Here is a 56,653-nt window from a genome sequence, read left to right as displayed (position 1 = left end):
TCGAACATCCAGGACGGCACTGTCGTCCATTGCGACGGCGATCACGGGCCCGAACATCCCGGTATCCCGACAATCATCGGCGACGATGTCCTGATCGGCCATATGGCGATGATCCATGGGACGAAACTGTACGACAAGAGCTTTGTCGGGCTGGGTGCGATCGTCATGGATGGTTGCGAGATTGAAAGCGGCGGGATGATCGCGGCGGGCGGTATGCTGACGCCGGGTAAGATCATCAAAGCGGGCGAGATGTGGGGCGGGCGACCGGCTAGGAAAATGCGCGACCTGACCGAGCAGCAGCAGGCGATCAACAATTTGGGAACGATGCATTACGCGCAACTCGCGCCTCTGCACGATGAAGCGGTCAGCGCGTCCTGAGCATCGCGTTCAGCGGATCGTATAGCGCGTTTTGTTCGTCATAGAGAGCGGCCACCCGCTCCCGCGCCGCAAGCAGCCTCTGCGTCTCTGACGGCGCACCGGTCAGGGCCTGTCCGGCCAGGATTCCGTCAAGCAGCCCCAGCGCCTCTACTGTCGACGAGCGCGCTGAATCGAGCGCTGAGAGAGCGAGCTGCGCCTCGATCCAGGATTCGCTCTCCAGGGATCTGCCAGCGGCCGCTGTGACGGCGTCCCGAGTGGCGGGGAAGTTCTCCGCAAAAGCGTTGTGACCGGCTTCCGCCTGCCGGACCAGTGTGTCGATCTCGGCGGCAAGCGCAGCATCGCTGCTCGATTCCACCGGCTCAATGGCGTGTACGGGCTCATCCAGTATGTTTTCGATCGGGCGTGGAGCAAGTGACGGGGCTTCGCCTTCCGGGCCGGCGCAGGCGAGCAGCAGAATCGGAAGCGGAAGGAGCGAAGCGCATATTCTCATGTTCCCGCTCTAGGCTGACACGCTTTTGCCCGCAACGGGGTTGCGCGCATGATCCAGTCCGACTACATGGCCCGTTCCCGCGCGCCCGTAGCTCAGCTGGATAGAGTACCTGACTACGAATCAGGGGGTCGGAGGTTCGAATCCTTCCGGGCGCGCCAATTTTCCGTTATGCCGGGATTTCCTGACAGACGGACCTCTCCCATGACATCACAATCCTGGACTTATGCCAAAGGCCTGCACGATCTTGGCCATGGCAGCTGGGCCTGGTTGCAGCCCGATGGCGGGTGGGGCTGGTCGAATGCGGGACTGATCGTCGATGGCGATCAGTCGCTGCTTGTCGATACGCTGTTCGATGCCCGGCTTACCGCCGCCATGCTCGATGCAATGAGCGACGCCACCGGATTGTCGGGCGACGATATCGGCACGGTCGTCAACACCCATGCCAATGGCGATCATACCCATGGCAACGGCCTGTGCCGCCATGCCGAGATCATCGCCAGCGAAGCCAGTGCGAAGGAAATGGCCGAGGTCGATGCCGCCATGCTGCACACGATGATGACGGCAGCGCCCAATCTGGGACCGTCGGGCAAATATCTGCTCGATATTTTCGGCAACTTCGATTTTGCCAATGTTGCCGAGCGGGCGCCGACCCGGACCTTTACCGGCGAACTGGGCCTGCGGATCGGCGACAAGCCGGTTTCGCTGATCGAAGTTGGGCCGGCGCATACGGCGGGCGATGTCCTGGTGCACCTCCCCGAGGATCGGATCGTCTATACCGGCGATATCCTGTTTATCGACGGCACGCCGATCATGTGGGCCGGTCCGGTCGGCAACTGGATTGCCGCATGCGACAAAATTCTGGCCATGGATGTCGAGGCGATCGTGCCCGGCCATGGGCCGATCACCGACAAGGCGGGAGTTCGCAAGGTCCAGACCTATCTGCGCTATATCGATCATGAGGCGCGCAAGCGGTTCGAGGCCGGATTGTCGGTGCGCGATGCAGCGCATGACATTGCGCTTGGCGACTATGCGAGCTGGATAGATTCCGAGCGGATCGCCGTCAATGTCGATACGCTATACCGTGAATATCGGGGCGATACGTCGCCGCCCAATATTGTCGCGCTGTTTTCGCTGATGGCGGAACTGAAGCGCTAAGACCTGGTACGCCAGCGGTCGACCAGCAGGCGCTGGCGATGTCGGGACCGTTTTTTGGGCGTGGCATCCAGTATCTTCGCGCCGCCGAGAAAGACCGCGCCTGTGCAGCATAGCGCAAGCAGTTCGCCGGCATATCCGGGGTACTGGACCAAATATAATTGGGCCCGGGCCGTTGCGCCGACCGCGAGCGCGTAAATGATCAGATACGCCTCGAAGCGATTTTTGATAACGAACAGCCGGCCTACGCGCTTCCACATAAGGAATTATTAAGCAATTGCCATGCCAATCCCGGAATTCCGGGATTTCGCTGTTGAAAATATGGTAAACTGTAAGTTAACCCGACACTATCGTCAGAGCAGTTCCTGCAGATCGAGCGCCTCACAAAGCGCCGTGCGGGCCGCCGCGATCCTGTTCCACAGGGCAGCGTCGGCAAGCGCATCCGCGTCTATGGTTTCGGGCCAGGTCGTTGCAACTATGTCTGCCGCCCGGTCGATCTTGGCCTCATCCATCAGGAAACGCGGATCGACGGTTGCAGGGTCGGCAAGAACTCGAAGGCGCAGGCACGCGGGCCCGCCGCCATTGGCCATGGACTGACGGACATCGACAGGGATCAGTTTACGGATCGGCCCGTTGGTGGCGATCATCTCCTGGAGCCAGGACCAGACGGCCTCGCTATCCTGCGATTCAGTCGGCAGGATCAGAGCCATTCCACCTTCTGGCAAGGTTACGAGTTGCGCGTTGAACAGATAGGTGCGGATTGCCTCTTCGAGCGAAACGCGGTCGGCGGGCACCTCGACAATCACCGTCTCGGGCATGATCGCGCGCAGTTCGGCATAAAGGGCGGTCGGGTCGACGAACGCCTGTTCATGGCAGAAAAGAACGGTCTCGTTGGCCACGGCGACAACATCATTGTGGAAGGCGCCGGCTGCGATCGCGTCGGATGATTGTTCCGTGAATACGGTCCTGGCCGGATCGAGCCGATGTTTGCGTGCTACAGCTTGCGAAGCGGCCAAATGCTGGCGCGCGGGGAAGGGGCCGCCGCTTTTACCGTAGACGAAAATCTCCACACCCGGCTCGCCATGGCTGGGTGCGACGCGCATGAAATTGGCCGCGCCCTCATCGCCAAATGGTGCTGGAACAGGATCGTGAATAGCAAAATGATCCGCGTTGCCGAATGCCACCCTGAGCTGGGCCAGTGTTTCGGGCCATTCATGGCTGCGATGCGGCATGGTGACGAGATTGGCCGGGGTCAGGTGGCAAAGGCCATCGTCCGTATCGGGAGCGGGAGATATTGTCGCGGCATTGGCCGTCCACATGGACGAGGCGGACATGGCATTGGCGAGCAGGGCGGGGTCGGCATGACCGGGATCGGCTGCCAGCTGCTCAAGCCAGGCCATATTGGGCCGCCGCTGCGGCAGGAAGGCACCCTGGACCAGCCCGAGCCGGATATTTGCCCGCATCTTCTCCAGTCCCTGTAACGCAGCCGCGCGCGGCTGCGATATCTTGCCTGCATTTTTTGCCGACGCCAGATTGCCGAGGCTCAGCCCAGCATAGTTGTGAGAGGGGCCGATAACGCCGTCAAAGTTGATTTCGACCAGGGGCATGACTGTGTCCGTTCCTGTGTTGGAGTGCCTAGCGCGGTACGTGCCGCACGGCCGTACCGACCTGCGCTTCGAGAATCGCCGCAGCGTTTTCGTCTATCCCGACTTCGCCGTCTTGCCGCGCTTCGATCTGTGCGTAGCAGCAGCGGAAGCTCTCGAGCGTTCCGGTTGCGGCAAGGGAGTGAGTGTCGCCCGTCTCGGTGATCGAGGCGATCGTCGACTCGTGAGAGTTTGCAACGCTTCGCACGCTGTCGATATCGGCTTCCATCGTCGGGCCGCCGTCGAAAATATCGATATAGCCGGTATATTTGAAATTCTCTTTTTCCAGCATGCGCATGGCAGCGCGCCCGGATGGGTGCGGCTTGCCGATAACCGATCGCGCGCTTTCGGGAAGCATGTTCAGGTAGATCGGGTGCTTGGGCATCAGGTCGGCGATGAACTGATGGCCGTTGCGCGCGTTGAATTCGTCCGCTTCCTGAAAGGACATGCCGAAAAATTTGCCGGCCAGTGCATCCCAGAAAGCCGAACCGCCGGCTTCGTCAATAACGCCGCGCAGTTCGGCAATCACCTTGTCGCCGAAGCGGGCACGGTGTTTCGCAATAAAGAGATAGCGGCTGCGCGCGAGCAGCATGCCGAGCCCGCCCGCCCGTTCATTGGGATGGAGGAACAGGCCGCCAACTTCGGATGCGCCTTCATAGTCGGTGGTCAGCGATAGGATTTGCGAAGTGAAGGTCCGCTCCAATTCCTTGCTGTGCTGCGTGAATGTATTGATCCGATAGCTGTAAAAGGGCCAGCGCTTGCCGACGGCGGCGAAAATCTGCGCCGTTCCCCGGACGTGCCCCGTCTCGGTATTTTCGAGCGCCAGCAGAAACAGATCGTTGGCCGATTCTCCCTCCGTCTTGGCAAAAGCCTCTTCGGACCGTGCCAGTTTTTCGTCCAGCGCCCCGCGATCTGGCGGCAGGTTGGTAAAACCGCCACCCGTCAGTTTGGCCATTTCGTATAGCTGATCGACATCGTCGCGGCGTGCCGCGCGAACCACAAAATTCATATTCTACCCCTCCCGGCAAGCCTGAGCAGCACCAGCGCAGAAAGCTGCGCCCGTTCCGCCAGGCTATCGACCAACAAAAATTCGTCCGGCGAATGGATCGCGCCGCCGCGTACGCCCATCGTATCGACAACGGGTACGCCGCATGCCGCGATATTGTTGCCGTCGCACACACCACCCGTGGATTTCCACGCGATATCGAGACCCAGATCCGCGCCGCATTCCCGGACCAGCCCGAACAGCTTTTCGGCCTCGGCGTCGATGGGCTTGGGAGGCCTGCCAAAACCGCCATGAACATGGATGTTCACCTCGCGGCGGGTCTCAATGTCGGCAACCGCTTCGGCCAGTAGAGTTTCTGCGCGCTGTTGATCTTCCAGCGTTTCGGGCCGCATATTGAGGCGCAGCAGAGCATGGTCGGGCACGACATTGTTGGCGCCGCCGCCTTCGATCTTCGCCGGGTTGACCTTGAGGCCGGGGCCAATCGCAGCTTCCAGCCTGAGCGCCAGTTCAGCAGCGGCGAGCAGGGCGCTACGGCCTTCTTCAGGATTGCGGCCGGCATGGGCGCTCTTCCCGGTGACGATGATAGACCAGTTTCCGCTGCCGCCGCGGGCGCCCGCCAATGTCCCGTCGGGCAAAGCAGGCTCGTATGTCAGCGCGGCGAGTTTGCCTTTCGCGGCCCGGGCAAGCAGAGCCGCCGATCCCGGCGAGCCGATTTCCTCGTCCGAATTGATGACCACTTCATAGCCGATGCGTGGGGCGAGTGCGGATGTTTCCAGGGCTTTCAGGGCGGATAGCATCAGCGCGATGCAGCCCTTCATGTCGGTAACGCCCGGGCCGTTGAGCGTGTTGTCATCAAGCCAGGTGAGCGCCTGGAACGGATGGGTTTCGCTGAATACCGTGTCCATATGGCCGGTCAGTAAGACCTGTGTCGGTGCATCGGGACGCACAACAAGGTGCAGGTTCTGCCCGGTGCGGCGCTCGGTTATGGCGCCGTCGGACTCGACGATTTCACCAGCCACGGGATCTTCCAGCGTCAGCGTTCCGGGTAAGGCGGAAAAGGCATCCGCCAGCTCACCGGCTACCTGTTCCAGGCCAGCGAGATTGGCCGATCCACTGTTGATCAGCGCCCAGCGTTCCGTCTGTTCGAGAATCGGCCCGGCGGCTGCCAGATCGAGTACTGCGCGTTCGTCATCTGTCATCTGTGTCATTGTGAATGCCTTAGCCGCAGTTGCGCCTTGCGTCACCGCCTTGCATCCCCAATTGTCTCGCGGCATAGGGCGCTCTTCTCCTCCCCTATAGTAATGGTGAAAGGCGTGCTTACGCCTAGCGAACAAGGAGACTCCATGTCTGATTATGTCGATTGCGCCGGTTTGCGCGTTGCTCCCCGCCTTGTAGAATTTGTCGAGAAGGAGGCGCTCAGCGGCCTTCCCATTGCGGCGCAAGACTTCTGGCAGGGCATGGCCGCCATCTATCGCGATTTCGCGCCGGAGAATCGCGCATTGTTGGAAGAACGCGAGCGCCTCCAGTCTGCGATCGATTCTTGGCATGAAGCGCGCAGGGGTCAGCCAGTCGACCGGGCCGAATATCAGGCCTTCCTCACCGACATCGGCTATCTCGTGCCCGAGCCGGAGAGCTTTTCCATCGGCACCGAAAATGTCGATGACGAAGTGGCCCGTATCGCCGGGCCGCAGCTTGTCGTTCCGGTGCTCAACGACCGTTTCCTGCTCAACGCCGCCAATGCGCGTTGGGGCAGCCTGTATGACGCGCTCTACGGAACGGATGTGCTTCCCGGCAGCGCGAAGCCGGGCGGTTATGACGCGGAGCGCGGCGCGCAGGTGATCGCTGCTGCGCGCGATATTCTCGACGAGTTCCTGCCGCTGGCCGAGGGAAGCTGGGCGGATTTCGCGGGCGGAACCCCGGCGCTCGCCGACCCCGGCCAACTTCTCGGGAAGAATGGCGAATCCCTGCTGTTCCGGCACAATGGTCTGCACCTCGAAGTGGTTGTCGATCGCGACCACCCCATCGGGAGCACGGACAAGGCCGGCATCGCCGATGTGATTGTCGAAGCGGCGCTTACCACCATAGTCGATCTGGAAGATTCGGTTGCGGCCGTCGATGCCGAAGACAAGATACTCGCCTATCGCCACTGGCTCGGCCTGATGCGCGGCGATCTGGAAGCCTCATTCGCCAAGGGTGGAAAGACGGTGAGCCGGGCGCTCAACGCCGACCGCAGCTATACAGGCCTCAATGGCGAGGATTTAACCCTTCCCGGACGTAGCCTGTTGTTCGTGCGCAATGTCGGCCATCTGATGACGAATCCCTCGGTGCTGCTCGCCGACGGCAGCGAGGCCCCGGAGGGCATTCTCGACGCCATCATGACCAGCATGATCGCGATGCATGATCTCAAGGGCCTTGGCCGCCACAGCAACAGCCGGGCTGGGTCGGTCTATATCGTGAAACCCAAAATGCACGGGCCGGACGAAGCGGCCTTCACCAATCGCCTTTTCGATGCGGTTGAAGATATGCTGGGGCTGGATCGCCATACGCTCAAAGTGGGCGTAATGGACGAAGAGCGTCGGACATCCGCCAATCTTGCCGCCTGTATCCATGCCGTGAAAGACCGGATCGTGTTCATCAATACCGGCTTCCTCGACAGGACTGGCGACGAGATCCACACCTCGATGCAGGCCGGTGCGATGATGCGCAAGGCGGCGATGAAGGAAGTCGACTGGATCACTGCCTATGAAGCACGCAATGTGCAGATCGGGTTGGCTGCGGGCTTTTCCGGCAAGGCGCAGATCGGCAAGGGCATGTGGCCCGCGCCGGATTTGATGGCAGATATGATGAAGGCGAAGATCGGCCACCCAATGAGCGGTGCCAACACGGCCTGGGTGCCCAGCCCCACGGGCGCGACGCTGCATGCGCTGCACTATCACCGGGTTGACGTGTTCGATCGGCAAAAAGCGCTGATGGAAGAGCCGATACCGGCGCTTGAAAAGCTGCTGACCATCCCGCTTGCGGGCGGCGCCAACTGGTCGCCCGAGGAAATCCGCGAAGAGCTCGACAACAATGCGCAGGGCCTGCTCGGATATGTCGTGCGCTGGATCGATCAGGGCGTTGGTTGCTCCAAGGTGCTGGACATTCACGATGTCGGTCTGATGGAAGACCGTGCGACCCTGCGGATCAGTTCCCAGCATATGGCGAACTGGCTCCTGCACGGCGTGTGTAGCGCGGACGAAGTCGACGCGGCGCTGCAGCGCATGGCGGCCAAGGTCGATGAACAGAATGCCGGCGATCCGCTTTATACGCCGATGGCGGGCAATCCCGACAGCATCGCCTTTCAGGCGGCCCGGGCGCTGGTCTTCGAAGGCGTGACGCAGCCGAGCGGCTATACCGAACCGCTGCTTCACGAATATCGCCGCAAGGTGAAGGGCAGCTAGCAAACACCCGAATGCGATATTCCGAAATTGGTCCGGAATGACGTTATTCGGTTTGAGTCAGTACTAGAGTTTCAAATGACTGCCGAATTCAAGCAGCAGCTCCTCATAAAGCCGCTTTTTGAACGGGACGATAAGGTCGGGGAGTGTCGCTGGCTGTGCCCATTTCCAGGCGCGAAATTCCTGATGCTGGGTCGCGATGTTCACGTCACTGTCGCTGCCATCGAAGCGCATCAGGAACCAGCTTTGCCGCTGCCCCCGATATCTGCCCTTCCAGATTTTTCCAACCAGTTCATCCGGAAGGTCGTAAACCAGTTCGCGTGAGGCTTTGGCGACAAGGCTTGCCTTGCTACTGGCTATGCCGGTTTCTTCTTCAAGCTCCCGGAATGCAGCGGTTTCCGCGTCCTCGCCCTTGTCGATCCCGCCCTGAGGCATCTGCCAGGCCTCGCTGCTGGAATCCATGCGCTGGCCAACGAACACGCGTCTTTGGGAATTAAGCAGCATCACACCGGCACATGGCCGGTATGGCAAATCGGTGGCTTTACTCATTCGGCGGCGGCGGCTTGTTCGGGAACCGCATCACTTTCGATTTCCGCGAGAACCATGTTCAGCGCGGCGAGGCAGGCGACGACATCGTCATGCGCGGAGGGAATGATCTTTCTGAGGTTCGCGAAGCCGTGAATATTTCCGCTGGCTTCGCGATAGACGGTGTGGACGCCCGAAGCGATCAGCTTGCCGGCATAGGCGCGGCCCTGGTCGCGCAGGGGATCGAGCCCGGCGGTCACGAGCACGGTCGGCGGCAGGCCTTCGGTATCCTTGAGCACGGGATTGAGCCGCCAGTCCGTTTCGTCTCCGGCATAATGGTTGCTGAACCATTCCATCGTTTTGGCCTCAAGCAGAAAGCCTTCGCCGAAATCGCGCATCGATCCGCCGTCGGCGCTCATATCGGTGGCCGGGTAGATCAGCCATTGGGCGATCACGGGCACATCCGCCGGATCGTCGCGCAGGGCGATAGAGGTAACGGCGGCCAGATTACCGCCCGCGCTGTCGCCGGCCGGGATGAGGCCCGTCACTTCGAGGCCCAGTTCCTGCGGGCTCGATGCAATCCAGCGCGCGGCGGCGATGCAATCTTCGGGTGCAGCCGGGAAAGGATATTCGGGCGCGAGGCGATAATCGACCGAGACGACCGGCAGGTCGAGTGTGCGGGCGGTTTCGGCACACAGCCCGTCATGGGTTTCGATATTGCCGATCACGAAACCGCCGCCGTGGAAGAAGACAACGACCGGGCTGGGCCCGCGATTGTCGCGCGGGTCGTAGAGCCGAGCCGAAATGTCGCCGGCCGGACCGGGAATGGAGAAGTCCCGTTTGATAGCCAGTTCGCCGGCCGGACGCTCGGCCATGGTGAATATCATATCCATCATCGCGCGCGCGGTCGCGGGGTCCGTTTCATGGGTTTTCGGGCCTTCCTGCGCTGCCAGCAGGTCGAGCATCATCTGAACATCGGGGCGAACATAAGGCATCGGGTGTGTCTCCGGTTTTGATCTTATTTTTCGCCAGTTATAGGCGCAAAAGTGCGCGCGGCAAGGCGGGGTGTAAGCAGAAATTGCCCGGCCGCCCGTATGAGAAGGAAGATGGTGAAACTCAGCCACAGCCCGTGATTGCCCAGCGATACCGTCAACCACAGCATGGCACCATAGGCGACAAAGGCTGCGGCCATGGTGACCAGCATCGCCCGTGTCCAGGTCGCGCCGACGAACACGCCGTCCATCACGAAGGAAGCAACGCCGGCGAGCGGCAGGGCGAGCAACCAGATGTCATATCGCCGGACCGTGGCAACGACCTCGGGGTCGGTGGAGAAGCTGCCGACAATGGGCCCCGATGCCAGGGCGAATATAGCTGTCAGGACAAGCGCAGTGCCGATTCCGCGCAGCAAAATGCCTCTGACCGTCTTGTCGAAACCGCTGCGATCCTGTGCCCCGATGGTCTCGCCACACAGGACCTGGGCGGCATTCTCGAAACCGTCGAGCAGCAATGCTGTCAGCATGAACATCTGGAAGAGGATGGCATTCGCGGCGAGGATCACCGACCCCTGAACGGCACCCTGCCGTGTGACAAGCAGGATTGCAAAGGTCAGCAACAAGGTACGGAGGAACAAGTCCCTGTTGACGCGGAAAAGCGATCCCATCGGCCCGGTTTGCCACAGGCCCCGGTGCCGGGCGGCGGCGAACAGTGCGTCCGGCTTTGCGCTTGGCAGCAAGGCAAGGAGCAGCAGGGCAAGCTTGCCGGTTTCCGAGATCAGTGTCGCAAAGGCGATGCCGACAATACCCCAGCCCCAACCAAGCACGAAAAGCACGCCAAGTCCGACATGAAGAAGGTTGATGGCAACCTCTATGGCAAGCACGGCCCGAACGCGCCGCAAGCCGATCAGCCAGCCGACCAGTGCTGCATTGAGGAGCCATGCGGGAGCCGCCCAGAAGCGGATATCGATATAACGGGCAGCATCGTCGCGAACCCCGCCCGAAGCTTCGAGCAGGTCCAGGCCGACGGGCACAGTGAGCCATTTTGTGGCAAGCAACAGCAATCCTATGACCAGCGCGATGGCCGATGCGCGCAACAGCGCAGCCATTTTCTCGATCTCGTTGCGCTGGCCGACAGCCTGAGCTGTAAGCCCCGTCGTCGCTGTTTTCAGAAAGTTGAAGACGACCAGCAGGCTCATCAGCAGCCGCGCGCCGATTTCGACGGCCCCCTGGGCGGCGGCGTCGCCCAGCTGGCCGATAATCCAGATATCCGCGATTCCCATAAGAGCGGTCGCCACATTGGTGGCCATGGCCGGGATGGCGATGGTCCAGATGGCGCGCGGGTCGTGCGAGGGGAGGGCATGGCTCATTTCAGTCGGTGATAGGCGTTCGCGCGAGTTCCGCCTATATGCATTCGCGATGCTCCATTTCGTGCACCATCCCGGTTATGTCGCAGCGCCGCCAAGGGGCAGCGCCTTTCGCTTCAACAAATATGGGCTGGTGCACGAAGCGCTGGTGCAAAGCGGCCGGGCGATGACGGTCCATACACCCCGCGCAATGCCGCGTAGATGGATCGAGGCGGTCCATGATGCGGACTATGTCGATGAAGTCATGGCGGCTGCGGTACCGAAGGCGAAAGAAAGGCGGATCGGCTTTTCCGTGACGACGGATATCCGGGAGCGATCCCTGCTCGCCCAAGGGGGAACATGGCTGGCCGCCCTGCTTGCGCTCGATCACGACTATGCCGCGAACGGGGCGGGCGGCAGCCATCATGCGCTGCCCGATACCGGTGCTGGATATTGTGTCCTCAATGATCTTGCTGTCGCCGCCAACCGGTTGATTGCCGAGTGCCGCGCGAGTCGGGTTCTGGTGCTCGATTGCGACGTCCATCAAGGCGATGGAACGGCTGTATTGCTGGCGGACAGGGCGGATGTCTTCACCCTTTCTTTCCATGCCGAGAAAAACTTTCCGGTCCGCAAGGCCCGGTCGTCGCTGGATGTCGGCATGGCGGATGGACTGGACGACGCGAACTATGAGGAAATCCTCCGGCGGACGCTGCCGCCGATCCTCGACGATTTCAGGCCGGAAATCATATTGTATCAGGCGGGCGTCGATCCGCACCATAATGACCGGCTTGGGAGGCTGGGCCTGACCGATGCCGGGCTCGACGCGCGCGACCGGTTTGTCATGCGCGAGGCGCGCCGCCGCGGCATCGCCCTCGCCAGCGTGTTGGGCGGCGGCTATGGTGACGATCATGGGGAAGTCGCTGCGCGCCATGTTCGCAGTATCCTTGCCCTGGCCGACGAAGCGACGAAGCAGGGCTAGCGCACCTGTCATATTTTCTGTTTTGTTCCGGCGGTGAGCTGTGCATAGGAGGGGCAAACAGGAACAATGCGAGTGAAGTGATGGCCAGCGCGGCAGAAACGAAGAAACACAAGGCACCCGAAGATGCAGCTTCAGTGGTTGTCCGCTTTGCGGGCGACAGCGGAGACGGGATGCAGTTAACCGGCGGGCAGTTTACCCTGTCCACGGCCCTGGCGGGCAACGATCTTGCGACATTCCCGGATTTCCCGGCCGAAATCCGCGCGCCGCAGGGTACGCTATTTGGCGTCTCCGCATTCCAGATCCACTTTGGCAGCCATGCCATTCGGACGGCGGGCGATGCGCCCGATGTGCTGGTGGCCATGAACCCGGCAGCGCTGAAAACCAATGTCGATGATTTGCGTGAAGGCGGCCTCATTATTGCCGATAGCGGCGCCTTTTCCGCTCGCAACCTTTCCAAGGCGGGCTACGAAGAAAATCCACTGGAAGACGGATCGCTGGCGAAATGGCAATTACTGTCGCTCGACATGTCCGAAATGACCCTGGAATCGGTCAAGCCGTTCGGGTTGGGCAACAAGGAAGCGCTGCGATCCAAGAATATGTGGACGCTGGGTCTTGCGCTCTGGATGTTCGACCGAGATCGCCAACCCATTGTTGACTGGCTCAACGCCAAATTCGCTAAGAAGCCCGAAATTGCCGAAGCCAATATCGCAGCGCTCAATGCCGGCCATGCTTATGGCGAAACGGCCGAACTTGGCTATGCATTCCAGCCGCGCCATGTCGACGCCGCTCCGGCCGAACCGGGATTGTACCGCACGGTTACCGGTGCCGAGGCGATTTCCTTGGGTCTGGTTGCCGGGGCCAAGCTGGCGGGCCTGCCGATGTTTTTCGGCGGCTATCCGATCACTCCGGCTTCCGCGATCCTTCACCATCTGTCCCGGCTCAAGCAATTTGGCGTCACCACCTTCCAGGCCGAGGATGAAATCGCAGCCATCGGTGCGGCGATCGGCGCCAGCTATGCTGGATCGCTCGGCGTAACATCCTCTTCGGGCCCGGGTATCGCGCTCAAAGGCGAAGCACTGGGACTGGCGATCATGACCGAACTGCCGCTGGTGATTGTGAACTCACAGCGCGGCGGACCTTCGACCGGCCTGCCGACCAAAACCGAACAATCCGATCTCTATCAGGCAGTTTATGGCCGCAATGGCGATGCGCCGATGCCGGTTATCGCCGTCCGCTCGCCGTCCGATGCATTTGAATGTGCGATCGAAGCGGTTCGGATTGCTACCCGCTTCATGACTCCGGTGATGCTGCTCACCGATGGCTATATAGCCAATGCGGCTGAGCCATGGAAAATGCCGGACGTTTCCTCTTTCGAACCATTCCCCGTTTCTTACCATGACGAAGCGCCGGAAAAAGGCGGCCATTTCAACCCGTACCAGCGTGATGAAAAGCTTGCGCGGCCATGGGTGAAACCCGGTACGCCCGGCCTCATGCACCGCATTGGCGGGATCGAAAAAGGATCGGGCAGCGGCAATATCGATTACTCGGCGAGCAACCACCAGGAAATGACAGACCTGCGCGCGCAGAAGGTTCTGAATGTCGCGGACGATGTTCCCGAACAGGCAGTCGAGCTGGGCGAAGCGGGCGAAACGCTGGCGGTCGTCGGTTGGGGCTCGACCTATGGCCCGATCCAGCAAGCCGTGACACGGGCGCGGGCCAAGGGGCGGAGCGTCGCGCAGATTCATCTGAGGAACATCTGGCCCTTGCCGCGCAATCTTGGCGAGCTGCTGAAAAGCTTTGACAAGATACTGGTGCCCGAAATGAACAAGGGGCAGCTGAAAACTGTGTTGCGCGATCAGTATCTGGTCGATGCAAGGCCGCTGAACAAGGTTTCGGGGCAGCCGTTCCGGATTGCCGAAATCGAGGCCGCAATCGAGGCGCAACTCGATGGATGACAAGCCGAAAAGCGTATTGCCTCTGGTCGGGATGCTGATTGTGATCCTCGCCGTAATTTACATGCTGTGGAGCTGAGGGAAATCCGATGAACGACATGACCCCCGTCACAACGACGCTCAAGGACTGGGAAACCGATCAGGAAGTGCGCTGGTGCCCCGGTTGCGGCGACTATGCCATCCTGAAAGCCGTACAGCGGACCATGCCGCAGCTTGGCGCAGACCCGGCCAATACCGTGTTCGTTTCCGGCATCGGCTGCTCCTCGCGCTTTCCCTATTATATGGAAACATACGGGTTCCACACGATCCATGGACGTGCGCCGACCGTGGCGACTGGCGTCAAGCTGGCCAACCCCGAGCTGGATGTCTGGCTGGTGACCGGCGATGGCGACGGCCTGTCGATCGGCGGCAACCATATGCTCCATCTGTTGCGCCGCAACCTCGATTGCCAGGTGCTGCTGTTCAACAATGAGATTTACGGGCTGACCAAGGGCCAATATTCGCCGACATCACGGCCCGGCACGCGCAGTCCCTCCACGCCATTCGGCTCGGTCGACCGCCCGGTAAATCCCTGTGCGTTCGCGCTTGGATCCGGCGCGCGTTTCGTTGCGCGCGGCATCGATGTCAACAAGAAGCTGACGGACGCGTTCAAGGCGGCATACGCCCATGAAGGCACAGCTTTTGTCGAAATATTTCAAAACTGTATCGTCTATAATGAAGATGTGTTCTCGGACTTTACGGACAAGAAGACAGCGCCCGATACGCAGCTTTGGGTAGAGCATGGCGAACCGCTGCTTTTCGCCAATGGCACCAAGGGCATTGCGATGGATCCCGCGCTGTTCGGCGCCCGGGTAGTCGATGTGGCCGACGGCGACTGGGAAGCCGCCGGTGTGCTGCGTCACGACCAGACCAACCGCGCGCTTGCCAATATGCTCGTCGAAATGCCGTTCGGAGACTATCCGATGGCGCTGGGCGTGATCTACGACGATCCTCGCCCGACTTTCGATGGCGCGGTGATGGAGCAGAATGCGGCAGCCTCGGAAGGCAAGTCGGACGACCTCCAGGCGCTGATCGAGCATGGACAGACCTGGAAAGTAGGCAAATAGCCGGGGTTTCTGCCTGTCGGACAATGTGGTGACATGACATCACCCGCGATCGTCTGGTTTCGGCGCGGCTTGCGCTTGTCAGATCAGGCGGCGCTTGCCGAAGCGGCGTCGCGCGGGCCGGTTATCCCGGCCTATATCCTTGATGACGAAACGCCGAAACACCGCAAAATGGGCGCGGCCTCTCGCTGGTGGCTCCATCATTCGCTGGTTTCGCTCGATGCGAGTTTGCGGGACAAGGGGTCGCGATTGATCCTGCGGCGCGGTGTGAGTGCTGACATTCTGGCTGAGATAGCGGATTCTACAGGGGCGTCCCAAATTCACGCGCTCCGCCATTACGAACCGTGGTGGCGTAACGCAGAGCGAGACTTGAAGACAAGATTACCGGACGGCGTCGGTCTGTGCCTTCATGACGGCAACTATCTGATGCCGCCGGGCTCGGTCACGACCGGTAGCGGCACCCCCTACAAGATCTACACGCCCTTCTGGAAGGCACTGCGCGAGCACATGCCGCCGGGCGAGCCCGTACGGACGCCGCAGACGATCGACGCGCCGGACCAATGGCCGGAGAGCGACACTCTGGACGATTGGGAGCTGACGCCCTCCAACCCCGACTGGGCAGTCGGTTTTGCCGATCACTGGACACCGGGCGAGGAGGGCGCGCGGCGCAACGTCGATGCCTTTATCGACCGGGCGACAAGCTATGACGATCGTCGCAACCTGCCTTCGGAAGCCGGGACTTCGCGGCTCTCTCCCCACCTTCATTTTGGCGAAGTATCGCCCACTTATGTCTGGCACCGGGTATCGGGGCGGGGCCGTGACGTCACAATCTTTCAGAAAGAGCTGGCATGGCGGGATTATGCGCAGAATGTCATCCGCCAGTTCCCCGACTATGGGCGCACGGGCTATCGCGACCAGTTTGATGCATTTCCCTGGCGCGACTTTCGTTCATCTGCGGTACGCGACGATTTCGATCGCTGGTGCGAGGGGCGCACCGGCTACCCGATTGTCGATGCCGGGATGCGGGAGCTCTGGGCGACGGGCTGGATGCACAACCGGGTGCGGATGATTGCGGCGAGCTTTCTCGTGAAGCACCTTCTCATCGACTGGCGCGAGGGCGAGCGCTGGTTCTGGGACACGCTGGTCGATGCCGATTACGGATCGAACGCGACCAACTGGCAATGGACCGCCGGCACGGGCGTCGATTCCAACATGTTCGTTCGGATCATGGCGCCGCTCAGCCAGTCGGAAAAATTCGGAGCGGGCGACTATATCCGCCGCTGGGTTCCCGAGCTTGCCGATCTCGACGACCCTTATGTTCACGACCCGGAAGCGCACGGCTGCAAGCCGAAGGATTATCCCGCCAAGATCATCGGCCACAGGGCAGCGCGCGAGCGGGCGCTGGACGCCTATCGAGAGGTGAAAAACTAGGCCGTTACGGCGATCTGAAACCGTTGCAATAAACAATGAATCTGGGCCATAAGACAGCGCAGGAGGGGATATGGCGAGCAGTCCGTCATCACGGGGCGAACATTTGCTAAAAGCCGATCGCGGTTTTTCTACCGGATCGTCCTGGTTTACGCGCCTGTCCGCACCGGGTTTTCATAAATTGCTGAACCGCATCGACGCCGGCCTCATGGCTGGCTCGCTCGAGGCGAAACTCCCCGATGGCAAGACGCGCATGCTGGGAAATCGCGAACCAGGCGTATCGGCGCACATCGAACTGAAAAGCTGGCGCCCGCTTATCCGCCTCATGACGTCGGGATCCGTGGGCTGGTATCGCGGCTATGCCGAAGGCGAGTGGGACAGCGCGGCACCGGAGAAACTGTTCGAGCTGTTCGTCGCCAACCGGAAGACGCTGGGCAATGTGGCGCGCGCCAAGGGGGCCGCCCGCATGCGCAACCTGCTTGCGCACACCCAGCGGAAGAATACCCGCAGCAATGCCCGCAAGAATATCGAAGCGCATTACGATCTCGGCAACGATTTTTACGCCGCCTGGCTCGATGAAACGATGGCCTATTCGAGCGCGATCTATATCGACCCGCTCTCAGCCGAGGAGTCGCTGGCCGAAGCTCAGCACCGCAAGGTCCGCAAACTGCTCGACCGGCTCGATCTGAAGCCCGGCGATACGCTGCTCGAAATCGGTTGTGGCTGGGGCGGCCTCATGGAGGTTGCGGCTCCGGAGTATGGCGTCACCGTCACCGGCATAACGCTTTCCACCGAGCAAAAGGCGTATGCCGAAAAGCGGCTTGCCAAAGCAGGGGTCGAGCGCACGGCGAAGGTCGAACTGGTCGATTACCGCGATGTCGAGGGAACATTCGACGCGATTGCCAGTGTCGAAATGGTAGAGGCTGTGGGCCAGGAATATTGGCCAGCCTATCTGCAAACCATTGCGGACAGGCTGAAGCCCGGCGGCAAGGCGGCGCTGCAACTGATTTCGCTCGAAGAAGAGGGGTTCGACGCCTATGCGGCGAGCGCCGACTTCATCCAGACCTATGTGTTTCCGGGCGGGATGCTGATCGAAGAAACGCGCTTTGCGCGCATGGCCCGGGATGCCGGGCTGCAATGGACCGAGCGCAAGGGGTACCACCTCCATTATGCGGAAACGCTCAGGCGCTGGCGCGAAAATTACGACGCGGCGGTTGCGGCCGGAACGCTTCCGGACGGGTTCGACGAGCGCTTCCACACCTTGTGGCGCTTCTATCTGATGTATTGCGAGGGCGGTTTCCGCGCGGGCGGCATCGATGTCGCGCAGGTGACGCTGGTGAAAGAGGAACCGGGAAACGCCGCCCCGGGCTGAACCCGGCGCCGGATGACGAATTGGGCAACCGAAGAAAAGGGATGACAATGAAAAGACGGATTCTGGCTGCGGCCGCAACATTGGGCCTGATGCTGTCGGCCCCCGCGACAGCGCAGGAGGCGGCGCCGGCGGACAGCGTCGTTCCGACCGATATCAACATCCTGATGTGGACACTGCCGCAGCGCGACTACGGTTTTTCGCGTATGGAGGAGCTGGCGCCGGTCCGGACGATCGCAAACGGCGAGAATTTTCTGGAACTGCCGCGCGGCCCCGAGCTCGACCTCTCATGGGAGAGGAACGGCGAACAATGGACGCTAGACGACTATCTGGCCGATCAGCGCGCGGCCGGAATCGTGATCCTGCACAATGGTCGGGTCCGGGCCGAACGGTACAGGATGGGCGCCGATGTCGATACGCGCTGGACCAGCTTCTCGGTCGCCAAATCGCTGACATCGAGCCTGGTCGGCGCGGCGATCGTCGACGGCCATATCCAGTCGCTGGATTCTCTCGTGACCGACTATATCCCGGAGCTTGCGGGGAGCGGCTATGACGGGGTGACGGTCCGCCACCTGCTGACCATGACCTCGGGCGTGCGCTGGAACGAGGACTATACCGATCCGCAATCGGATGTTTCGCTATTCAACCAGGTGACCCCCGAACCGGGCGTGGACCCCATTGTCACCTATATGCGCACGCTGGAAAGCGAAGCTGAGCCTGGCACGCGCTGGCAGTATAATACGGGTGAAACCAACCTTATCGGGGTGGTTGTGGCCAATGCGGTCGGTATGCCGCTCGCAGACTATCTGTCGCAGGAAATCTGGTCGCGGTTCGGTATGGCGCAGGATGCGGAGTGGATCGTCAATGCTGGCGGCGCGGAGATTGCGGGTTGCTGCATCTCGGCCACCGTGCGCGACTATGCGCGCTTCGGGCTATTCGTGCTGGGCGGCGGGATGATCGGCGATGAGCATGTTGTGCCGGAAGGCTGGTTCGACGCTGCCGGTACTCGCCAGGCCGATTTCGGCGTGCCGGGCCGCGGCTATGGTTATCAATGGTGGACCTTCGACGACGGCAGCTTCGCCGCCCAGGGTATTTTCGGGCAGGGCATCTTTATCGATCCGGCGCGTGGACTGGTGATCGCGAGCAATGGCAATTGGCCAATTGCGTCGGGACCGGAGCCAAGGGAGCGTCGCAATGCCTTTTACCGGGCTGTGCAGGCGGCGATCGATACAGAGGCAGCCGCCGAGCATCCGGCAGGCGAATAACGGCAAGGTCCGTCAATCGGATATTGGGGGCGAGTGATACCGACCGCCTGAATCTATCCGGGTGCGATTTGGCTGCAATCCGCATCTGGCCGGTATCTCAGACATACCGAGGTTCACGTCTATTGGACGGGTGGTTGATAGTCCTCGTCTTTGAGCGTCAGCATGTACTGCGCAAGATCGTCGATCTGTTCGGGCGCAATTGTGAAGTCCATTATTTCAGGAAAATTGTGCGAATTCTCCAGCCAATAATTCAGGGTTTCATCGGTGAGGCCGGGCGTATTGACGATCTGTGCAAACGACGGAGATTCGGGCCTGGGGGAAAAGCCGTCTTCAATGGAATGGCATTGCGAACAATGCGATTGCGCGAAAGCTGCTCCCCGCATTGCGGCCGGTGACGTGTCTGCCTGTATGACAGGCTGGTCCGGAGATTCACTGCCAACGGCCTGCGTCCCGTCCATCGAGGCGCAGCTGGCAAGGAGCAGGGGCAGGGAGAAAAGAAGGTGCGTTTTGGCCATAGCCGCTTGTCTACGAACAGCTGTGGCGCGGCGTCAACAAAATGAAGCCGCATCCGGGCTAGTAAGTTGGCGATCTCTTGTCCGCGCCGGTTTGCGGACCCTCCAGATTACGCGGCGCGAACCCCGCGAATGCCCAGATAAAGCCCGAGCGAAACCAGTGCGATCAGGTTGGAGAGCATGAAGGCAGCCGTGATGGAGCCGTTGCCGAGCAACGGGATAAAATCGCGCGCGACGATCGTGCTGGCGACGAATGCCGAGGCAAACAGGCCCCATGCCGCGATGATCCGGGGAATCAGGCCGGACCGGAGGAACAGCGCAAAAAAGCCCGCCTTCGAGATGCTCGAAAGGACAAGGCCGAGATGGAATGACGTATAGTCGGTCGTTGCCTGCAGGCCCAATAGTGTGAGCTGTGTATCGCTGGCCAGGCTGGTATAGGCGGGGTCGCTCGAAATCTCGGCACCGTTCAGGGCCAGGACCGCACCGAGCAGGGAGAGAATGGATCCCGTGAGCCCTACGAACAGGCTCCAGCTCGCTAACAACTCACCCGCCTTGCGAAGCAAAAGGAAAAGTCCGGCAAGGATGAAGATTTCCATGCTGAACAACAGCAGCGCGACATAGGCCTTTGCCCGCAACCGCAGCTCCGCGTCCTGCATCGCTTCGGCAACCGCGGCAACATTTGCCGACAGGTTGATATCGATTCCCTGGACGACGAACAGCGCCGACAAAATGCCGATGACGATGGTGCCGATCAGTGTCCATCCGACGGACCGACCCAATATTTGGGGATTCCAGCTTTGGGGAGACTGCATTGATCGATCCTACCTGTGCGATTGCGGTGGCTCTTGCCGCTCCTGTTGGGTGTAAGCGTATTATATAACTAATACACTTGCGTCAATATCCGGCATGCGCGCGAGAAGGCAGATCATTCATCCGTTTCGGCAGCCTTCCGATAGTCCTGTTCGAGGCGCTGTACGTCCCGGCCGATCTTTTCCGTTCGCTCGGTCAGCCATTCGATGCGGCGGACCAGATGCCTGCTTGGCGGTGCGGTGCTTTCCAGCTCTTCCCGCGCGCGCATTATCTGGCGCACCCGGTTGCAATGCGTCAGCGTAAGATCGTCGAACACGCGAGACCAGGTTCCCTGGTCGTCGGCTGCTTCTTCAAGATCAGTGAGTAGATCGCCAAGAGCGTCGCTTCGGGACGGCGTGTGCGCCTGCGGGGAGCGGCGGAAGACGGCTGCATGATAGGCCGCAACGGCCCGGTGAACGTCTCCGGTAAGGCCTGCCAGTCGCTGAAAAGACTCTTTGACCCGGTTCGACAAGACGAGCTTTTTCGCATCACGTCGCTTCTTGAGTCGGGAAAACAGCATTGTCTGCGTCTCCTTACCGTCCGCCAGGGCTAGTCGTCGCGAGCACCTACAATCAGGGCGATTACCCCGATCATCGCGCCATAGCGGAAGGCTGACTGGAGCGCCAAATCTCGCATCATCTCCGATCGCCACAATTCGAACCATGTTTCGGCGATCACGATCCATCCCGCGAAAAGCAGGAGGACAGCGGTCCCGCAGCCGGCCAGAGCCAGGACTTTCGCGTTCTGGAAGGCCACCGCATCGCTGGCGCGCGCCGACCACATCCGCCATGCCCCGGCCAGGCAGAACAGCCCGGCGATGAGCTTGCCCAACAGGATCAACAGCGCGCCAGTCGTTACAACTGCAACGCTCGAGGTTGCCTTCCAGCTTTCCGCGCCGCCTTCAAAGGTCGACATGGAAACGGTCGCGGCTACCGCTCCGGTTGTGCCGCCCCAGTCGACAACATTCTCGACCGCGCCCAGCAGCGCCCAAGATGCGACGCTCACTATGAGCAGGATTTTTATGATGCGTATCATGATACCGTCCCCCCCGAGGCAAGCTTAGGAAATGGCGGGCGGCGATGAAACCCCAATATCTCCGAACAGCGAAGAAGGACCTATGCCGGGCGATCCGGCTCAACCTCCAGCACGAAGGGCGCTCTCACAGCGCGTTCACCGCTGATCGCCGAGCTCGCATTGACGAACAGTGTATCGCCAATGTGGGACTCGCCTGCGCTGGCATGCACATGGCCGAAACAATGGAGCCGCGGCGCGATCCGCGCGATCTCGGCAGCCAAGTGCGGACAGCCATGCGAATGACCGCGGCGCGAATGGTCCAATATCCCGGCGGGCGGGACATGGGTGATCAGGATATCGAGGCCCGAAGGGATTGCCGCCCATTTTTCGCGCAGCGCGCCCTCGTCTAGGTAGAAAGCATGGCTTGCCAGTTCTGGTACCCAGGGCGCAGCGTAGATGTCCAACCCTTCGACGGTGAGCCGTTCGTCCTGGATATAGCGCGCATTGCGAAACGGCTGTTGCGTTCGCGCCAGCGCGGCCTCGAGTGCAAGGTCGTGATTGCCGCCGGTGACAAGGATCTTCGGGTAGTTTTGTCGGCCGAACCAGTCGTCGAGTTCCGTCAACGCCGCCGCGTCGCGATCGAAAAGATCGAGCATGTCGCCGCAATGGATCAGGATATCGCCGCCCGGCAGTGACAGCGATCCGTGCATCGCATGGGTATCACTGATGATTGTGACGGAAACGGACATTGTCGGGACGTTCTTACCCCGACCGGGCGTGATAGGCTAGGTGCCCCGGTTTTCGACCTTTACCCGGTATCCGGTCTCGAAATCGCCGGTCGCCAGTTCGACGATCGCATCCGCTACCGTGTCGGGGCCCTTGAGCGTTGCCTGGTCCTCGCCCGGATAGGCAAGCTGACGCATCTTGGTTGCGGTAGCCCCCGGATCGATAATGGCAACGCGCAGGGGTGTGAGGTTCTTGACCTCTTCGCCATAGGCGGTGACCAGCGTATCGAGCGCAGCCTTGGAGGCGCCGTAAGCCCCCCAGAATGCACGCGGATTGGCGCCGACGCTGGAGGTGATGGCGATCAGCCGGCCCTGCTGGCTCTTGCGGAGCATCGGGTCGAAGGCCGCGATCATCGCCTGCTGCGCCGTGAAGTTGAGCGTCATGACGTCGGACAGTTCCTTGGCGTCGATCTGGTGCACGGGCATCAGCGAGCCCAGCATTGCCGCGTTGAGGACGAGGATATCGAGTGCGTCCCATCGTTCGCTGATTGCAGCGGCAAGCCGCCGGATGCTGTCGCCGTCGACGAGGTCCAGAGGCGCGATGGTCGCACTGCCGCCGGCATCATGAATTGCATCCTCGACCTCTTCGAGGCCGCCTACTGTCCGGGCCACGAGGATGACATGCGCACCCTCAGCCGCCAGCGCTTTTGCCGTGGCCGCACCGATCCCGCGACTGGCACCGGTTACAAGGGCCAGTTTTCCGTCCAGCGTCTTGGTCATTTATATTTGCTCTTCCCATGGCTTGCCGAGGATCATGTCACGCGTTCCGCCAGGAGGGGGAACTGGGTGACATTGGCCAGGCCGTCCTGATCGGTCAGCGTGGTCGGATAATCGCCCGTGAAACATGCATCGCAGCGCTGTGGATGATCATTGCTCCGCCCGGTTTCGCCTAGGGCACGGTACAGTCCGTCGATCGAGATAAAGGCGAGACTGTCTGCCTTGATATAGTCCTGCATCCCGGTGACGTCGTATTGCGCGGCGAGCAGCTTTTCGCGTTTCGGCGTGTCGACGCCATAGAAGCAGCTGTTGCGGGTCGGCGGACTGGCGATCCGCATATGGACTTCCGTCGCACCGGCATCGCGCATCATCTCGACAATCTTGGTGCTCGTGGTTCCGCGGACGATCGAATCGTCCACCAGTATGACGCGCTTGCCCTCGATCAGCGCCTGATTGGCATTATGCTTGAGCTTGACGCCCAGGTGGCGGACCTTGTCGCCGGGCTGAATGAAGGTGCGGCCGACATAATGTGACCGGATGATCCCGAGCTCGAACGGAATGCCGGACTGCTGGGCGTATCCAATGGCCGCCGGCGTTCCGGAATCGGGCACCGGAATGACGAGATCGGCTTCGACGGGATTCTCGATGGCTAACTCTGCGCCGATCTGTTTGCGTACCGAATAGACGGACTGGCCATCGACGATCGAATCTGGACGCGAGAAGTAGACATGCTCGAAGATGCAGGGGCGCGGAGCAATCTTGGCAAAGGGATGCAGAGACCTGATGCCTTTGTCATTGACGACAATCAGTTCGCCCGGCTCGACTTCGCGGATAAATTCGGCTCCGACCACGTCGAACGCCACGCTTTCCGATGCGAAGATAACCGCATCGCCGAGTTTGCCCATTACGAGGGGACGGATACCCAGTGGATCGCGGCAGCCTATCATGCCCTCGGGTGTGATGCAGACCAGCGAATAGGCTCCTTCGAGTTGTTTCAGCGCATCGATGAAACTGTCGAGCAGGGTCTTGAATGATGAGGTCGCCACCAGATGGATGATCGTTTCGGTGTCGGACGTCGACTGGAAGATGGAGCCATGCTGAACCAGCTCCTGCCGCAGGGTTCTGGCATTGGAGATATTGCCGTTATGCGCCACAGCAAATCCGCCGGACGAGAGCTCGGCATAGAGCGGCTGCACGTTGCGCAGTCCACTTTCTCCGGTTGTAGAATAGCGAACATGGCCACAGGCGGCATCGCCGGGCAGCTGGCGGATGATATGATCTTCATCGAAGTTGCCGGCGACATGGCCAACGGCGCGATGACTGTGAAACCAGTTGCGGTCGTAACTGGTGATGCCGGCGGCTTCCTGTCCGCGATGCTGAAGCGCATGCAGGCCAAGGGCGACTACAGCAGCAGCAGTATCGGCACCCCAGATGCCAAATACGCCGCATTCCTCCCGCAGCTTGTCATCATCATATGGATCGGTGGTCAGCATAGCGACTCCGGCGCAATGGTCGGTCACGTGCGAGCATATAGGGGGGGGAATCGCGTTTGTCTTGTCTTTGTCATAATGCGATGAGGATTTCAGAGATTCTCTCCGAAGAAAGCAGCTCCAAATGGCCGATGATCGCGAAACCGCGCTGACCCTTGATCCGAAGTACGACGCAACGGGACTGCTGACGGCGGTGATTACGGCACGTGAGAGCGGCGATGTTCTGATGGTCGCGCATATGAACCGGGAAGCCCTGAACCTCACAATCGAAACCGGGGTTGCTCATTTCTGGTCGCGCAGCCGGAAATCGCTGTGGAAGAAGGGGGAAACCTCCGGCAACATCCTGCGTATTGCCGACATGCGGATCGATTGCGATCAGGATGCCGTCTGGCTGGTTGCGGACCCGGCGGGTCCGGCTTGCCATACTGGCGAAACCAGCTGCTTCTATCGGCGCATCGAAGGCGAAGCCCTGACCCGTATTACCTAGATATCTCACAATTCCGACATAAATATTCCCAGTGACGTAGCGTCACCGATTGACGTTAACGTGAACCGCTTTTATTGAGGCGACATGGCAGAAACACTACAGCATGCGGGCATCGATACACCCGATGAAAAAAACCGCGAAACCTATACGATCTCCGATCTTTCCGAGGAATTCGGAGTGACGCCGCGCGCTTTGCGCTTTTACGAAGACGAGGGACTGATCTCGCCGGAACGGCACGGTCTTACCAGGGTTTATGCGCAGCGGGACAGGGCGAGACTTGCCTGGATTTTGCGTGCCAAGCGGACCGGCTTCAGCCTCGCGGATATCCGCGAGATGATCGATCTGTATGATCTTGGCGATGGTCGTGTGAAGCAGCGCAAGGTCACTCTCGTAAAGTGCCGGGAGCGCATCGAAATTCTGAAGCGCCAGCGCGAGGATATCGATTCTTCGATCATCGAGCTTGAGAATTTCATCGAGCTGGTCGAAAAAATCGACAAATAGTCCGCGATCATTTCGCGCCCAAATTTTGATATTCAGGGACCGCGGAAATCGCGCTCCCACATTGGAGTCCATTACCATGCCCACATACACGGCACCCGTTCGCGATACCCAATATGTACTGAATCATATTGTCGGCCTGGATCGTTATGCGAACCTTCTCGGATTCGAGAATGCGACGATGGATATGGCCGATGCCATATTGACCGAAGGCGGACGGTTTTGTTCGGAAGTGCTGTTTCCGCTCAATCAAGTTGGGGACGAGCAGGGCTGCACCCGGCATGAGGATGGCTCGGTATCGACGCCCGACGGGTTCAAGGAAGCCTATCGCCAGCTTGTTGAGGGTGGCTGGACCACCTTGACCGGCCCGGAGGAATTTGGCGGACAGGGCCTGCCGCATGTTCTCGGCACCGCGATCGAAGAATATATGATCAGCTCCAACATGGCGTTTGCGATGTATAACGGACTGACGATGGGCGCGACCGCTGCGATCATGGCGAAAGGCTCGCAGGCGCAAAAAGAAAAATATGTGCCCAAAATGGTGTCTGGCGAATGGGGCGGCACGATGAACCTTACGGAACCCCACTGCGGCACGGATCTCGGCCTGATCCGCACGAAGGCGGAACCGCAGGCCGATGGCAGTTTCAAGGTTTCCGGTACAAAGATATTCATCTCGTCGGGCGAGCATGACCTGACGGAAAATATCATCCATCTGGTGCTCGCCAAGACGCCGGATGCGCCTGACAGCGTGAAGGGAATCTCGCTGTTCATCGTACCCAAATTTCTCGTCAATGACGACGGCTCGCTCGGCGAGCGTAACGCGGCTTCCTGCGGCTCGATCGAAGAGAAAATGGGTATCCACGGCAATTCGACCTGCGTCATGAATTACGACGGTGCATCGGGCTGGCTCGTCGGGGAAGAGAATAAGGGCCTTGCCGCGATGTTCATCATGATGAACGCCGCGCGCCTGGGCGTCGGGGCGCAGGGTCTCGGGATTGGCGAAGTCGCGTTCCAGAATGCGGTCGCCTATGCGCAGGATCGCCGGCAGGGCAGGGCGCTGACGGGTCCGGCGGAACCGGAAGAAAAAGCCGATACGCTTTTTGTCCATCCGGATGTTCGCCGGATGCTGATGGAATCGAAAGCCTATCTGGAAGCCAGCCGCGCGCTGTGCATCTGGGGCGGCCTGCAGGTCGATCTTGCCCACAAGGCGCAGACTGAAGAAGAACGGCAGGTTGCCGACGATATGATCTCGCTGCTGACGCCTGTCATCAAGGGTTTTGTGACGGATCTCGGCTACCAGATCGCAACCCAGTCGCAGCAGGTTTTTGGCGGCCATGGCTACATCCGCGAATGGGGTATGGAACAATATGTCCGCGATGCGCGGATCGCGCAGATCTACGAGGGCACAAACGGGGTTCAGGCGATGGACCTTGTCGGACGCAAGCTCGCCAAGGACGGCGGCCGGGCAATTCAGGCATTTCTGGCCATGGTTGGTGAAGAAGTTGCCGAATTGCAGGAGAACGAAGCCGTCAATGCCGTGGCAACCGGGCTCGAAAAAGCAAATGGCGAGCTGCGTGGTGCCACGATGTGGTTGATGCAGAACGCATTTACCAATCTCAACAATGCCGGTGCCGCCGCTTACAACTATATGCAGCTTATGGGCGTCACCACGCTCGGCCTGATGTGGCTGCGCATGGCGAAGGCCAGCGCCGCTGCCATCGAAGCCGGCACGGAAGACAAAGCCTTCCACGAAGCCAAACTGGTAACGGCGCGTTTCTATGCGGAGAAAATCATGCCCGATGCGGCCGGTCTGCGAGCAAAGATTGAGGGCGGTTCGGACAGCCTGATGGCGCTTGAGCCTGAGATGTTCATCTCAGCCTAGGCCCTAAAACCGGATCAGGAGTGGCAGAATGGCGTTTGACGTGTCCGGTGGCCACCGGACACGCTGGACGTCATCGCTCGTCTCATCCTAAATAGCGGGATCACGTGAAGAGGAAGAGCCTGTGCCGACACGCCTGAAATGGATCATAGGAATATTGGGCGTCGTCGCCGTTGCCGGGCTGGCTTATGTCGGGTCGATGCAGCTCGGCCTGGCTGACTATCGCTATGAATCCGCGTCGGATTCGGAATCCGCCGAGGGCGATCTCGCCGAAATGAGCTCCGGGGAACGCCTTTGCGCTGCGCAATCGACAATCGATTCCATTCGCCAACGGATATTTGCCCGGGCGCGCACAGCCAGCAACGATGACGGCGCATTATTGAGCCGGCTTGAGGGCGGAACGCTCGCACGTATGGAAGAACCGCGGCTGATCGATTTCGATGAGGGTCTCGAACAGGCACGGTGCGAGGGCAGGCTTATATTGGAACTGCCGCGCGGGACCGAACCGGCATTTAACTATAGCCGTCGCTTGAACGCCAGCCTTGAATATATCGCGGAACCGACTGCCGACGGGCGCGGGCGTGTGCACCGGATGAACGGGGCCGACGACCTGATCGACCGGCTGGCCGATGCCGATCTGGTAACCCGGCGCTCGGATCCTGCCGACAAGGACGAGGCCGAAGGCGGGATCAATGAGGAGGGGAAGGATGAGTTCGCACCTGGCGATGACGAGCCTGTTGCCGAGGATCCCGACTTTGAGGGTGACGATGTCCGGCCGCCGGAAGAGCTGTTGCCACCGGTCATGCAGGAAGATCAGGGCAAATAGCTTCTCAGCCTGTGGCTGATGCGCTCCAGTCGATGGCCATGCGCGTCTGGCCGGTCTTGCCTCCCTCCGCATTGTAGCGGCGTTCCGAGATCCAGCCACAACCGGCATGGTCTATGGCGACCATGGTGCTGCAGCGCGTTCCATAACGCGGGTTGCGGATGAATATCGGGCTGTGCTGGGCGCGGATTGGCGGAACTTGCGGTGCATCGTCCGCCCGCAGCGCGTCGAACAGGTGGCCATCGCTCTCGCTGTCCGCATCGAGCCAGTCGCCCAACAACGCTTTAATGCGATCCGTCTTCGCCCAGTTATCTTCGAACATGCTATTGGACAGGCCGTAAATGCCGGGGCCAAGAGTGCGTTTTACGGCACCGGGCCGATTGCTGAGCAGCTGGGCCTTTCCGCTATCGACCGCAATAATGTTGAACGGGTTGAAATCGTCCAGGTCGCCACTTTCCGGAGCGGCATAGCGACCGCGGCCGATCAGTATGTCAGCGATAAGCGCGCCGCGCGATGCTTTGTCCGGCTGCGGGCCAGCGAGGTTTGCAACATTGGTGACAACCGCAAAGCGCCCTTCTTCCGATACGCCCAGCCAGGTTCCTCCAGCTTCGAGATCGCGGCCTGCGATAACGTGCGGGTGATCGCCCCAGCGTTCGAGCGCCGCCGCAGGCCGGGCGTGAAGCTCATCGCGATTGCCGATCATGACCAGCTGCCAGCGCGGATGCGCAGCCCATGCAAAAGCCAGAACGCACATGGATCAGGCCGGAGCCATTCTCCTATTCTTCCGGGAGGAAATCGGGAACCGACAGGTAACGCTCGCCGGTATCGTAGTTGAAGCCGAGAACGCGGACACCATCGTCGACTTCCGTCAACTTCTGTTTGATGGCCTGCAGGGTAGCGCCGGAGCTGATGCCCACAAGCGTACCTTCCTCCCGTGCTGCACGACGCGCCATTTCCTTGGCATCGTCCGGATCGACCTGGATCGCTCCGTCGATGGCCTGGGTGTGGAGATTGCTCGGGATGAACCCTGCGCCGATACCCTGGATAGGATGAGGGCCGGGCTGGCCGCCCGAGATGACCGGCGAACCTACCGGCTCGACGGCATAGGCTTTCATGGCGGGCCAGTGTTTCTTGAGCACTTCCGCGCACCCGGTAATATGTCCGCCGGTGCCGACGCCGGTAATCAGGATGTCGATGGGCGCGTCGGCAAAGTCGGCGAGAATTTCCTTTGCCGTCGTCTCGACATGAACGGCGACATTGGCCGGGTTGTCGAACTGTTGCGGCATCCAGGCGTTGGCATCCGCCGCCACCAGTTCCTGCGCGCGCTCGATCGCGCCTTTCATGCCTTTTTCCTTGGGCGTGAGATCGAAGGTTGCGCCATAGGAAAGCATCAGCCTTCGCCGTTCGACGGACATGCTTTCGGGCATCACGAGCACGAGCTCATAGCCTTTCACAGCGGCGACCATGGCAAGCCCGATACCGGTGTTGCCGGACGTGGGCTCGATGATCCTGCCGCCGGGCTTTAATGCGCCGGACTGTTCGGCATCTTCGATCATGGCGAGGGCGATACGGTCTTTGATCGATCCGCCCGGATTGCCGCGCTCCGACTTGATCCACACCTCAGCATCCCCAAATAGCCTCTGCACACGGATGTGCGGGGTGTTGCCGATCGTTTCGAGGATATTTGCGGCTTTCATGTCGTCTTCTCCTGCAAGGTCTGTTCTGTCCGCCCGGCTTCATCATCGTCATTGTCGAGATCGTCAGGCGGCTCGAATGTCTTGGTTGTTCGTAGCGCCGGGAACCATGCGGTCCACAATAGCACCGTCGCGATAGCTCCGAAACCGCCTGTGACCACGGCCGCGACGGGGCCGATAATCCAGGCCAGCGTACCGCTGAAAAAGTCGCCGAATTCGTTGGAAGCCGAGATGGTCAACAGCGAAACGGACGATACCCGTCCGCGCTTGTCATCGGGCGTATGAAGCTGGATCAGCGACTGGCGGATATAGACGGAGAACATGTCGGCCGCGCCAACGACAAAAAGCGCGGCAAGGGAAAGCGGCATCGATGTCGAAAAGCCGAAGACGATGGTGGCCAGCCCGAAAAAGCCTACCGCCCATAGCATTTTCGGCCCGACATTGTTCTTGAGTGGGCGGAAGGAAAACCAGAGTGCGGTGAGCGCGGCCCCGACAGCAGGCGCGGCGGCAAGCTGGCTGAGCCCGGTTGCGCCGACTTCCAATATGTCGCGTGCATAGACCGGGAAGAGCGCGGTTGCGCCGGCCAGAAACACAGCGAACAGATCAAGCGTGATCGCGCCCAGCACCATCTTGTTGCGACGGACATAGCGCAATCCGTCGACAACCTGCGAAACCGGGTGTTGTGTACCCCTGATCGCGGGCCGGGGCACCGCACCAATCAGGCTTAGCGCAATAAAGGAAATGCTAAGCAGCCCGCAGGTCGCCGCATAGGGCAGGGCGGGATTGATGACATAAAGATAGCCACCGATTGCCGGGCCGACGATCATGCCGGTTTGCCAGGCGATCGAGCTCAGCGCGATGGCATTGGGCAGCACCGCTTTGGGAACGAGATTGGGCGCGAGCGCGCTGAGCGCCGGCCCGGCAAAGGCGCGCGCTATTCCGAGAATAACCGCGATGCCGAACAATGTCGGCAGCGTCATCATGTCCGACCATGTCGCGAAACTCAGCGCGGCAGCGCACAGCATCTGCAGTGCTACCATGATGCGGGCGACTGTCTTGCGATCGAACCGGTCGGCCGCGAGCCCTGCAAAGGGCGTCAGCAGGAACAGCGGCACGAATTGCAGCAGGCCGATAATCGCCAGCTGTCCAGCCGCACCGCCCACGCTCATTCCGCCATCGCGGGCGATATTATAGGCCTGCCAGCCGATGATCAGCATCATCGCATATTGGCCAAGTGTCATCGACAGCCGCGAAGCCCAATAGGCCCGGAAGTTTACTATCTGGAACGGATGCGGTTCGTGGGCCATCAGAGCCGTCTAGTCGCAGCGGTGGCGCGTCGGCAAGAGAAGCAGCGTTTCAGGGTCAAAAGCAAAGCTTGGCCTGCCGTTTATGGTTGATCGGGCGGGCGATTGTTGATCTACTCGGCAGGGGCGCACGACATTGCGATCTGGGGAGAGTGGATATGAAGAAGCTTGTTGGAATGACGGCCGCGCTAATTTTGTTTTCCGGTTGTGTGGAAACCGACGAACCGGCAGCGGACTCCGGCGCTACAGACGACGCCCAGGAAGCTGACGCCGCGACAGTGGGCGATGTGCTGTCGGCTGGGGGCTGGGGGCCGCTGCGCATCGGCATGTCGCGCGATGAGGTGGTTGCGGCCGTGGGCGGCCCTGCAGATCCCGAGGCGATGGGGAGCCCGGAACCCGAATTTTGCGACCAGTTTCCGCCGGCTCAGGCGCCCACCGGAATGTTCGTGATGATCGAAAGCGGAGTGTTGACCAGCATTTCTCTGAGTGCAGGCTCCACCCTTCAGACATCCGAAGGGCTTTCCGTTGGCGACAGCGCTGACGCGGTACGTGCGGCCTATGGCGACCGGCTCGATGTGCTGCCTCATAATTATATCGGTTTACCGGCCGAATATCTCACCGTTTGGAGCACTGGGGAAATTACCGAAAACGGGACGTCGGACGAGAATGCGCGCGGTATTCGGTACGAGACTAACGCGGAAGGCGTGATCGAGCTGATCCATGCCGGCGGCCCCAGTATCCAATATGTGGAAGGCTGCCTTTAAAAAGGGCTTGCCGACTAGATCCCGGCGACCAGATTGCCGTCCGTAACGGGCGAGCCGCGGGTGATCAGTACGCGGGTACCAAGCTCGACCTGGTTGAACAGCAGTTCAGCGAAATCGTCGGGCACGCCGATGCAGCCGCGCGAGGCAAAGCCTTCTTCGACCATGCTGCCATGGATGGCGATGCCGTCATTGGTCAGTCGCATCATGTAGGGCATAGGCACGAAATACAGGTTCGAGATATGATCCTCGTCCTTCTCGGTAATAGTGAAGCTGCCGGTCGGGGTCGGGCTGTCGTCATGACCATAGAGGATGACCGTGCGCCCGATTTCCGATCCGCCGCGATAGGCGTAGAGCCGTTCCGCTTCGAGATCGACGATCACGCGGATCTCGCCAGCGGGTACGCCCTCTTCGTTCCAGGCATATTCGCCAAAGGCCATTTCGCCGTCGACGGTCAGTGGATCGGTAATCCGAAATCCCGCTTCCTCCTCGGCTGTGGGCTCCTCGAAGGATGCCTGGATAAGCTCGGACGCGGGCTGAGCTTCCGGCAGCGCTACCGATGCGACGACGGGGGACTCCGGCGCGATTGTCGTGGAGACGAAACCTGTCGAAACCAGTTGCGTCGCGCCTGCGACCAGGCCGGCGGCCAGGAGCAGCTTGAAACTCAGCGCAAATTTGCTGTTGGACGACATCACGGCAACTCCCACTTGGCCTGCAGGTTTGAACCACTTTAACCTGATGGTGAGCAAGGCCTTATGACGCCTGTTTACCATGATATTGCGCTTCGGTTGGCGCGCGAAGTTACGGGTAAAGGTTACTGTGCCATGATGGGACGGATATCGGGCTAGGCAAGCTCGACAAAGCTGTCGAGCACTCGTTTGCGCCCGGCTTGCTCAAATTCAATCTCGAGCTTGTTGCCTTCGATTTCCTCTACCGCGCCATAGCCGAATTTCTGGTGGAAGACGCGCTGGCCGATCGCGATGTCGGAGCGGGGTTTTGCGCCGAAACTCACGGCGCTTGCCTTGGCTTCCATAACTTTTCCTGCCTTGGGGAGCGCCCCAGCCGCAGCAGCGCGCTTCCAGCCGGGACCGCGTTTGTCGGCGCGCGTGACATTGGAGAAGGGGTCGCCCTGTTCGGACCAGTTGGCGCGCCACAGGGATTCTCCGCCCGTCATGCTGGTTTCGCTCTCGATATGCTCGTCCGGCAGCTCGCCGATGAAACGGGAGGGGATCGAGCTTGTCCATTGTCCATAAATCCGGCGATTTGCCGTGTGCACGATATGGCAGAGCCGCCGGGCACGGGTAATCGCGACATAGGCGAGGCGGCGTTCTTCCTCCAGGCTCTTGTTGCCGCCTTCGTCGAGCGAACGCTGGGACGGGAAAACGCCTTCTTCCCAGCCCGCAAGGAATACCGTGTCGAATTCCAGTCCCTTGGCGGCATGAATAGTCATGATTGTGACCTTCTCGGAGTCCCGGTCTGCGTCATTGTCCATGACCAGGCTGACATGTTCGAGGAAGGAGCCGAGCGTATCGAATTCCTCCATCGCCCGGGTCAGCTCGGTAAGATTCTCCAGTCGGCCGGCGGCTTCGGCGGACCGGTCATTCTGCCACATCGCCGTATAGCCGGATTCGTCGAGCACGAGCCGGGCGAGTTCGGGATGAGGCAGGTCGTTCGCCATGTCCCGCCAGCGCGCAAAGTTGCGCATAAGGTCGCCCAGCGGCTTTTTCGCTCGCGGCGTCAGTTCGTCGGTATCGAGAATACGGGCGGCGGCGAGACTGACCGGAATGTTTTCGCGGCGGGCATAGCCGTGGATCGTCCCGACTGCCTTGTCTCCCAGTCCGCGTTTCGGCGTGTTGACGATACGTTCGAATGCCAGGTCATCCGCAGGCTGTATGATGACGCGAAGATAGGCCAGCGCATCGCGGATTTCGGCACGTTCGTAAAAGCGGAAGCCGCCGATGATGCGATAGGGCACACCGATCTGGATAAAGCGGTCTTCGAATTCGCGGGTCTGGAACTGGGCGCGAACCAGGATCGCAATATCGTCGAGGGTTCCGCCCCTGGACTGATGCGCCTCGATTTCTTCACCGACGCGGCGGGCCTCTTCCGGGCCGTCCCACACGCCGATAATTTTGACCTTCTCGCCCTCGTCTTCGTCGGTCCACAGAGACTTTCCGAGCCGTCCGCCATTATGCGCGATCACGCCCGATGCGGCGGCGAGGATATGCGGCGTCGAGCGATAATTTTGTTCGAGTCTGACGACTTTGGCGCCGGGAAAGTCCTTTTCGAACTTCAGGATATTGGCGACTTCTGCGCCGCGCCAGCTGTAGATCGACTGGTCGTCATCGCCGACCACGCAGATATTTTTGCGCTCCTGGGCAAGGAGTCTGAGCCAGAGATATTGCGAGCTGTTGGTGTCCTGATACTCGTCGACCAATATGTATTTGAACCGCTGCTGATACATTTCGAGTACGTCGCGATGGGTCTTCAGGATCACCAGCATGTGCAGCAGAAGATCGCCGAAATCGCACGCGTTGAGCGCTTTCAGCCGGTCCTGATAGGCCTGGTAAAGCTGCTGGCCCTTGCCATTGTCATAGGCTTCGCTCTCTTCCGCCGTTACGTCGGCGGGCATCCAGCCGCGGTTTTTCCAGCGATCGATGAGCCCTCCCAGCATCCGGGCCGGCCAGCGTTTCTCGTCGATCTCGGCGGCCTGGATCAGCTGCTTCAAGAGACGCAGCTGATCGTCGGTATCGAGGATCGTGTAATTGCTCTCGAGACCCGCCAGTTCGGCATGACGGCGGAGCATTTTTGCACCGATTGCGTGGAAGGTTCCCAGCCATGGCATGCCTTCGACATCCTGGCCGAGTGCTCGGGCAACGCGCTCCTTCATCTCGCGTGCGGCTTTGTTGGTGAACGTCACCGCGAGTATTTCGGAGGGCCAGGCTTTGCGGGTCCAGATCAGATGGGCGAGCCGCGCGGTGAGGCAGGCGGTCTTGCCAGTTCCGGCACCTGCCAGGACAAGCAATGGCCCTTCCGTGGTCAGCACGGCCTCACGCTGCGGATCGTTGAGCGGGCGCAAATAGGGCGGTTCGGGTGGTTGTATCGCGGGGTCGGTCACCCGCGAACAGTTAGGGAACATGAAGTGGTGGCGCAAGCGTGTCTTGCCCATACAAGGGTGCTGCAATCCACCCGGCTCAGCCGACTATGCCGCGTGCGCGCCGAGCTTGAAAAAGTTGCGGGCCTTTTCGCGCCAGTAATTCTTGCCATAGCCCGGATAGTCCCTGAGACTGGCCCATTCGATACCGGCCGTCGCGGCCAGCGCCCGTGCCAGTTGCTCATTGTCCATCGTAAGGTTTTCGCGCTGTTTCATGTCCTGTGGTCCTTCGCGATCAGGCAAAAGGCCCGACCACCGCGTGGACTATGTCAGGATCGGAATGGCCCGGCTGTGATACGGGGCACAGAATGTGACTAAGGTGTGGGGTTTTTTCGCAGCAACGTTATTTGCGCCTTGCCGAATTGGCGTACGGCTTCGACCGTCAGTCCATCGCCCGCGACGGTGGCGTTTCGCTCTGTTTCGACGCTTATCCAGCTGCTTGGCCCGATCCAGCCCTGCCGGGAGAGATTCGCGATGATCTTGTCCGCCAGCCCTGAGCCATAAGGCGGATCCATCGCAATCAGATCGTAAGGCTGAGACGCCGGCCCCAGGTTTCCCGCCGACCCGCGCCAGATATCGGCCGCGGCGTCCAGGGCGGCAATGTTCTTTTCAAGAGATTTTATCGCCGTCCTGTCTCGCTCGACGAAGGTACAATGCGCGGCGCGGCGCGACAGCGCTTCGAGGCCGAGTGCGCCGCTGCCGGCAAACAGATCGGCAATCCGCAGGCCTTCGAACGTGCCCAGCCGGCTAGCCAGCATAGAGAACAGGGCTTCACGGACGCGGTCGGTGGTAGGACGCGTTATGTCGCCTGGGGGCGCTTCGATTTTCCGGCCGCGCCACTGACCGGCGATGATTCTCATTTGAGCGTCTTCCGGAATTTGACGAGATCATGCTGACGTATCTGTTCGACCCCGCCTTTCGGGATGTCGCCCAGATAGAAGGGGCCATAGGCGGTGCGGATCAGACGGCTGACCTGAAGGCCAAAATGTTCGAGCACGCGCCGCACCTCGCGGTTCTTGCCCTCGGCGAGTTTCAGCTCGATCCACTGGTTGCGCCCGGTACGGCGTTCCAGATTCGCGTCGATCGGGCCGTAACGCACGCCATCGATGGTGATGCCGTCGATCAGCCGTTCGAGCTGATCCTGTGTGATCGGTCCAAAGGCGCGCGCGCGGTAAATCCGCTCGACGCCGGAGGAGGGCAGTTCCATCTGGCGCTTGAGGCCGCCGTCATTGGTCATCAACAACAGCCCCTCGGTGTTGAGATCGAGCCGGCCGATAGGCATCAGGCGCGGCAAACCCTTGGGCAGCTTGTCATAGATGGTCGGGCGACCCTTTGGGTCGCGTTCGGCCGTCAGCAGGCCGGCGGGCTTGTGAAAGCTGTAGAGCTTTGCCGGGATGGGTTGGCCGACGGCCTCCCCATCGACCGTCACGCCGTGGAGCGACTTCAGCAGCGTAGCGGGCGTGTCGAGCGTTTTGCCGTCGATTGCAATCCGTCCCGCTTCGATCATTCGCTCCACTTCGCGCCGGGAAGCCACGCCGGCCCGGGCAAGCAGCTTTGCGATACGCTGTTCATCGCGTTTTGGGGGAGGTTTTGGCATCGGGCCGCTGTAGCCGTTTTTCCGGAGAATGCGAATATTCCTTGGTCAAAGCGGTGCTTTCCGGCGCTGGCTGAAGGCAAGTCGTGGACAACAGGGCTATCCAAAGCATATTTTGTCGCTAGTTTCCCTGCCAACACGGGCGGGGAGCACATGATGGCCGAAAACGACGATATGAGCGCGACAACGGGGTCATGGCGAGATTTACTGCCGCAGGGCGTGCGTCCCTATTTCGAGCCGGCACCGCTTGCCGCGCTTTTTCTCGGGATATCGTCAGGCTTTCCCTTCGCCATGATCGGCGCAACGCTGACGACGCGGCTAGCGCAGGACGGCATTGAAAAATCGGCGGTCACCGCCTTCGCGCTGACTTTCCTGTCTTACAACCTCAAATGGGCCTGGGCACCGATCGTCGACAAGATTCGTATTCCGGTGTTGGGGCGGATCGGCCAACGCCGGTCCTGGCTGCTCGTCATCGGCCTTGCCGTGATGGGCGCCGTATCGCTGCTCGGCAATATCGATCCCGAAAGCTCGCTGGCTTATGTGGCGCTGGCGGCAATTCTCGTCGGTATGATGGGGGCGACATTCGATATCGTTATCGATGGTTACCGGATCGAACTGCTCGAGCCGCACGAACTCGGCGTCGGCTCGGGTATGAGCCAATATGGCTGGCGGATCGGCGCTGCTGTGGCGGGATCTCTGGCGCTTGTCGTTGCGGCCCGTATGGGATGGGGCGCGGCCTATATGGCCTGTGCTTTTCTCGCGTTACCCGCAGTGATTACCGGCTTCGTCATGGGCGAACCGACGCGCAAAGTCATCCGCGACTGGCCGCGTTTCATGAGACGCACTCCGTATGCAATCTTCATTCTCAGCTTTCCGCTTGCCTATGGCGGTGCGGTGATGCTCGATCGCTGGCTTGGTGTCGAAATTCTGAGCCTGATGGTTATCGTAGGCTATATTTTTCCGCTGTTCGATCTGACCGCACGGCGCGCGCGCGACATTGGCTGGTCCGGCCATGTCAATTGGGTGCTGCTGCCGCCGCTTGTCGCTTTGCTGGCAATATTGATCTGGGACTGGCCGACCGTGACCGGGGCTTTAGGTAGCGCCGCGCTTATTCTCTATCCGCTGCTCGTGCTCGGTGGCACAATCCTCGCTTGGCTCTGTGTTACGCCAACACGCACTGCGGGGTCGACCGAATCAACTGTAGTTGGCCCGTTGGTTGAATTCTTCAGCCGCGAAGGGGCATTTATCGTGCTGATCTTCGTCCTGCTTCACAAGATTGGCGATACGCTTGCCAATCTGACCTTCCGACTATTGTTCGAGGATCTCGGCTATACGAATGACGAGATTGCGATCTACGATGTCGGACTCGGATTCTGGGCGCTCCTTGTGGGCGTCTTCGTTGGCGGCGTACTCTACGCCCGTCTGGGGATGAAGAAATCTGTACTGCTCAGCCTCGTGCTGATGGCGGTTTCCAATTTCAGCTTCGCTGGACTCGCTGCAGTCGGCCACAGTAATTGGGGTATGGCAGGTGCAATCGGCTTCGAGAACTTCGCCAGTGGCATCGGCGGAGTCTGCGTCGTCGCCTATCTGTCGGCGCTTTGTAACCTCAAATTCACCGCGACGCATTTTGCGCTGCTTTCGGCGGCAGCAAGTATTCTCGGGCGCTTTCTGACAGGCACGACGGCGGGAACGCTGATCGAGGATATGGGCTATGTCAATTTCTACCTGCTGACGACAGCCGCGGCATTCCCCGGTGTCATCCTGTTCTGGTGGATGATCCGGAGCGGACTGGTGGACAGGTCATTGGGAACGGCGGGATCGGAGGATCCAGAAATGGATAACCCGGCTAAATAGCCAGCGGCCGGCCCATCTCACCAAGCGTTTCGTTGAGCGCAGTTATCGTTGGTACTGCCGATGTGGCCCGATGCGGTTTGAGCAGGGGATGTATAAGATCCTTGCCGATCTCCGGATCGCAAATCGCTGAAAGCAAGGCAAATTCATGGGCCGTCATGCGCGGCGTGCAGCAGGGTGCGACGATGATGTTGCCGCGCGCCGTGCGTGCGATATCGACTAGCAGCGCCCGCAACAGAACCAGCGGCTTGCGATATCGCATGCCGTAACCCGCAAGCATCGCATTGGCCGCAAAGGCATCGTGCAGCCCATGGATGGCCATGCGCCGAATGGTGAACAACAGGATGCGAGCGTCGCCGCAAACTGGCGCTGTGTGGGGCAAAATAGTGTCGAGCTTGCTGGAATCGTCCATGAACATCCTTTCGATAAGGATGGCATATGACGGCACACGCTATTGCAAGTCAATCGCAATAAGAGGCTATTCAGGAATATATCCATTCAACCGAAGAGCTTCTCCAGCGAGGTAGAGCGAGCCGATAATTGCGATGGTTTCTCGGTCGCCTGCGCTTCCGGACCCGAACTTTGCAACAGCGATTTCCAGACCGGAAGCGGTATCCCCGCGAATTCCCAAATCCGCGGCGATACGGGCCAGCGTTTCGGGCGAATGGCACGCATGGCCGTCTACCGGCACGAACGTCGCCGATTTCGCGATGCCAGCCAGTGGCGTCAGGAAGCCGGCGGGATCCTTGTTCGCCAGCATGCCCATTACGAGATGGAGCGACGGCGTCTCGGAGAAATGCTCTGCCAGAACATTGGCCGCCAGAACATTGTGACCGCCGTCGAGCCATAGTGAACCATCGGAGGGTAACAGGGATGTTAACGGGCCAGATCCCAATTGCTGTAATCGGGCAGGCCAGTCGGCCCAGCCCATTGCCGCCTTTAGCGCGCCTTCGGGCACGATGATTTCCCGCTGGTGGCTGAGCATGGCAATGGCAAGCAGGGCATTGTCGGCCTGATGCGCTCCGGCGAGGCCGGGAAGAGGCAGGCGATAGCGATTTTCGCTGTCGCGATAGTGCAATATCCCGCGATAGGCCGCGCCCATCCAATCTCTTCCCCGTGCGATCCATTCCGCGCCATTGTCCTGCGCGGTTCGTTCGATGGGGCCCGCCAGTGGTTCAGGATATTCCTGCGTCACCAGGGCGCGTCCCCGTTTGGCTATGCCCGCTTTCTCACTGGCAATGACGGCGATGTCTGAACCGAGAAATCCTTCATGATCGATGCCGAGATGCGCGATTCCAGCGACCAACGGGCGTTCGATAACGTTGGTGGCGTCGAGCCGTCCGCCCAGACCGACCTCGATAACACAGGCATCCGCGGGTGTTCGCGAAAAGGCGAGAAAAGCAGCGGCCGTCGTCGCTTCGAAAAAGCTGGGGTTGATCCCTTCCGCGCAATCGAGCGTTTCGGCGAGTAATGTGGCCAGCCTCTCATCGCTGACAAGCTTGCCGGCCAGACGAATACGCTCGTTAAAGCGCACAAGGTGTGGGCTGGTATAGACATGGGCGGTGAGCCCGGCGGCTTCGATGGCTGCGCGCAGAAAGGCGCAGGTCGAGCCTTTGCCGTTGGTGCCGGCGACATGGAAGACCGGCGGCAGGGAGCGGTGCGGATTACCGAGCCTGTCGAGCAGCTCTGTGATCCGTTCCAGCCCCAATGTGTCCCGCCCCGGTGAAAGAGCGGTTAGCCGATCGAGTTGAAGCTGGACGGCCGGATCGTCCGAACGTGCATGGTCAACCATGGCCGGGCGCTGCTAGGCCGCCTGCTTTGAGGGCGCGAGGAACGCGATCAGCTGAGCCAGCGTATCGCGCAGGGCGCTCCGTTCGACGATCATGTCGAGCATACCATGCTCCAGAAGATATTCGGCGCTCTGGAAATTGTCGGGCAGTTTCTCGCGGATGGTGTTTTCGATCACCCGGCGACCGGTAAAGGCGAGCAGCGCCTTGGGTTCGGAAATCTGGATGTCGCCGAGCATCGCATAGCTGGCCATCACGCCGCCCGATGTCGGATCGGTCAGAACGACAATGTAGGGTAGACCGGCCTCACGCAATTCTTCGACGGCAACCGTCATCTTGGGCATCTGCATAAGCGAGAGTCCGCCTTCCTGCATACGTGCGCCGCCAGAGGCGGTGAAAACGATATAGGGGCACTGCGCTTCGATCGCCGCGCGCGCGCCGCGCACGAACGTTTCACCCACGGCGAGGCCCATGGAGCCGCCCATGAACGCGAAATCCTGAACGCCGATTACCGCGTCCTGCCCTTTGATCTGGCCCCTGGCGTTGACGAAAGCGTCGCTCTCGCCGGTCGCCGAGCGCGCTGCTTTCAGGCGATCGACATATTTTTTCTGGTCGCGGAATTTGAGAGGGTCTTCTTTCACCTTGGGCGCCGGCAATTCTTCCCAGCTCATATCGTCGAACAGCTGGAGAAATCGCGCCGAGGGGCCAATGCGTCCGTGGAATCCGCATTCCGGGCACACGGAGAGATTCTCCTCATATTCTTTGGTGAACACCATCTGGTTGCAGTCCCGGCATTTATGCCAGAGCGTGTCTTCGGTCGACCTCTTCGAGATGAAGGGAATGCGGTTCCGGACATTGTTGAACCAGTTCATGATATTATCCTTTGGCCGTTCGGGCAGTGCTTATAGCGTCTGACAGCGTTCCGATATAGTCGCGAACCGGGCCGGGAGCATCCTTGCCATGTTCGCCGATCAGCTCGACAATCGCAGAACCAACGACAACGCCGTCCGCGACACGGGCGATATCGGCCGCCTGTTCCGGCGTGCGAACGCCGAAGCCGACCGCAACGGGAAGGTTCGTCTGTGCTTTCAGCCGCGCGACGGCCGCTTCGATACTGTCCTGTGCTGCCTGTTGCTTGCCGGTAATTCCGGCAACCGAGACATAATAGAGAAAGCCTGAAGCACCATCGAGCACAGCGGGAAGGCGGTCGGCGTTGGTCGTCGGCGTGGCAAGCCTGATCATGGCGACATCCTGCTCGCGCAGGGCCGGGCCGAGCGCTTCGTCTTCCTCGGCAGGAATATCGACGCAGATGACACCGTCGACGCCCGCTTCGACACAGCGTTCGGCAAACCATTGGGGTCCGCGCCGGATCATCGGATTTGCATAGCCCATCAGTACGAGCGCTATGCTTGGATGGCGTTCACGAAAATCCCCAGCGATGTCGAAAAGGTCGGCGGTGGTGGTTCCCGCGCCCAGCGAACGCAGATTGGCCTCCTGGATGGATGGGCCGTCCGCCATTGGATCGGTGAAAGGCATGCCGAGCTCGATAACGTCGGCTCCGCCTTCGACCAATGCGTCGAGAATATCGCCAGTATTTGCAGGCGAAGGATCTCCGCCGGTGACAAAGGCGACAAGGGTGGCGCGGCCCTGGGTCCGGCAAGCTTCGAACGTAGCGCTCAGTCGGTTCACATCTCGACTCCCAGCGCTTCGGCGACCGTGAAGATGTCTTTGTCCCCCCGGCCGCAGAGATTGGCGAGAATGATCTGGTCGCGGTCCATGTCCACGGCGCGCCTGGTCACGGCGGAAATCGCGTGGCTGGGTTCGAGTGCGGGAATGATTCCTTCGGTGCGGCAGAGCAATTGGAAGGCGTCGAGCGCCTCGGTATCGGTCACGCTCGAATAATCGACGCGGCCGCTTTCCTTGAGCCAGGCATGTTCAGGGCCGATGCCCGGGTAATCGAGGCCGGCGCTGATCGAATGGGCCTCGGCAATCTGGCCGTCCTCATCCTGCAGAAGATAGGTCTTGTTGCCGTGCAGCACGCCGGGATTGCCGCCGGCAAGGCTGGCTGCGTGGCGTTTGCCCAGGCCTTCGCCCGCCGCTTCCACACCCAGCATCTTCACATCCGGATCGTCGAGAAACGGATGGAACAGGCCGATGGCGTTGGAACCCCCGCCAATCGCGGCAACGAGAAGGTCGGGTAACCTGCCGACACGATCTAGCAGTTGCGCACGCGCTTCGGTTCCGATCACGCTCTGGAAGTCGCGAACCAGTTCTGGATAGGGATGGGGTCCAGCGGCCGTGCCGATGATGTAGAAAGTATCATGGACGTTTGCGACCCAGTCGCGCAGCCCTTCATTCATGGCATCTTTGAGCGTTTTCGCACCGCTTGTGACGGGTACGACTTCGGCCCCGAGTAGTTTCATGCGGAACACATTGGGCTGTTGCCGTTCAATATCGCGCGCACCCATGTAGATAACGCAGGGCAGGCCAAAACGCGCTGCAACGGTCGCCGTCGCCACGCCATGCTGTCCAGCACCGGTTTCGGCGATTATCCGCGTTTTTCCCATGCGCTTGGCGAGCAGGATCTGGCCGATGCAATTGTTGATCTTGTGCGCACCGGTATGATTGAGTTCGTCGCGCTTGAACCAGATCTGCGCGCCTTTGTCCTGCGGCGCATCCTTGCGGACCTCTTCGGTCAACCGCTCTGCATAATAGAGCGGAGACGGGCGCCCGACATAATGTTCGAGCAGGTCGTCAAACTCAGCCTGGAAGGCCGGGTCGACCTTGGCCGCCCGATATTCCTTTTCCAGGTCGAGGATCAGCGGCATCAGCGTTTCGGCGACATAGCGCCCGCCAAATTCGCCGAAATGGCCCCGTTCGTCGGGCAGGGAGCGATAGCTGTTCGGTGGCGGTACTTGGTCTGTCATACGGCTTTCACAGCTTCCATAAAGGCGGAAATCTTGTCGGGATTCTTGATACCCGGTTCGCTTTCGACACCGGAGGAGACATCCAGCATGGTTGCACCGGTGATCGCAAGGGCCTCAGCAACATTATCGGCGTTCAACCCACCCGATAATCCCCAGGGCGCCTTGTGTTTGAACTTGTTGAGCAGCTTCCAGTCAAACGCGATTCCCATGCCGCCGGGCAGGCGAGATGCCTTGGGTGTGCGTGCGTCGAACAGAATGAGATTGGCATCATCCCGGTAGCGCTTGGCGCGCTCCAGATCGCTCGCCGTGCTCACAGGGATCGCTTTCCATATTTCAACTTTATGCCGCGCCTTCAGTGATTTCAGTCGCTCGGGGCGTTCGTCTCCGTGCAGCTGGATGATGTCGAGCCGCCCGGCCACGATGGCGCGTTCAAGCAGAGAATCGCTCGGCTCGACGAACACGCCGACCCGTTTCATGGTCTTGGGAACATGTTTGACGAGCGCAGGGGCTTCGCGCGGAACCACATTGCGCGGGCTCTTCTCGAAAAACACGAATCCGGCATAGGCAGCACCGGCTTCGGCCGCAGCCTCGATGGCCTCGACTGACGTCAGGCCGCATATCTTCACATCGATGTCTGCCATGATTCAGAGCGTTGCTTCTATGGCCCTTGCTGCGATGTCTGGCTCGTCTGCACCGGTGATGGGGCGACCGATAACGATGATCGATGCACCCGCATGCATTGCATCTGCCGGTGTGACCGTGCGTTTCTGATCGGCGGTCTTGCCGCTGGCCGGTCGCACTCCCGGTACGACGAAGAAACCGTCAGGCCAGATGGTTTTCGCGGCTTTCACCTCGCGTCCGGAACAGACAACGCCGTCCAGGCCCGACAGTTTCGCCAACTCGGTCAGCCGGACAACCTGGTCATGCGGATCGCTGGCAACACCCATATCGTGGAGGTCTTCGCCGTCGAGGCTGGTGAGCAGGGTAACGGCGACCACCTTGGTATCGATGGGTGCGGCAGCTTTCGCATCCTCCATCATCGCCCGGCCTCCTCCTGCATGTACGGTGAGGATAGCTGGCCGGATCGGGCGCAGCGCCTGCACCGCCTTGGCAACGGTGTTGGGGATGTCGTGCAGCTTGAGATCGAGAAAAATCGGCAGTTCGAGCGCCGCCATTTCTTTCACGCCGTCGGGACCGTTGGCGGCAAAGAATTCAAGCCCCAGCTTGATGCCGCCCACATGGTTGCGCACGGCAGACGCGATAGTTTTGGCGCGCTCGATATCGGGAGTGTCGAGCGCAATGAAAACCGGGCTTCTCATGGACGCTGTCCGTCCGGTGCGGGCGTATCCAGCGTCAATTCATCGCCGGTCGGGGCAGGCTCGCCACCGGCCGGTTCCGGCGCGCGGAATTTTTTCATGCCGCGTTCGTCCGCCAGCTCGCGCGCCACGGTGTTGAGCCGCTTGCTCAGCCGCCATGCCTTGGTGCGGTAGTAGACGATCGTCGGAACGAAGCCGAGCAGGAAGAAGAAGAGCGCGAAGATCGGTTTCTTCACATCGGCTTCCAGACCGCCCCACAGGCTTACGGTGACGGGCAGCCAGTTGTTGATCGAGAACAGGACGACCACAGCTGACAGTACGATCCAGAACAGTGTTTTCAAAAAGTTCATTGCGATCCAGTTTTCAGGTTGGTCTCCTTATTAGTGTGCGAAAGGAGCATTGGCCAGAAGGCGGTCGGCGAATTCCATGCAATCCGATATCGCCGCAGTATAGACCCGTCTCGGGCACGATACTCTGTGCCAATCAGGATCATTGCTTGCCCTTCCGCGCTTTATTGCTATAGACCCCGCCGATCGGCGGTCCTCTAGCGGGCGTGGCGGAACTGGTAGACGCGCTTGGTTTAGGTCCAAGTATCGAAAGATGTGGGGGTTCGAGTCCCTTCGCCCGCACCAGGCTTGCCACTGTCCCGGGGCCAACCGCCGGCAGATTTTTCCTTTTTTACGAAGGCTTATTGTTAGACCCATGCAGACCGTTGAAACGCTCAATGAAGGCCTGAAACGCGCCTATACCCTCACCATCCCCTTTTCGGACATCGAAAAGCAGGTGGACCAGCAGCTGAAAGAAATCACGCCGCAGGTCCGGATGCCTGGTTTCCGCCCGGGCAAGGTGCCGACAAACCTCGTTCGCAAAATGCATGGCGAGTCGATTGAACAGGATGTCGTCAACAAGGCGATCCAGTCCGGAATCCAGGATGCGATGAAGGAGCAGGACATCCGCCCCGCCATGCAGCCGGAAGTCGAACTCGACCCGGACTGGGAACGCGGCAAGGATATCGAGATTTCGATGAAAGTCGAAGTTCTGCCGGAAATTCCCGAGACCAAGATCGACGATATCGCACTCGAACGCCTGACGGTCGAAGCGGACGACAAGGCCGTCGATGCCGCCATCCTGACGCTTGCCGAGAATCAGAAGAGCTATGAAGCGGCTGCAAAAACCTACAAGGCCAAAGAAGGCGATCTTGTCGTCATGGACTTCGAAGGCAAGGTCGATGGCGAGCCGTTCGACGGCGGCAAGGGCGAAGGCATGTCGGTCACGATCGGCTCCGGACAGCTCATTCCCGGTTTCGAAGATCAGCTCGTCGGCGTGAAGGCCAATGATGCCAAGGAAGTGAAAGTCACTTTCCCGGACGATTACAATGTCGATTATCTGAAGGGCAAAAAGGCCGTTTTCGATATCGTCGTCGGCGAAGTCCAGAAACCGGTGGAAGCCAAGGCGGACGATGATTTCGCGAAATCGCTGGGTCTCGAAGGTATCGACAAGCTGCGCGAGCTGATGAAGGGGCAGGTCGAGCAGGAGCTCAATGGCCTGACACGGACGCACATGAAACGCAGATTGCTCGATTATCTGGCCGCAAACCACGATTTCCCGGTTCCGCCGACAATGGTGGACTCCGAGTTCGAGCAGATCTGGAAGCAGCTTGAGCATGAAGCGTCGCACGAGCCGGATCCTGAAGCCGCACGCAAGGAAATGGAAAACGAGAAGGACGAGTATCGCGACATCGCGGAACGCCGCGTTCGCCTTGGTCTTCTGCTGTCCGAAATCGGCCAGAAAAACGGTGTCGAGATCAACCAGAGCGAGATGAGCCAACTGATCGCTCAGGCCGCCCAGCAATATGGGCCGGAAGATCGCGAACGCTTCATCCAATATGTCCAGCAGGACCCAATGGCCGCCGCTCAGCTTCGCGCTCCGCTGTATGAAGACAAGGTTGTCGACTATCTTTTCGAGAACGCCAAGATCACGGACCGTGCGGTAACTCGCGAGGAACTGGAAGCGGCAATCGAGGCGGACGAAGAAGAAACCGCAAAACCCGCGAAAAAGAAGCCGGCTGCCAAGAAAGCAGCCACGAAGAAGCCCGCCGCAAAAAAGGCTGCGGCAAAGAAACCTGCCGCCAAGAAGCCGGCTGCAGCCAAGAAAGCACCGGCAAAGAAAACGGCTACCAAGAAGCCCGCCGCCAAAAAGCCCGCTGCGAAGAAAACACCGGCTTCGGAAAGCTGATTTTGCGCCGAAAAGGCGAATTTCCGAACTCTTCGTTAACCATTACCCGCCTAAAAGCTGTGCCGACAAAGGTACAGCCAAGGGTGGGTAATGGAACAAATCAGGGAATTCGTGGCGGAAAGCGAGATTGCGTTTCGCCCTGCCGGATCGCCGACGATAGCGGTGATCCTTCCTTGCTATAACGAGGAAGCGGCGATCGCGCAGACCGTCGCCGATTTCAAGGCCGCGCTGCCCCAGGCCGATATCTACGTTTACGACAATAACAGTTCAGACCGCACCGCCGAAGTTGCTGGGGCGGCGGGAGCCATCGTCCGCTGCGAGACCATGCAGGGGAAGGGCCATGTTGTCCGCCGGATGTTCGCGGATGTCGAAGCGGATATCTATATCATGGCCGATGGCGACGCGACTTATGAGGCCGCGGCCGCACCGCGTCTGGTTCGCCGTCTGGTCGAAGAACAGCTCGACATGGTCGTCGGTGCCCGCAAAACTGAAGTCGAGGCCGCCTATCGCAGCGGACATCGCCTTGGAAACGCCGTGCTGACCGGCATTCTCGCCAAATTGTTCGGGCGCAGTTTCAACGACATTCTTTCCGGTTATCGCGTCTTCTCGCGCCGGTTCGTAAAGAGTTTTCCGGTGCTTTCGCAGGGTTTCGAAATTGAGACTGAGATCAGCGTGCATGCGCTGGAGCTGAAGATGCCGGTCGCCGAGGAAGTGACCGAATATAGCGCACGACCCGAAGGATCGGAATCAAAGCTATCCACCTATCGCGACGGTTTCCGTATTCTGCGAACCATGGCGACCCTGTTCCGCATGGAGCGCCCGGTCCTCTTCTTCGGTGCGATTGCCGGATTCCTGGCGCTTGCGGCGATCATATTGGCCGTGCCGCTGGCGATCACCTATGCCCAGACCGGGCTTGTACCCCGTTTCCCGACCGCCATTCTGGCGACCGGCCTTATGCTGCTTGCGTCCCTCAACCTGTTCGCCGGCATGATCCTGGACACGGTTGTTCGTGGTCGGCGGGAACTGCGCAGGCTCGCCTATCTCGGTTTTTCTGCGCCGGGACTGCCCTTCAATCGCTAAGCCCCCTTGAAGCGAAGCGCCAAAGTCGCAATGTTGGCGAAACTGATTTCCCGGAAAGGTCCAACATGTACGATCCCATTCAAGACTCGCTCGTCCCCATCGTTATCGAACAATCCAATCGCGGCGAGCGGAGTTTCGACATTTTTTCGCGACTTTTGCGCGACCGGATCATATTCCTCACCGGACCTGTAGAGGACAATATGGCGTCGCTGATCACAGCGCAGCTTCTGTTCCTTGAATCGGAAAATCCGAAAAAAGACATTTACATGTACATCAATTCGCCCGGCGGATCGGTTACGGCCGGCATGGCTATCCATGATACCATGCAATATATCCGCCCGCGCGTCGGTACGGTGTGCGTCGGTTTTGCGGCATCGATGGGTGCGTTTCTGCTGACGGCCGGCGAGCCGGGCATGCGGGTTGCGCTGGCCAACGCCAAGGTAATGATCCACCAGCCATCGAGCGGGATGCAGGGCACGGCCGCCGATGTCGAGATCCACGCCAAAGAGCTGATCAAGACGCGGGCCAAGATGAATGAGCTGATGGCCAAATATTCCGGTCAACCGGTCGAAGAGATCGAAAAGAATGTCGATCGCGACAAGTTTTTCGATGCGGACGAGGCCAAGGCTTTCGGCCTTATCGACGAAGTGTATGAGAAACGTCCGGAAAACGAAGCCAAATCCGATAGCTAGGGCGATTAAGCCGATAGCCACTTTCTTGTGTAATAAGTCATTGTCGAGACATGCTCTGACGGGCTAAACTGTTGACGGCTGCGCAATGGCGGCCGGAGGAAATTTATATGACGAAGCTTAGCGGCGGTGATTCGAAGAGCACGCTTTATTGCTCTTTCTGCGGAAAATCGCAGCATGAGGTGCGTAAGCTGATTGCCGGGCCGACCGTGTTCATCTGCGATGAATGCGTCGAGCTGTGCAACGACATCATTCGCGAAGAAACGAAGGGCGCAATCGCCTCCAAGCGCGAAGGCGGAGTGCCGTCACCGCAGGAAATCTGCGAAGTTCTCGATGATTATGTAATCGGTCAGGGCAGGGCGAAGAGAGTCCTCTCGGTTGCCGTCCATAACCATTACAAGCGGCTTAACCACGGTTCCACGGGCGGCGATGTCGAACTTGCCAAATCGAACATCATGCTCGTCGGCCCCACGGGCTGCGGCAAGACCTTGCTCGCACAGACCCTCGCACGCATTCTCGACGTGCCCTTCACGATGGCCGATGCGACCACGCTCACCGAAGCGGGCTATGTCGGCGAAGATGTTGAGAATATCATCCTGAAACTGCTTCAGGCGTCCGATTACAATGTCGAGCGCGCCCAGCGCGGCATCGTCTATATCGACGAGATCGACAAGATCAGCCGTAAGTCCGACAATCCCTCAATCACGCGCGACGTTTCTGGCGAGGGCGTGCAGCAGGCTCTGCTCAAGCTGATGGAAGGTACGACGGCAAGCGTTCCGCCACAGGGCGGCCGCAAGCATCCGCAGCAGGAATTCCTCCAGGTCGATACGACCAACATCCTGTTCGTCTGCGGCGGCGCTTTTTCGGGACTCGACAAGGTGATCGCAGACCGCATGCAGGGTAAATCGATGGGCTTTGGTGCCCATGTCGAAGCGCCGGAAGAACGTAAGGTTGGCGAAGTGCTGCGCCATGTTGAGCCGGAAGATCTGCTCAAATATGGCCTGATCCCCGAATTTGTCGGCCGTTTGCCGGTTATCGCAACGCTCGACGATCTCGATGAAGATGCGCTGATCAAGATTCTGAGCGAACCGAAAAATGCGCTGGTCAAGCAATATGCGAAACTCTTCGACATGGAAGATGTGAAGCTCGAATTTACCGATGACGCGCTGGTTGCCATCGCCAAAAAGGCGATTGAACGCAAAACCGGTGCCCGCGGCCTTCGGTCGATCCTCGAAGGCATCTTGCTGGATTCGATGTTCGATCTGCCAACCCTTGAAAATGTTACCGAAGTAGTGATCGACAAGGATGTTGTCGAAGGCCGCAAGGAACCGGTTCGGGTATTCGCCAAGGCCGAAGAAAAGACTGCCGACGACGCGGCTTAGGGCTGGGTTTCAGCGGGCTCGGTTTCGGGCGGCGTCATGTCGCCCAGCCAGTCTCCATATTCCGCTACGATGGTCCAGGATCCCCGCCGCGCTGCAGCGAGGTCCCTGTTTGCAGCTTCCCGGTTGCCCTGCATCGCATGCACCAGGCTCCGCCCGTAAAGCGCACTGGGCAGAAGCGGTTGCAGTTCAAGCGTCCGATCGAATGTTTCGGCAGCCTGTTCGATCCGTCCCATGCGCAACTGAACCCATGCCAGGCTATCCATTATCCCCGCATTTTCAGAATCCTGATCCAGCGCGCGCTGGCAATCGGACAGCGCCTCGGAAAGTTGATAATTTCCCTGCATCCGCATCCAGCAGCGGTCGTTCAGATAGTTATTCTCAACGTCTTCTCGGTCGACGAGAACGGTGAGTTGTTCAATAGCAGCCGGATAGTCGCCAAAATTTGCGAGTAAATGGGCGCGCCTTGCTAGTAAACCGACGTCCGGCTCGGCCGTGTCAGCAATGTCTGCATCGAGCGAGGCCCTGGCCTCGGTATATGAGCGCATCGCATCGTCTTCACGGCCAAAGCGCCGCAACAGCCGGATGTAGAGAGAATTGCTGTCCGACCTATCGGCAAACTCCCGGGCGCTTGCCAGAGCGGCATCTTCATCGCCCTGGGCCGCATGAATCTCGGCAATCGAGTTCAGCAGATAAAAGGCTGAAGGATCGACCTCGTACAGGCTTTCATAATCGGCCAGCGCGGCGCCATAATCGGCCATATACGCATGAGCCTGAGCCCGTGCGTTGCGCGTGAAGAAATTTTCCGCGCTGATTTCAAGCGAGCGCCCATAGGCTTCTATCGCGGCTTCGGGCCGATTGTTCGCCATGTGTAGCAAACCGAAGGACTGGTGGACGACGAAATTTTCGGGATCGAGAGCCACCGCGCGGTCCAGGGCAACTTGTGCCTCATCGAGCCGGTTGCGGTAGACAAGGGCGAGCCCGTAATGCGCCAGTGCTTCGGCGTTTTCCGGCTCGAGATTGGCAGCTTCGCCGAAATCGGTGGCGGCCTGTTCAAACTGACCTTCCGTGATGAACAGAAATCCACGGCGGATATAGTCTGCAGCCGTGGTCGGTTCCGTTTCGATCAGGGCCGTCCGTTCAGCACTGGACATACTGTAATCCTGGGGCGCCACGATATAGGCCTGATCGTCGCCGATTTCTTCGATCCGCGCGAGATCTGCCCGTGCCTGTTCGGCACTAATTTCAAATTGCAGCCTGCGGAATATCAGGCGTGAGACCGCTCGGCCGTCTTCCAGGGTCAGCGTTCGCGCCAATTGCGTCCCGGCCAGAACTTCGTCGATATCGTCGCCTTCGATCGAAAACCCCTCGCCATCGTCTGGCAGGATAACTGTCTCATGCATTTCGAAATATGCGGGGAAGGGCAAAGTGATCGGCGGAGGAGCATCGCTTTCCTCATCGCGTTCGAAGGCGAAATTCCAGTCGATGATATCGTTGTCCAGAGTATAGCGCATCGGACCGTTGGTCGTCTCGCGTGCCCAGGGCAGCGGCATCTCTCCAGAAAAACTGATCGAGAACTCGCCGGTCTCGTCATCATTTGCGATCTCGAGATTCGCAACTGCCTCGACATCGAGCGATTCGATCATCGATTCCTGGATAAGCCGGGCCATTTCCTCACTGCCGGATTCATTTGCAGCCAGTTGCATCATCAATGCTGTTTCGCCCCGGAAGATAATCTGGCCGCTTACGGGAACATTGTCGTTGAAGCCGCGCGATGCATCTGCCGTTGCACGGATTTCCATGAGCGGCCGCGCTGGCGGTATCGGTGGCAATTCTTCAAGACTTGCGCCCTGCACGCGGACGGGGAGCGCCCAGCGATAAGGCGAAAACACGACATCTTCCACCAACCGGTCGCCCTGACGAGTGCCATCCAGCCACAATGTCCGGCCATCGATCACGGCTCTGACGATGACATGATCGAACAGGGTCGTTTGCGGCAGGGAATTGGTGAGAATATCGCCCCAGCTGGTTGAGACGAGGGCGGGTTCCGCCTCGATCCCCAGGCCGTGAAGCAGCGCGAGAAGCAGTGCCGTCTTGCCCTTGCAGTCACCGAACCGCCGGGACCAGGTTTGGCCGGCCGAAGCGGGAACATAGCCACCGTCGCCCATCGCCAGGGCAACATAACGAACCCGGTCCTGCACCAGCCTGAGCGCGGCCATGGCGCGCTGGCGGGGATCGTCGCTTGCGGCGGCGATGGTTGCGATTTCTTCAAGCAGGACCGAGTCGGGCTCCAGCCGCTGCGCCTCGGCATAAAGCGGAGCAAACAGCGTGCTAACCGCAGCCCAGTCCGGATAGCTCGAAATCTGGAACGTTGCAGGATATTGGAAGCGGGCCGGGGCATCTTCGATGATCTCGTCACCTTTTGCATCCTCGAGAATCAGGGTCAGTTCGGAACCTTCGCGCGTGCTCCGGACAACGGGCTCGCCCAGGGCATCGCTCGACTGCCACTGCACCTCCATTTCGCGCGGCCAGATCTGCCGCATATGAAGCTGGCGGATCGCAAGGCCGTCGGTCAGCACCATGAAATCTTCGGAACCGAAGGCGATGTCGGAGGGCAGGGTGCGGATCGTGTAGGCGAGATTGAGAATGTCGCCGACTTCCAAACCTTCGGGCTGGAGAACAGCGGTCAGCACACCGTCCAGCATCGCCTGTTCCAGATTGTTTTCCCGGCGCAAGACGATGAATTCCTGCCCATTGCCCATCAGGTCGATGACTTCACCATTGCGGATCAGGTGCACCTTGTGGATGACGAGCGTACGCAGTTCTGGTTGCCAGGGAATGGAAATCGTGCCGATTGCGCCCAACCCCTGCGGAGTCTGCACAAGCGTCGCGGTTTCAAAGTAGAATTCGTCGGTATCGATGCCAAAACGATTTTGATTGCTGTTGAGCAGAATTTGCACGGCCTGCTCGGGCCGCGCGGGGTCGGGAGCCGGGATTGCAATATGTTCGACCCAATCGGGGGCGGGTTCGAATATCGGTTCATTTGCGGCCTGGGCCGTTCCAACAAGAGCAACGACCGCGCAAAATAGTATCAAAACCCGGTTGATCATCATTCCCCTGACGTAGTTTTCAGCCGGAAAAATGATCCGACCCGTGGTTCAGGGGTTTAGCTGCGCGGCGTTGGGAGGCAAAGGCCTTTTGGCCGCGGCGGAGCATCATGCACATCTTCGCAGCCGCCTCACATTGATACGCGCGACAGGAACACCATATAACGCAGGAAAACGGGCCTTGCCCGAAGTTGGAGTTTTGAATGACCACCCAGTCCCTTCCTGTCCTGCCTTTGCGCGACATCGTTGTTTTTCCGCATATGATCGTTCCGCTGTTCGTCGGACGCGATAAATCCGTCGTTTCGCTTGAACGTGCAATGGCCGCCGACAAGACGATTTTCCTCGTTGCGCAGCTGGATCCGTCCGAGGACGATCCCGATCGCGACGCGCTGTACGACATCGGCGTTACGGCAACCGTCCTGCAGCTATTGAAGCTGCCGGACGGCACCGTTCGCGTGCTCGTCGAGGGGCAGCAGCGTGCGACGCTTGAGGATATTCATTTTCGCGACGAACATCTGATCGCCGATATTGCGACAATCGAGGAAGAGCCCAGCGAGGGTCCCGAAGTTACCGCACTCATGCGCTCGACTGTCGAACAGTTCGAGAACTACGCGAAACTCAACAAGAAGATTCCCGAAGAAACTGCCGTCCAGCTGGGCCAGATCGAAGAAGCTTCACAGCTTTCCGACGCGGTTGCGGCGAATATCGGTGCCAAGGTTTCCGACAAACAGACGATGCTGGTAGAACGCGATCCGTCCAAGCGGCTCGAAATGGCCTTTGCCTTCATGGAAGGCGAACTCGGCGTGCTGCAGGTCGAGAAAAAAATCCGGAGCCGCGTCAAACGCCAGATGGAGAAGACCCAGCGCGAATATTATCTGAACGAGCAGATGAAGGCGATCCAGCGCGAACTTGGCAATGATGACGAGGACGAGGGCGATGAACTCGCCGAACTCTCCAAGAAGATCAAGGAAACCAAGCTCTCCAAAGAAGCGCGAACCAAGGCGCAATCCGAGCTGAAAAAGCTGAAGGCCATGGCGCCGATGTCCGCCGAGGCAACGGTCGTTCGCAACTATCTCGATACGCTGCTTGGCCTGCCCTGGGGCAAGAAAGCGAAACTGAAAAAGGATATCGGCGAGGCGCAGAAGGTTCTCGACGAGGATCATTACGCGCTGGAGAAGGTCAAGGATCGGATCGTCGAGTATCTTGCGGTCCAGGCGCGCACCAACAAGCTCAAGGGTCCGATCCTGTGCCTGGTTGGCCCTCCCGGTGTCGGCAAGACTTCGCTCGGCAAGTCTATTGCACGCGCGACGGGGCGCGATTTCGTGCGCCAGTCGCTTGGCGGCGTGCGCGACGAGGCCGAGATTCGCGGCCATCGCCGCACCTATATAGGATCGCTGCCGGGCAAGATTGCCAGCAACCTGAAAAAGGCAGGGACATCGAACCCGCTATTCCTGCTGGATGAGATCGACAAGCTGGGTCAGGATTTCCGCGGCGATCCCGCTTCGGCCCTCCTCGAAGTTCTTGACCCGGAACAAAATGACAAGTTCCAGGATCACTATCTGGAGATCGATCTCGATCTTTCGGATGTTATGTTCGTGACGACGGCAAACTCTCTGAATCTGCCGCAGCCCTTGCTCGACCGGATGGAGATTATCCGCTTGTCCGGCTATACCGAAGACGAGAAGGTCGAGATTGCGAAGCGCCATCTGCTGGAGAAGCAGATCGAAGCCCATGGCCTGAAAGAGGGCGAATTCGTTCTTGAGGAAGATGGCCTGCGCGCCATGATCCGCAATTACACCCGCGAAGCGGGCGTCCGGACGCTGGAACGCGAAATCGCCAAATTGGCGCGCAAGGCGCTGCGGGAGATTCTCGAAGGCAAAACCGAGTCGGTAACGATCACCAAGGACAATCTTTCGGATTATCTCGGTGTGACGAAATTCCGCTACGGGATGGGCGAGGAAGAAGATCAGGTAGGCGCAGTCACCGGGCTGGCCTGGACAGAAGTGGGCGGCGAACTGCTGACCATCGAAGCCGTGACTGTACCTGGCAAGGGCGTGATCAAGACGACCGGCAAACTCGGCGACGTAATGCAGGAGTCGATCCAGGCTGCGATGAGTTTCGTCAAGGCGCGGGCGCCAAGCTATGGCATCAAACCGAGCATATTCAGCAAGAAGGACATCCACGTTCATCTTCCCGAAGGCGCGGTGCCGAAGGATGGCCCGTCCGCCGGCATTGGTATGGTCACCGCGATGATTTCGACCCTGACCGGCATTCCCGTAAACCGGGAAATTGCGATGACGGGCGAGGTAACCTTGCGCGGTCGTGTGCTGCCGATCGGCGGTCTGAAGGAAAAATTGCTGGCTGCGCTGCGCGGAGGAATCAAAACTGTCGCCATTCCGGAGGAAAATGAAAAAGACCTTGCGGAGATCCCGGCAAATATTCGCGACGGCCTGGAAATCATTCCGGTCGCGCATGTCGATGAAGTGCTCGCGCTTGCTCTGATCAGTCCTGTGATCCCGATCGAATGGAGTGATGCGGACGAGATAGCCACTGACCCGAGTCCCCAAATTGCAACCGGCGTACCGGGCGACGGAGAGCCCACGGTTCGGCACTGAATCACCACAAATTTGCGAGGATATTCGGAAAAGCTCGGTTTTTTCCCGTTTTTGTTGGGTTTAGGGCTTTACAGCCATAGGTGAATTGGACTTAGATGCGTCTCTCGGCGATGCCGTGAGTCAAATTTCTACCTAATACATACACAAGGGGTGCGGAGAGCATGAACAAGCAAGAACTAATTTCTTCCGTCGCGGATGCATCAGGCCTGAGCAAGGCTGATGCCGGTAAAGCGTGTGAAGCAGTGTTCGACACGATCACCAGCTCACTCAGCAATGGCGGCGAAGTTCGCCTGGTTGGTTTCGGAACTTTCTCGACGACAGAACGCAAAGCTTCGACGGGTCGCAATCCGCGCACTGGCGAACCGATGCAGATTCCTGCTTCGACCCAGCCGAAGTTCAAGGCCGGCAAAGGCCTCAAGGATGCCGTCAACTAGACTGTATTCTGTTCGCCCGGTCTGTTCAGGCTGGGCTTGCCGGTAGCTTGATATTGAGAGCTGCGAAAACAGGCGGGCACTGTCATGGTGCCCGCCACTTTTCTTTTAAACAGCCGACCGATCGGGCGGCTGATTCAAACGGGGGTGCGTAGCTCAGTGGGAGAGCACTGCCTTCACACGGCAGGGGTCGCTGGTTCAATCCCAGCCGCACCCACCATATTCTTATTGAATTGCCGGTGCAGCCTTAAGAAAAGCATCCGTAATTTTATTACAAACCATTGACGGTAGGGCGTTGGCGACCCTATGTGCGCGGCTGGCTTTTACGCCGCTTATGGCGATCGTAGTTCAATTGGTTAGAACGCCGGCTTGTGATGCCGGAGGTTGCGGGTTCAAGTCCCGTCGATCGCCCCATTTTCGGCTGATCTGATCACCCGCTACGCAGGAATTTGCAATGTCCGCGACCTGGGACCTTCCCGACTTTGACGATCATGAGGCGGTGCATCTGTTTCGCGATGCCGAAAGCGGGTTGAGCGCGATTATCGCCGTACATTCCACCCATCTGGGGCCGGCAGCCGGGGGCGTTCGTTTCTGGCACTATGCCGATTCG

The 56,653-nt window shown here is 59.8% G+C and carries 52 protein-coding genes, 4 tRNA genes and 1 pseudogene (2 of these 57 only partly in view); 26 read left to right on the top strand and 31 right to left on the bottom strand.

The genetic code is table 11. The features are described from left to right. Positions 1-378, top strand: the 3' portion of a protein-coding gene (locus DFR46_RS03720; protein ID WP_116235226.1) for a gamma carbonic anhydrase family protein. 174 nt of this gene lie to the left of the window's left edge; only the last 378 of its 552 coding nucleotides appear in the window; the start codon falls outside the window, past its left edge; the stop codon is at positions 376-378. Here the strand turns inward: DFR46_RS03720 and DFR46_RS03715 are convergent. Continuing rightward, complete coding sequence (locus tag DFR46_RS03715; RefSeq protein WP_116235225.1) at positions 365-868, bottom strand: hypothetical protein; 504 nt, start codon at positions 866-868, stop codon at positions 365-367. The genes DFR46_RS03720 and DFR46_RS03715 overlap by 14 nt on opposite strands. Before the next feature lie 81 nt (positions 869-949). On the opposite strand from DFR46_RS03715, the gene DFR46_RS03710 reads away from it, so the two are divergent. Both DFR46_RS03710 and DFR46_RS03705 read left to right on the top strand, forming a co-directional pair. Next, positions 950-1,026, top strand: a tRNA-Arg gene (locus DFR46_RS03710). Positions 1,027-1,069: 43 nt separating this feature from the next. Further along, a complete protein-coding gene (locus DFR46_RS03705) occupies positions 1,070-2,023 on the top strand; it encodes an MBL fold metallo-hydrolase (RefSeq protein WP_162843385.1) in 954 nt (317 codons plus the stop codon). Positions 2,024-2,373: 350 nt separating this feature from the next. Here DFR46_RS03705 and DFR46_RS03695 read toward each other — a convergent pair whose 3' ends face one another. The 3 genes from DFR46_RS03695 to DFR46_RS03685 are packed head-to-tail and all read right to left on the bottom strand — an operon-like array spanning position 2,374 to position 5,877. Further along, on the bottom strand, positions 2,374-3,627 hold the full coding sequence (locus DFR46_RS03695) for an N-succinylarginine dihydrolase (RefSeq protein ID WP_116235222.1): 1,254 nt from the start codon (positions 3,625-3,627) through the stop codon (positions 2,374-2,376). 28 nt (positions 3,628-3,655) lie between these two features. Continuing rightward, positions 3,656-4,672, bottom strand: a complete 1,017-nt coding sequence (locus tag DFR46_RS03690) for an arginine N-succinyltransferase (protein ID WP_116235221.1) — start codon at positions 4,670-4,672, stop codon at positions 3,656-3,658. Next, on the bottom strand, positions 4,669-5,877 hold the full coding sequence (locus DFR46_RS03685; RefSeq protein WP_116235220.1) for a hydrolase: 1,209 nt from the start codon (positions 5,875-5,877) through the stop codon (positions 4,669-4,671). Before DFR46_RS03685 ends, DFR46_RS03690 begins: the two co-directional genes overlap by 4 nt. Before the next feature lie 135 nt (positions 5,878-6,012). On the opposite strand from DFR46_RS03685, the gene DFR46_RS03680 reads away from it, so the two are divergent. Continuing rightward, positions 6,013-8,109 carry a malate synthase G gene (locus DFR46_RS03680; RefSeq protein WP_116235219.1) on the top strand — a complete coding sequence of 699 codons (2,097 nt, stop codon included), beginning with the start codon at positions 6,013-6,015 and terminating at the stop codon, positions 8,107-8,109. A 63-nt stretch (positions 8,110-8,172) separates the two neighbouring features. Here the strand turns inward: DFR46_RS03680 and DFR46_RS03675 are convergent, their stop codons facing one another. Genes DFR46_RS03675 through DFR46_RS03665 form a run of 3 tightly spaced genes read right to left on the bottom strand, consistent with a single transcriptional unit; the run spans position 8,173 to position 10,993 of the window. After that, positions 8,173-8,655, bottom strand: coding sequence for an RNA pyrophosphohydrolase (locus DFR46_RS03675; RefSeq protein WP_116235218.1), 483 nt, complete (start codon positions 8,653-8,655; stop codon positions 8,173-8,175). Then, complete coding sequence (locus DFR46_RS03670; protein ID WP_116235217.1) at positions 8,652-9,626, bottom strand: alpha/beta hydrolase; 975 nt, start codon at positions 9,624-9,626, stop codon at positions 8,652-8,654. The genes DFR46_RS03675 and DFR46_RS03670 overlap by 4 nt, the downstream gene beginning before the upstream one ends. A 23-nt stretch (positions 9,627-9,649) precedes the next feature. Continuing rightward, complete coding sequence (locus tag DFR46_RS03665) at positions 9,650-10,993, bottom strand: MATE family efflux transporter (RefSeq protein ID WP_245953653.1); 1,344 nt, start codon at positions 10,991-10,993, stop codon at positions 9,650-9,652. Positions 10,994-11,042: 49 nt separating this feature from the next. Between DFR46_RS03665 and DFR46_RS03660 the strand changes: the two genes are divergently transcribed. The 6 genes from DFR46_RS03660 to DFR46_RS03635 all read left to right on the top strand — a co-directional run bounded on the left by DFR46_RS03660 (position 11,043) and on the right by DFR46_RS03635 (position 19,065). Further along, a complete protein-coding gene (locus DFR46_RS03660; RefSeq protein ID WP_116235216.1) occupies positions 11,043-11,948 on the top strand; it encodes a histone deacetylase family protein in 906 nt (301 codons plus the stop codon). Positions 11,949-12,028: 80 nt separating this feature from the next. Beyond that, the gene (locus DFR46_RS03655) at positions 12,029-13,903 is read left to right on the top strand and encodes a 2-oxoacid:acceptor oxidoreductase subunit alpha (RefSeq protein WP_116235215.1); all 1,875 of its coding nucleotides are present in this window, start codon (positions 12,029-12,031) and stop codon (positions 13,901-13,903) included. Between the two features lie 86 nt (positions 13,904-13,989). Then, positions 13,990-15,006 carry a 2-oxoacid:ferredoxin oxidoreductase subunit beta gene (locus tag DFR46_RS03650; RefSeq protein WP_116235214.1) on the top strand — a complete coding sequence of 339 codons (1,017 nt, stop codon included), beginning with the start codon at positions 13,990-13,992 and terminating at the stop codon, positions 15,004-15,006. A gap of 33 nt (positions 15,007-15,039) precedes the next feature. Continuing rightward, complete coding sequence (locus DFR46_RS03645; protein WP_116235213.1) at positions 15,040-16,434, top strand: cryptochrome/photolyase family protein; 1,395 nt, start codon at positions 15,040-15,042, stop codon at positions 16,432-16,434. A 70-nt stretch (positions 16,435-16,504) separates the two neighbouring features. Next, positions 16,505-17,803, top strand: a complete 1,299-nt coding sequence (locus DFR46_RS03640; protein ID WP_116235212.1) for an SAM-dependent methyltransferase — start codon at positions 16,505-16,507, stop codon at positions 17,801-17,803. 47 nt (positions 17,804-17,850) lie between these two features. Next, positions 17,851-19,065: a serine hydrolase domain-containing protein gene (locus DFR46_RS03635; RefSeq protein ID WP_245953651.1), complete on the top strand. Its 1,215-nt coding sequence runs from the start codon at positions 17,851-17,853 to the stop codon at positions 19,063-19,065. A gap of 119 nt (positions 19,066-19,184) precedes the next feature. Here DFR46_RS03635 and DFR46_RS03630 read toward each other — a convergent pair whose 3' ends face one another. From DFR46_RS03630 to purF, 7 genes are all read right to left on the bottom strand, one after another. Continuing rightward, positions 19,185-19,580, bottom strand: a complete 396-nt coding sequence (locus DFR46_RS03630; RefSeq protein WP_116235210.1) for a c-type cytochrome — start codon at positions 19,578-19,580, stop codon at positions 19,185-19,187. 107 nt (positions 19,581-19,687) lie between these two features. Then, positions 19,688-20,389 carry a DUF4386 domain-containing protein gene (locus tag DFR46_RS03625; protein WP_116235209.1) on the bottom strand — a complete coding sequence of 234 codons (702 nt, stop codon included), beginning with the start codon at positions 20,387-20,389 and terminating at the stop codon, positions 19,688-19,690. Between the two features lie 113 nt (positions 20,390-20,502). Next, positions 20,503-20,946 carry a hypothetical protein gene (locus DFR46_RS03620; RefSeq protein WP_116235208.1) on the bottom strand — a complete coding sequence of 148 codons (444 nt, stop codon included), beginning with the start codon at positions 20,944-20,946 and terminating at the stop codon, positions 20,503-20,505. Between the two features lie 29 nt (positions 20,947-20,975). Next, complete coding sequence (locus tag DFR46_RS03615; RefSeq protein WP_116235207.1) at positions 20,976-21,461, bottom strand: DUF2165 family protein; 486 nt, start codon at positions 21,459-21,461, stop codon at positions 20,976-20,978. Positions 21,462-21,541: 80 nt separating this feature from the next. Next, complete coding sequence (locus tag DFR46_RS03610) at positions 21,542-22,189, bottom strand: metallophosphatase domain-containing protein (RefSeq protein WP_116235206.1); 648 nt, start codon at positions 22,187-22,189, stop codon at positions 21,542-21,544. Positions 22,190-22,225: 36 nt separating this feature from the next. Then, entirely contained in the window at positions 22,226-22,945 is a 720-nt protein-coding gene (locus DFR46_RS03605) for an SDR family NAD(P)-dependent oxidoreductase (protein ID WP_116235205.1), read from the bottom strand. A 32-nt stretch (positions 22,946-22,977) separates the two neighbouring features. Beyond that, positions 22,978-24,435 carry an amidophosphoribosyltransferase gene (gene purF / locus DFR46_RS03600; protein WP_116235204.1) on the bottom strand — a complete coding sequence of 486 codons (1,458 nt, stop codon included), beginning with the start codon at positions 24,433-24,435 and terminating at the stop codon, positions 22,978-22,980. A 121-nt stretch (positions 24,436-24,556) separates the two neighbouring features. On the opposite strand from purF, the gene hisI reads away from it, so the two are divergent. From hisI to DFR46_RS03580, 4 genes are all read left to right on the top strand, one after another. Then, positions 24,557-24,919 carry a phosphoribosyl-AMP cyclohydrolase gene (gene hisI, locus DFR46_RS03595; protein ID WP_116235203.1) on the top strand — a complete coding sequence of 121 codons (363 nt, stop codon included), beginning with the start codon at positions 24,557-24,559 and terminating at the stop codon, positions 24,917-24,919. An 84-nt stretch (positions 24,920-25,003) separates the two neighbouring features. Next, on the top strand, positions 25,004-25,420 hold the full coding sequence (locus DFR46_RS03590; protein WP_116235202.1) for a MerR family transcriptional regulator: 417 nt from the start codon (positions 25,004-25,006) through the stop codon (positions 25,418-25,420). A 76-nt stretch (positions 25,421-25,496) separates the two neighbouring features. Beyond that, on the top strand, positions 25,497-27,299 hold the full coding sequence (locus DFR46_RS03585; protein WP_116235201.1) for an acyl-CoA dehydrogenase C-terminal domain-containing protein: 1,803 nt from the start codon (positions 25,497-25,499) through the stop codon (positions 27,297-27,299). A 121-nt stretch (positions 27,300-27,420) separates the two neighbouring features. After that, positions 27,421-28,122 (top strand): hypothetical protein, encoded by a 702-nt coding sequence (locus tag DFR46_RS03580; RefSeq protein WP_147297608.1) that lies wholly within the window; start codon positions 27,421-27,423, stop codon positions 28,120-28,122. 4 nt (positions 28,123-28,126) lie between these two features. On the opposite strand, the gene DFR46_RS03575 is transcribed toward DFR46_RS03580, so the two are convergent. Genes DFR46_RS03575 through DFR46_RS03565 form a run of 3 tightly spaced genes read right to left on the bottom strand, consistent with a single transcriptional unit; the run spans position 28,127 to position 31,120 of the window. After that, positions 28,127-28,873 (bottom strand): NRDE family protein, encoded by a 747-nt coding sequence (locus DFR46_RS03575; protein ID WP_116235199.1) that lies wholly within the window; start codon positions 28,871-28,873, stop codon positions 28,127-28,129. Positions 28,874-28,895: 22 nt separating this feature from the next. After that, entirely contained in the window at positions 28,896-29,816 is a 921-nt protein-coding gene (gene cysK / locus DFR46_RS03570) for a cysteine synthase A (RefSeq protein WP_116235198.1), read from the bottom strand. After that, complete coding sequence (locus tag DFR46_RS03565; protein WP_116235197.1) at positions 29,813-31,120, bottom strand: MFS transporter; 1,308 nt, start codon at positions 31,118-31,120, stop codon at positions 29,813-29,815. Before DFR46_RS03565 ends, cysK begins: the two co-directional genes overlap by 4 nt. 155 nt (positions 31,121-31,275) lie before the next feature. Here DFR46_RS03565 and DFR46_RS03560 point away from each other — a divergent pair, with 155 nt between their 5' ends. Further along, positions 31,276-31,881 (top strand): hypothetical protein, encoded by a 606-nt coding sequence (locus DFR46_RS03560; RefSeq protein WP_116235196.1) that lies wholly within the window; start codon positions 31,276-31,278, stop codon positions 31,879-31,881. A gap of 14 nt (positions 31,882-31,895) precedes the next feature. Here the strand turns inward: DFR46_RS03560 and DFR46_RS03555 are convergent, their stop codons facing one another. The 5 genes and pseudogenes from DFR46_RS03555 to DFR46_RS03540 all read right to left on the bottom strand — a co-directional run. Further along, the gene (locus DFR46_RS03555) at positions 31,896-32,570 is read right to left on the bottom strand and encodes a L,D-transpeptidase family protein (RefSeq protein ID WP_162843384.1); all 675 of its coding nucleotides are present in this window, start codon (positions 32,568-32,570) and stop codon (positions 31,896-31,898) included. 152 nt (positions 32,571-32,722) lie between these two features. Then, positions 32,723-35,017, bottom strand: a complete 2,295-nt coding sequence (locus DFR46_RS03550) for an ATP-dependent helicase (RefSeq protein WP_116235194.1) — start codon at positions 35,015-35,017, stop codon at positions 32,723-32,725. 63 nt (positions 35,018-35,080) lie between these two features. Beyond that, positions 35,081-35,248 (bottom strand): hypothetical protein, encoded by a 168-nt coding sequence (locus DFR46_RS14760; protein WP_162843383.1) that lies wholly within the window; start codon positions 35,246-35,248, stop codon positions 35,081-35,083. A gap of 98 nt (positions 35,249-35,346) precedes the next feature. Continuing rightward, positions 35,347-35,892, bottom strand: coding sequence for a 16S rRNA (guanine(966)-N(2))-methyltransferase RsmD (gene rsmD / locus DFR46_RS03545; protein WP_116235193.1), 546 nt, complete (start codon positions 35,890-35,892; stop codon positions 35,347-35,349). Next, a pseudogene (locus DFR46_RS03540) lies at positions 35,889-36,611 on the bottom strand (pseudouridine synthase); the annotation flags it as partial. The pseudogene DFR46_RS03540 and the gene rsmD, both read right to left, overlap by 4 nt. A 168-nt stretch (positions 36,612-36,779) precedes the next feature. Between DFR46_RS03540 and DFR46_RS14925 the strand changes: the two are divergent. Further along, positions 36,780-38,480 (top strand): AmpG family muropeptide MFS transporter, encoded by a 1,701-nt coding sequence (locus DFR46_RS14925; RefSeq protein WP_245953649.1) that lies wholly within the window; start codon positions 36,780-36,782, stop codon positions 38,478-38,480. On the opposite strand, the gene DFR46_RS03525 is transcribed toward DFR46_RS14925, so the two are convergent. The 8 genes from DFR46_RS03525 to DFR46_RS03490 all read right to left on the bottom strand — a co-directional run bounded on the left by DFR46_RS03525 (position 38,473) and on the right by DFR46_RS03490 (position 44,857). Next, positions 38,473-38,889 (bottom strand): DUF6628 family protein, encoded by a 417-nt coding sequence (locus tag DFR46_RS03525; RefSeq protein ID WP_147297607.1) that lies wholly within the window; start codon positions 38,887-38,889, stop codon positions 38,473-38,475. The two genes, DFR46_RS14925 and DFR46_RS03525, sit on opposite strands and share 8 nt — an antisense overlap. A 66-nt stretch (positions 38,890-38,955) precedes the next feature. Beyond that, positions 38,956-40,269: a bifunctional folylpolyglutamate synthase/dihydrofolate synthase gene (locus DFR46_RS03520; RefSeq protein ID WP_116235190.1), complete on the bottom strand. Its 1,314-nt coding sequence runs from the start codon at positions 40,267-40,269 to the stop codon at positions 38,956-38,958. 12 nt (positions 40,270-40,281) lie between these two features. Next, the gene (gene accD, locus DFR46_RS03515; protein ID WP_116235189.1) at positions 40,282-41,136 is read right to left on the bottom strand and encodes an acetyl-CoA carboxylase, carboxyltransferase subunit beta; all 855 of its coding nucleotides are present in this window, start codon (positions 41,134-41,136) and stop codon (positions 40,282-40,284) included. Between the two features lie 4 nt (positions 41,137-41,140). Further along, entirely contained in the window at positions 41,141-41,953 is an 813-nt protein-coding gene (trpA, locus tag DFR46_RS03510; protein WP_116235188.1) for a tryptophan synthase subunit alpha, read from the bottom strand. After that, complete coding sequence (gene trpB, locus DFR46_RS03505; protein ID WP_116235187.1) at positions 41,950-43,191, bottom strand: tryptophan synthase subunit beta; 1,242 nt, start codon at positions 43,189-43,191, stop codon at positions 41,950-41,952. The genes trpA and trpB overlap by 4 nt, the downstream gene beginning before the upstream one ends. Continuing rightward, positions 43,188-43,832 carry a phosphoribosylanthranilate isomerase gene (locus DFR46_RS03500; RefSeq protein ID WP_116235186.1) on the bottom strand — a complete coding sequence of 215 codons (645 nt, stop codon included), beginning with the start codon at positions 43,830-43,832 and terminating at the stop codon, positions 43,188-43,190. Before DFR46_RS03500 ends, trpB begins: the two co-directional genes overlap by 4 nt. Positions 43,833-43,835: 3 nt before the next feature. Continuing rightward, positions 43,836-44,510, bottom strand: a complete 675-nt coding sequence (gene pyrF / locus DFR46_RS03495; protein WP_116235185.1) for an orotidine-5'-phosphate decarboxylase — start codon at positions 44,508-44,510, stop codon at positions 43,836-43,838. Beyond that, positions 44,507-44,857: a hypothetical protein gene (locus DFR46_RS03490; RefSeq protein WP_211306368.1), complete on the bottom strand. Its 351-nt coding sequence runs from the start codon at positions 44,855-44,857 to the stop codon at positions 44,507-44,509. The genes pyrF and DFR46_RS03490 overlap by 4 nt, the downstream gene beginning before the upstream one ends. Positions 44,858-45,054: 197 nt before the next feature. On the opposite strand from DFR46_RS03490, the gene DFR46_RS03485 reads away from it, so the two are divergent. From DFR46_RS03485 to clpX, 5 genes are all read left to right on the top strand, one after another. Continuing rightward, a tRNA-Leu gene (locus DFR46_RS03485) sits at positions 45,055-45,139 on the top strand. Positions 45,140-45,209: 70 nt separating this feature from the next. Then, complete coding sequence (gene tig, locus DFR46_RS03480; protein ID WP_116235184.1) at positions 45,210-46,742, top strand: trigger factor; 1,533 nt, start codon at positions 45,210-45,212, stop codon at positions 46,740-46,742. A gap of 90 nt (positions 46,743-46,832) precedes the next feature. Continuing rightward, the gene (locus tag DFR46_RS03475) at positions 46,833-47,822 is read left to right on the top strand and encodes a glycosyltransferase family 2 protein (RefSeq protein WP_116235183.1); all 990 of its coding nucleotides are present in this window, start codon (positions 46,833-46,835) and stop codon (positions 47,820-47,822) included. A 65-nt stretch (positions 47,823-47,887) separates the two neighbouring features. Beyond that, positions 47,888-48,514 (top strand): ATP-dependent Clp protease proteolytic subunit, encoded by a 627-nt coding sequence (locus DFR46_RS03470; protein ID WP_116235182.1) that lies wholly within the window; start codon positions 47,888-47,890, stop codon positions 48,512-48,514. A gap of 107 nt (positions 48,515-48,621) precedes the next feature. Then, positions 48,622-49,893: an ATP-dependent Clp protease ATP-binding subunit ClpX gene (gene clpX / locus DFR46_RS03465; RefSeq protein WP_116237131.1), complete on the top strand. Its 1,272-nt coding sequence runs from the start codon at positions 48,622-48,624 to the stop codon at positions 49,891-49,893. Here the strand turns inward: clpX and DFR46_RS03460 are convergent. Then, positions 49,890-53,003, bottom strand: a complete 3,114-nt coding sequence (locus DFR46_RS03460) for a DUF3857 domain-containing protein (RefSeq protein ID WP_116235181.1) — start codon at positions 53,001-53,003, stop codon at positions 49,890-49,892. The two genes, clpX and DFR46_RS03460, sit on opposite strands and share 4 nt — an antisense overlap. Positions 53,004-53,200: 197 nt before the next feature. Here DFR46_RS03460 and lon point away from each other — a divergent pair, with 197 nt between their 5' ends. The 5 genes from lon to DFR46_RS03435 all read left to right on the top strand — a co-directional run. Further along, the gene (gene lon, locus DFR46_RS03455) at positions 53,201-55,612 is read left to right on the top strand and encodes an endopeptidase La (RefSeq protein ID WP_116235180.1); all 2,412 of its coding nucleotides are present in this window, start codon (positions 53,201-53,203) and stop codon (positions 55,610-55,612) included. Positions 55,613-55,773: 161 nt separating this feature from the next. Further along, positions 55,774-56,046 (top strand): HU family DNA-binding protein, encoded by a 273-nt coding sequence (locus DFR46_RS03450; protein ID WP_116235179.1) that lies wholly within the window; start codon positions 55,774-55,776, stop codon positions 56,044-56,046. Between the two features lie 142 nt (positions 56,047-56,188). After that, positions 56,189-56,263 (top strand) — tRNA-Val (locus DFR46_RS03445). Positions 56,264-56,380: 117 nt separating this feature from the next. Continuing rightward, a tRNA-His gene (locus tag DFR46_RS03440) sits at positions 56,381-56,457 on the top strand. A gap of 40 nt (positions 56,458-56,497) precedes the next feature. Further along, positions 56,498-56,653, top strand: partial view of a Glu/Leu/Phe/Val family dehydrogenase gene (locus DFR46_RS03435; RefSeq protein ID WP_116235178.1) — the start only. 894 nt of this gene lie beyond the right edge of the window; the window shows 156 of its 1,050 coding nt (coding positions 1-156); it begins with the start codon at positions 56,498-56,500; the stop codon falls past the right edge of the window.

It is taken from the genome of Parasphingopyxis lamellibrachiae (assembly GCF_003385775.1).
GTDB lineage: Bacteria > Pseudomonadota > Alphaproteobacteria > Sphingomonadales > Sphingomonadaceae > Parasphingopyxis > Parasphingopyxis lamellibrachiae.
Note: the sequence above shows the minus strand (reverse complement) of the source record. Positions and strands in the feature narration are given on the sequence as shown.

Excerpts from the sequence above, each read along its gene's own strand:
- DFR46_RS03715 (WP_116235225.1), bottom strand. The coding sequence starts at position 868 with ATGAGAATATGCGCTTCGCTCCTTCCGCTTCCGATTCTGCTGCTCGCC.
- DFR46_RS03705 (WP_162843385.1), top strand. The coding sequence starts at position 1,070 with ATGACATCACAATCCTGGACTTATGCCAAAGGCCTGCACGATCTTGGC.
- DFR46_RS03695 (WP_116235222.1), bottom strand. The coding sequence starts at position 3,627 with ATGCCCCTGGTCGAAATCAACTTTGACGGCGTTATCGGCCCCTCTCAC.
- DFR46_RS03690 (WP_116235221.1), bottom strand. The coding sequence starts at position 4,672 with ATGAATTTTGTGGTTCGCGCGGCACGCCGCGACGATGTCGATCAGCTA.
- DFR46_RS03685 (WP_116235220.1), bottom strand. The coding sequence starts at position 5,877 with ATGACACAGATGACAGATGACGAACGCGCAGTACTCGATCTGGCAGCC.
- DFR46_RS03680 (WP_116235219.1), top strand. The coding sequence starts at position 6,013 with ATGTCTGATTATGTCGATTGCGCCGGTTTGCGCGTTGCTCCCCGCCTT.
- DFR46_RS03675 (WP_116235218.1), bottom strand. The coding sequence starts at position 8,655 with ATGAGTAAAGCCACCGATTTGCCATACCGGCCATGTGCCGGTGTGATG.
- DFR46_RS03670 (WP_116235217.1), bottom strand. The coding sequence starts at position 9,626 with ATGCCTTATGTTCGCCCCGATGTTCAGATGATGCTCGACCTGCTGGCA.
- DFR46_RS03665 (WP_245953653.1), bottom strand. The coding sequence starts at position 10,993 with ATGAGCCATGCCCTCCCCTCGCACGACCCGCGCGCCATCTGGACCATC.
- DFR46_RS03660 (WP_116235216.1), top strand. The coding sequence starts at position 11,043 with ATGCTCCATTTCGTGCACCATCCCGGTTATGTCGCAGCGCCGCCAAGG.
- DFR46_RS03655 (WP_116235215.1), top strand. The coding sequence starts at position 12,029 with ATGGCCAGCGCGGCAGAAACGAAGAAACACAAGGCACCCGAAGATGCA.
- DFR46_RS03650 (WP_116235214.1), top strand. The coding sequence starts at position 13,990 with ATGAACGACATGACCCCCGTCACAACGACGCTCAAGGACTGGGAAACC.
- DFR46_RS03645 (WP_116235213.1), top strand. The coding sequence starts at position 15,040 with ATGACATCACCCGCGATCGTCTGGTTTCGGCGCGGCTTGCGCTTGTCA.
- DFR46_RS03640 (WP_116235212.1), top strand. The coding sequence starts at position 16,505 with ATGGCGAGCAGTCCGTCATCACGGGGCGAACATTTGCTAAAAGCCGAT.
- DFR46_RS03635 (WP_245953651.1), top strand. The coding sequence starts at position 17,851 with ATGAAAAGACGGATTCTGGCTGCGGCCGCAACATTGGGCCTGATGCTG.
- DFR46_RS03630 (WP_116235210.1), bottom strand. The coding sequence starts at position 19,580 with ATGGCCAAAACGCACCTTCTTTTCTCCCTGCCCCTGCTCCTTGCCAGC.
- DFR46_RS03625 (WP_116235209.1), bottom strand. The coding sequence starts at position 20,389 with ATGCAGTCTCCCCAAAGCTGGAATCCCCAAATATTGGGTCGGTCCGTC.
- DFR46_RS03620 (WP_116235208.1), bottom strand. The coding sequence starts at position 20,946 with ATGCTGTTTTCCCGACTCAAGAAGCGACGTGATGCGAAAAAGCTCGTC.
- DFR46_RS03615 (WP_116235207.1), bottom strand. The coding sequence starts at position 21,461 with ATGATACGCATCATAAAAATCCTGCTCATAGTGAGCGTCGCATCTTGG.
- DFR46_RS03610 (WP_116235206.1), bottom strand. The coding sequence starts at position 22,189 with ATGTCCGTTTCCGTCACAATCATCAGTGATACCCATGCGATGCACGGA.
- DFR46_RS03605 (WP_116235205.1), bottom strand. The coding sequence starts at position 22,945 with ATGACCAAGACGCTGGACGGAAAACTGGCCCTTGTAACCGGTGCCAGT.
- purF (WP_116235204.1), bottom strand. The coding sequence starts at position 24,435 with ATGCTGACCACCGATCCATATGATGATGACAAGCTGCGGGAGGAATGC.
- hisI (WP_116235203.1), top strand. The coding sequence starts at position 24,557 with ATGGCCGATGATCGCGAAACCGCGCTGACCCTTGATCCGAAGTACGAC.
- DFR46_RS03590 (WP_116235202.1), top strand. The coding sequence starts at position 25,004 with ATGGCAGAAACACTACAGCATGCGGGCATCGATACACCCGATGAAAAA.
- DFR46_RS03585 (WP_116235201.1), top strand. The coding sequence starts at position 25,497 with ATGCCCACATACACGGCACCCGTTCGCGATACCCAATATGTACTGAAT.
- DFR46_RS03575 (WP_116235199.1), bottom strand. The coding sequence starts at position 28,873 with ATGTGCGTTCTGGCTTTTGCATGGGCTGCGCATCCGCGCTGGCAGCTG.
- cysK (WP_116235198.1), bottom strand. The coding sequence starts at position 29,816 with ATGAAAGCCGCAAATATCCTCGAAACGATCGGCAACACCCCGCACATC.
- DFR46_RS03565 (WP_116235197.1), bottom strand. The coding sequence starts at position 31,120 with ATGGCCCACGAACCGCATCCGTTCCAGATAGTAAACTTCCGGGCCTAT.
- DFR46_RS03560 (WP_116235196.1), top strand. The coding sequence starts at position 31,276 with ATGAAGAAGCTTGTTGGAATGACGGCCGCGCTAATTTTGTTTTCCGGT.
- DFR46_RS03555 (WP_162843384.1), bottom strand. The coding sequence starts at position 32,570 with ATGTCGTCCAACAGCAAATTTGCGCTGAGTTTCAAGCTGCTCCTGGCC.
- DFR46_RS03550 (WP_116235194.1), bottom strand. The coding sequence starts at position 35,017 with ATGTTCCCTAACTGTTCGCGGGTGACCGACCCCGCGATACAACCACCC.
- DFR46_RS14760 (WP_162843383.1), bottom strand. The coding sequence starts at position 35,248 with ATGAAACAGCGCGAAAACCTTACGATGGACAATGAGCAACTGGCACGG.
- rsmD (WP_116235193.1), bottom strand. The coding sequence starts at position 35,892 with ATGAGAATCATCGCCGGTCAGTGGCGCGGCCGGAAAATCGAAGCGCCC.
- DFR46_RS14925 (WP_245953649.1), top strand. The coding sequence starts at position 36,780 with ATGATGGCCGAAAACGACGATATGAGCGCGACAACGGGGTCATGGCGA.
- DFR46_RS03525 (WP_147297607.1), bottom strand. The coding sequence starts at position 38,889 with ATGGACGATTCCAGCAAGCTCGACACTATTTTGCCCCACACAGCGCCA.
- DFR46_RS03520 (WP_116235190.1), bottom strand. The coding sequence starts at position 40,269 with ATGGTTGACCATGCACGTTCGGACGATCCGGCCGTCCAGCTTCAACTC.
- accD (WP_116235189.1), bottom strand. The coding sequence starts at position 41,136 with ATGAACTGGTTCAACAATGTCCGGAACCGCATTCCCTTCATCTCGAAG.
- trpB (WP_116235187.1), bottom strand. The coding sequence starts at position 43,191 with ATGACAGACCAAGTACCGCCACCGAACAGCTATCGCTCCCTGCCCGAC.
- DFR46_RS03500 (WP_116235186.1), bottom strand. The coding sequence starts at position 43,832 with ATGGCAGACATCGATGTGAAGATATGCGGCCTGACGTCAGTCGAGGCC.
- pyrF (WP_116235185.1), bottom strand. The coding sequence starts at position 44,510 with ATGAGAAGCCCGGTTTTCATTGCGCTCGACACTCCCGATATCGAGCGC.
- DFR46_RS03490 (WP_211306368.1), bottom strand. The coding sequence starts at position 44,857 with ATGAACTTTTTGAAAACACTGTTCTGGATCGTACTGTCAGCTGTGGTC.
- tig (WP_116235184.1), top strand. The coding sequence starts at position 45,210 with ATGCAGACCGTTGAAACGCTCAATGAAGGCCTGAAACGCGCCTATACC.
- DFR46_RS03475 (WP_116235183.1), top strand. The coding sequence starts at position 46,833 with ATGGAACAAATCAGGGAATTCGTGGCGGAAAGCGAGATTGCGTTTCGC.
- DFR46_RS03470 (WP_116235182.1), top strand. The coding sequence starts at position 47,888 with ATGTACGATCCCATTCAAGACTCGCTCGTCCCCATCGTTATCGAACAA.
- clpX (WP_116237131.1), top strand. The coding sequence starts at position 48,622 with ATGACGAAGCTTAGCGGCGGTGATTCGAAGAGCACGCTTTATTGCTCT.
- DFR46_RS03460 (WP_116235181.1), bottom strand. The coding sequence starts at position 53,003 with ATGATGATCAACCGGGTTTTGATACTATTTTGCGCGGTCGTTGCTCTT.
- lon (WP_116235180.1), top strand. The coding sequence starts at position 53,201 with ATGACCACCCAGTCCCTTCCTGTCCTGCCTTTGCGCGACATCGTTGTT.
- DFR46_RS03450 (WP_116235179.1), top strand. The coding sequence starts at position 55,774 with ATGAACAAGCAAGAACTAATTTCTTCCGTCGCGGATGCATCAGGCCTG.